At 57.5% G+C, this 57,157-nt stretch carries 57 protein-coding genes (2 of these 57 running past the window's edge); 20 read left to right on the top strand and 37 right to left on the bottom strand.

Annotated features, from left to right (window positions below):
* On the top strand, positions 1 to 2,095 hold the 3' portion of the coding sequence (locus ABIE60_RS10995) for a TonB-dependent receptor domain-containing protein (RefSeq protein WP_354469452.1). The gene continues 185 nt to the left of window position 1, outside the view; the window shows 2,095 of its 2,280 coding nt (coding positions 186-2,280); the start codon falls outside the window, past its left edge; the stop codon is at positions 2,093 to 2,095.
* Between the two features lie 62 nt (positions 2,096 to 2,157).
* On the opposite strand, the gene ABIE60_RS10990 is transcribed toward ABIE60_RS10995, so the two are convergent.
* The 22 genes from ABIE60_RS10990 to ABIE60_RS10885 form a co-directional block, all read right to left on the bottom strand.
* Positions 2,158 to 3,537, bottom strand: a complete 1,380-nt coding sequence (locus tag ABIE60_RS10990; protein WP_354469451.1) for a sodium-dependent transporter — start codon at positions 3,535 to 3,537, stop codon at positions 2,158 to 2,160.
* Between the two features lie 61 nt (positions 3,538 to 3,598).
* A complete protein-coding gene (locus tag ABIE60_RS10985) occupies positions 3,599 to 4,816 on the bottom strand; it encodes a tetratricopeptide repeat protein (RefSeq protein ID WP_354469450.1) in 1,218 nt (405 codons plus the stop codon).
* 4 nt (positions 4,817 to 4,820) lie between these two features.
* Positions 4,821 to 5,477, bottom strand: a complete 657-nt coding sequence (locus ABIE60_RS10980; protein ID WP_354469449.1) for an energy transducer TonB — start codon at positions 5,475 to 5,477, stop codon at positions 4,821 to 4,823.
* On the bottom strand, positions 5,477 to 5,890 hold the full coding sequence (locus ABIE60_RS10975) for an ExbD/TolR family protein (protein ID WP_354469448.1): 414 nt from the start codon (positions 5,888 to 5,890) through the stop codon (positions 5,477 to 5,479). The genes ABIE60_RS10980 and ABIE60_RS10975 overlap by 1 nt, the downstream gene beginning before the upstream one ends.
* Positions 5,887 to 6,384: a MotA/TolQ/ExbB proton channel family protein gene (locus tag ABIE60_RS10970; RefSeq protein WP_354469447.1), complete on the bottom strand. Its 498-nt coding sequence runs from the start codon at positions 6,382 to 6,384 to the stop codon at positions 5,887 to 5,889. Before ABIE60_RS10970 ends, ABIE60_RS10975 begins: the two co-directional genes overlap by 4 nt.
* Positions 6,374 to 7,723 carry a MotA/TolQ/ExbB proton channel family protein gene (locus tag ABIE60_RS10965; protein WP_354469446.1) on the bottom strand — a complete coding sequence of 450 codons (1,350 nt, stop codon included), beginning with the start codon at positions 7,721 to 7,723 and terminating at the stop codon, positions 6,374 to 6,376. Before ABIE60_RS10965 ends, ABIE60_RS10970 begins: the two co-directional genes overlap by 11 nt.
* Entirely contained in the window at positions 7,720 to 8,487 is a 768-nt protein-coding gene (locus ABIE60_RS10960) for a DUF3450 domain-containing protein (protein ID WP_354469445.1), read from the bottom strand. Before ABIE60_RS10960 ends, ABIE60_RS10965 begins: the two co-directional genes overlap by 4 nt.
* A 158-nt stretch (positions 8,488 to 8,645) precedes the next feature.
* Entirely contained in the window at positions 8,646 to 10,748 is a 2,103-nt protein-coding gene (locus ABIE60_RS10955; protein WP_354469444.1) for a TonB-dependent siderophore receptor, read from the bottom strand.
* A 120-nt stretch (positions 10,749 to 10,868) separates the two neighbouring features.
* A complete protein-coding gene (locus ABIE60_RS10950; RefSeq protein WP_354469443.1) occupies positions 10,869 to 12,695 on the bottom strand; it encodes an ABC transporter ATP-binding protein in 1,827 nt (608 codons plus the stop codon).
* A gap of 18 nt (positions 12,696 to 12,713) precedes the next feature.
* Positions 12,714 to 14,672: a Fe(3+)-hydroxamate ABC transporter permease FhuB gene (gene fhuB, locus ABIE60_RS10945; protein WP_354469442.1), complete on the bottom strand. Its 1,959-nt coding sequence runs from the start codon at positions 14,670 to 14,672 to the stop codon at positions 12,714 to 12,716.
* Positions 14,669 to 15,559, bottom strand: a complete 891-nt coding sequence (locus tag ABIE60_RS10940; protein ID WP_354469441.1) for an ABC transporter substrate-binding protein — start codon at positions 15,557 to 15,559, stop codon at positions 14,669 to 14,671. Before ABIE60_RS10940 ends, fhuB begins: the two co-directional genes overlap by 4 nt.
* Before the next feature lie 38 nt (positions 15,560 to 15,597).
* Complete coding sequence (locus tag ABIE60_RS10935) at positions 15,598 to 16,365, bottom strand: ABC transporter ATP-binding protein (protein ID WP_354469440.1); 768 nt, start codon at positions 16,363 to 16,365, stop codon at positions 15,598 to 15,600.
* Complete coding sequence (locus ABIE60_RS10930) at positions 16,349 to 17,131, bottom strand: siderophore ferric iron reductase (protein ID WP_354469439.1); 783 nt, start codon at positions 17,129 to 17,131, stop codon at positions 16,349 to 16,351. The genes ABIE60_RS10935 and ABIE60_RS10930 overlap by 17 nt, the downstream gene beginning before the upstream one ends.
* A gap of 161 nt (positions 17,132 to 17,292) precedes the next feature.
* Entirely contained in the window at positions 17,293 to 18,801 is a 1,509-nt protein-coding gene (locus ABIE60_RS10925; RefSeq protein ID WP_354469438.1) for a fumarate hydratase, read from the bottom strand.
* Between the two features lie 118 nt (positions 18,802 to 18,919).
* Positions 18,920 to 19,792, bottom strand: a complete 873-nt coding sequence (locus ABIE60_RS10920) for a prenyltransferase (RefSeq protein WP_354469437.1) — start codon at positions 19,790 to 19,792, stop codon at positions 18,920 to 18,922.
* Between the two features lie 82 nt (positions 19,793 to 19,874).
* Complete coding sequence (gene trhP, locus ABIE60_RS10915) at positions 19,875 to 21,236, bottom strand: prephenate-dependent tRNA uridine(34) hydroxylase TrhP (RefSeq protein ID WP_354469436.1); 1,362 nt, start codon at positions 21,234 to 21,236, stop codon at positions 19,875 to 19,877.
* 22 nt (positions 21,237 to 21,258) lie between these two features.
* Positions 21,259 to 21,828 (bottom strand): RNA 2',3'-cyclic phosphodiesterase, encoded by a 570-nt coding sequence (gene thpR / locus ABIE60_RS10910; RefSeq protein WP_354469435.1) that lies wholly within the window; start codon positions 21,826 to 21,828, stop codon positions 21,259 to 21,261.
* Between the two features lie 52 nt (positions 21,829 to 21,880).
* Positions 21,881 to 22,495 carry a glutathione S-transferase family protein gene (locus ABIE60_RS10905; RefSeq protein ID WP_354469434.1) on the bottom strand — a complete coding sequence of 205 codons (615 nt, stop codon included), beginning with the start codon at positions 22,493 to 22,495 and terminating at the stop codon, positions 21,881 to 21,883.
* Position 22,496: 1 nt separating this feature from the next.
* Positions 22,497 to 23,372, bottom strand: coding sequence for a hypothetical protein (locus ABIE60_RS10900; RefSeq protein ID WP_354469433.1), 876 nt, complete (start codon positions 23,370 to 23,372; stop codon positions 22,497 to 22,499).
* A gap of 116 nt (positions 23,373 to 23,488) precedes the next feature.
* Positions 23,489 to 25,135 carry a chaperonin GroEL gene (gene groL / locus ABIE60_RS10895; RefSeq protein WP_354469432.1) on the bottom strand — a complete coding sequence of 549 codons (1,647 nt, stop codon included), beginning with the start codon at positions 25,133 to 25,135 and terminating at the stop codon, positions 23,489 to 23,491.
* Between the two features lie 68 nt (positions 25,136 to 25,203).
* Complete coding sequence (locus ABIE60_RS10890) at positions 25,204 to 25,497, bottom strand: co-chaperone GroES (protein ID WP_091821661.1); 294 nt, start codon at positions 25,495 to 25,497, stop codon at positions 25,204 to 25,206.
* Between the two features lie 213 nt (positions 25,498 to 25,710).
* Complete coding sequence (locus ABIE60_RS10885) at positions 25,711 to 26,184, bottom strand: FxsA family protein (RefSeq protein WP_354469431.1); 474 nt, start codon at positions 26,182 to 26,184, stop codon at positions 25,711 to 25,713.
* Between the two features lie 297 nt (positions 26,185 to 26,481).
* Between ABIE60_RS10885 and ABIE60_RS10880 the strand changes: the two genes are divergently transcribed.
* Positions 26,482 to 27,243: an SDR family oxidoreductase gene (locus ABIE60_RS10880; protein WP_354469430.1), complete on the top strand. Its 762-nt coding sequence runs from the start codon at positions 26,482 to 26,484 to the stop codon at positions 27,241 to 27,243.
* 115 nt (positions 27,244 to 27,358) lie between these two features.
* Positions 27,359 to 28,699: an AmpG family muropeptide MFS transporter gene (locus ABIE60_RS10875; RefSeq protein WP_354469429.1), complete on the top strand. Its 1,341-nt coding sequence runs from the start codon at positions 27,359 to 27,361 to the stop codon at positions 28,697 to 28,699.
* A gap of 44 nt (positions 28,700 to 28,743) precedes the next feature.
* Here ABIE60_RS10875 and ABIE60_RS10870 read toward each other — a convergent pair whose 3' ends face one another.
* A complete protein-coding gene (locus ABIE60_RS10870) occupies positions 28,744 to 29,226 on the bottom strand; it encodes a YajQ family cyclic di-GMP-binding protein (RefSeq protein WP_091821678.1) in 483 nt (160 codons plus the stop codon).
* Positions 29,227 to 29,307: 81 nt separating this feature from the next.
* Between ABIE60_RS10870 and ABIE60_RS10865 the strand changes: the two genes are divergently transcribed.
* Genes ABIE60_RS10865 through ABIE60_RS10855 form a run of 3 tightly spaced genes read left to right on the top strand, consistent with a single transcriptional unit; the run spans position 29,308 to position 31,598 of the window.
* Entirely contained in the window at positions 29,308 to 30,222 is a 915-nt protein-coding gene (locus ABIE60_RS10865) for a ketopantoate reductase family protein (RefSeq protein ID WP_354469428.1), read from the top strand.
* Positions 30,219 to 31,028 carry a polyphosphate kinase 2 gene (gene ppk2 / locus ABIE60_RS10860; RefSeq protein ID WP_354469427.1) on the top strand — a complete coding sequence of 270 codons (810 nt, stop codon included), beginning with the start codon at positions 30,219 to 30,221 and terminating at the stop codon, positions 31,026 to 31,028. The genes ABIE60_RS10865 and ppk2 overlap by 4 nt, the downstream gene beginning before the upstream one ends.
* Positions 31,029 to 31,037: 9 nt before the next feature.
* Entirely contained in the window at positions 31,038 to 31,598 is a 561-nt protein-coding gene (locus ABIE60_RS10855; RefSeq protein WP_354469426.1) for a cob(I)yrinic acid a,c-diamide adenosyltransferase, read from the top strand.
* Between the two features lie 9 nt (positions 31,599 to 31,607).
* On the opposite strand, the gene ABIE60_RS10850 is transcribed toward ABIE60_RS10855, so the two are convergent.
* Positions 31,608 to 33,152, bottom strand: coding sequence for an HDOD domain-containing protein (locus ABIE60_RS10850; RefSeq protein ID WP_354469425.1), 1,545 nt, complete (start codon positions 33,150 to 33,152; stop codon positions 31,608 to 31,610).
* Positions 33,153 to 33,453: 301 nt separating this feature from the next.
* Here ABIE60_RS10850 and ABIE60_RS10845 point away from each other — a divergent pair, with 301 nt between their 5' ends.
* Complete coding sequence (locus tag ABIE60_RS10845; protein ID WP_354469424.1) at positions 33,454 to 34,029, top strand: Z-ring associated ZapG family protein; 576 nt, start codon at positions 33,454 to 33,456, stop codon at positions 34,027 to 34,029.
* 35 nt (positions 34,030 to 34,064) lie between these two features.
* Here ABIE60_RS10845 and ABIE60_RS10840 read toward each other — a convergent pair whose 3' ends face one another.
* Positions 34,065 to 34,826 carry a Nif3-like dinuclear metal center hexameric protein gene (locus ABIE60_RS10840; RefSeq protein ID WP_354469422.1) on the bottom strand — a complete coding sequence of 254 codons (762 nt, stop codon included), beginning with the start codon at positions 34,824 to 34,826 and terminating at the stop codon, positions 34,065 to 34,067.
* Between the two features lie 85 nt (positions 34,827 to 34,911).
* On the opposite strand from ABIE60_RS10840, the gene ABIE60_RS10835 reads away from it, so the two are divergent.
* Positions 34,912 to 36,060 (top strand): Do family serine endopeptidase, encoded by a 1,149-nt coding sequence (locus ABIE60_RS10835; protein ID WP_354469421.1) that lies wholly within the window; start codon positions 34,912 to 34,914, stop codon positions 36,058 to 36,060.
* A gap of 73 nt (positions 36,061 to 36,133) precedes the next feature.
* Here the strand turns inward: ABIE60_RS10835 and hisD are convergent, their stop codons facing one another.
* The 9 genes from hisD to ABIE60_RS10790 all read right to left on the bottom strand — a co-directional run bounded on the left by hisD (position 36,134) and on the right by ABIE60_RS10790 (position 42,714).
* Positions 36,134 to 37,438, bottom strand: coding sequence for a histidinol dehydrogenase (gene hisD, locus ABIE60_RS10830; protein WP_354469420.1), 1,305 nt, complete (start codon positions 37,436 to 37,438; stop codon positions 36,134 to 36,136).
* A complete protein-coding gene (gene hisG, locus ABIE60_RS10825) occupies positions 37,435 to 38,085 on the bottom strand; it encodes an ATP phosphoribosyltransferase (RefSeq protein ID WP_354469419.1) in 651 nt (216 codons plus the stop codon). The genes hisD and hisG overlap by 4 nt, the downstream gene beginning before the upstream one ends.
* Positions 38,086 to 38,101: 16 nt before the next feature.
* A complete protein-coding gene (gene murA, locus ABIE60_RS10820; protein WP_354469418.1) occupies positions 38,102 to 39,364 on the bottom strand; it encodes a UDP-N-acetylglucosamine 1-carboxyvinyltransferase in 1,263 nt (420 codons plus the stop codon).
* Between the two features lie 19 nt (positions 39,365 to 39,383).
* Positions 39,384 to 39,623, bottom strand: coding sequence for a BolA family protein (locus tag ABIE60_RS10815; RefSeq protein ID WP_354469417.1), 240 nt, complete (start codon positions 39,621 to 39,623; stop codon positions 39,384 to 39,386).
* A gap of 85 nt (positions 39,624 to 39,708) precedes the next feature.
* The gene (locus tag ABIE60_RS10810) at positions 39,709 to 40,011 is read right to left on the bottom strand and encodes an STAS domain-containing protein (RefSeq protein ID WP_354469416.1); all 303 of its coding nucleotides are present in this window, start codon (positions 40,009 to 40,011) and stop codon (positions 39,709 to 39,711) included.
* Positions 39,986 to 40,660, bottom strand: coding sequence for an MlaC/ttg2D family ABC transporter substrate-binding protein (locus tag ABIE60_RS10805; RefSeq protein ID WP_354469415.1), 675 nt, complete (start codon positions 40,658 to 40,660; stop codon positions 39,986 to 39,988). Before ABIE60_RS10805 ends, ABIE60_RS10810 begins: the two co-directional genes overlap by 26 nt.
* On the bottom strand, positions 40,657 to 41,115 hold the full coding sequence (gene mlaD / locus ABIE60_RS10800) for an outer membrane lipid asymmetry maintenance protein MlaD (RefSeq protein WP_354469414.1): 459 nt from the start codon (positions 41,113 to 41,115) through the stop codon (positions 40,657 to 40,659). Before mlaD ends, ABIE60_RS10805 begins: the two co-directional genes overlap by 4 nt.
* A gap of 1 nt (position 41,116) precedes the next feature.
* Positions 41,117 to 41,899, bottom strand: coding sequence for a lipid asymmetry maintenance ABC transporter permease subunit MlaE (mlaE, locus tag ABIE60_RS10795; protein ID WP_354469476.1), 783 nt, complete (start codon positions 41,897 to 41,899; stop codon positions 41,117 to 41,119).
* Positions 41,899 to 42,714, bottom strand: coding sequence for an ATP-binding cassette domain-containing protein (locus tag ABIE60_RS10790; RefSeq protein ID WP_354469413.1), 816 nt, complete (start codon positions 42,712 to 42,714; stop codon positions 41,899 to 41,901). Before ABIE60_RS10790 ends, mlaE begins: the two co-directional genes overlap by 1 nt.
* A 203-nt stretch (positions 42,715 to 42,917) precedes the next feature.
* On the opposite strand from ABIE60_RS10790, the gene ABIE60_RS10785 reads away from it, so the two are divergent.
* From ABIE60_RS10785 to yjgA, 12 genes are read left to right on the top strand one after another with little or no spacing between them, the layout of a single operon-like run.
* Positions 42,918 to 43,889, top strand: coding sequence for a KpsF/GutQ family sugar-phosphate isomerase (locus ABIE60_RS10785; RefSeq protein ID WP_354469412.1), 972 nt, complete (start codon positions 42,918 to 42,920; stop codon positions 43,887 to 43,889).
* Positions 43,889 to 44,428, top strand: coding sequence for a KdsC family phosphatase (locus tag ABIE60_RS10780; protein ID WP_354469411.1), 540 nt, complete (start codon positions 43,889 to 43,891; stop codon positions 44,426 to 44,428). The genes ABIE60_RS10785 and ABIE60_RS10780 overlap by 1 nt, the downstream gene beginning before the upstream one ends.
* Complete coding sequence (gene lptC, locus ABIE60_RS10775) at positions 44,429 to 44,992, top strand: LPS export ABC transporter periplasmic protein LptC (RefSeq protein WP_354469410.1); 564 nt, start codon at positions 44,429 to 44,431, stop codon at positions 44,990 to 44,992.
* On the top strand, positions 44,982 to 45,494 hold the full coding sequence (gene lptA / locus ABIE60_RS10770) for a lipopolysaccharide transport periplasmic protein LptA (protein ID WP_354469409.1): 513 nt from the start codon (positions 44,982 to 44,984) through the stop codon (positions 45,492 to 45,494). The genes lptC and lptA overlap by 11 nt, the downstream gene beginning before the upstream one ends.
* Positions 45,494 to 46,219, top strand: a complete 726-nt coding sequence (gene lptB / locus ABIE60_RS10765) for an LPS export ABC transporter ATP-binding protein (RefSeq protein WP_354469408.1) — start codon at positions 45,494 to 45,496, stop codon at positions 46,217 to 46,219. The genes lptA and lptB overlap by 1 nt, the downstream gene beginning before the upstream one ends.
* Before the next feature lie 51 nt (positions 46,220 to 46,270).
* Positions 46,271 to 47,776 (top strand): RNA polymerase factor sigma-54, encoded by a 1,506-nt coding sequence (locus ABIE60_RS10760; RefSeq protein ID WP_354469407.1) that lies wholly within the window; start codon positions 46,271 to 46,273, stop codon positions 47,774 to 47,776.
* Between the two features lie 51 nt (positions 47,777 to 47,827).
* Entirely contained in the window at positions 47,828 to 48,118 is a 291-nt protein-coding gene (gene hpf / locus ABIE60_RS10755; RefSeq protein WP_354469406.1) for a ribosome hibernation promoting factor, read from the top strand.
* Between the two features lie 21 nt (positions 48,119 to 48,139).
* On the top strand, positions 48,140 to 48,601 hold the full coding sequence (locus ABIE60_RS10750; RefSeq protein ID WP_354469405.1) for a PTS sugar transporter subunit IIA: 462 nt from the start codon (positions 48,140 to 48,142) through the stop codon (positions 48,599 to 48,601).
* A gap of 1 nt (position 48,602) precedes the next feature.
* A complete protein-coding gene (gene rapZ / locus ABIE60_RS10745) occupies positions 48,603 to 49,487 on the top strand; it encodes an RNase adapter RapZ (protein ID WP_354469404.1) in 885 nt (294 codons plus the stop codon).
* Positions 49,480 to 49,749 carry an HPr family phosphocarrier protein gene (locus tag ABIE60_RS10740; protein ID WP_354469403.1) on the top strand — a complete coding sequence of 90 codons (270 nt, stop codon included), beginning with the start codon at positions 49,480 to 49,482 and terminating at the stop codon, positions 49,747 to 49,749. The genes rapZ and ABIE60_RS10740 overlap by 8 nt, the downstream gene beginning before the upstream one ends.
* A gap of 53 nt (positions 49,750 to 49,802) precedes the next feature.
* Entirely contained in the window at positions 49,803 to 51,152 is a 1,350-nt protein-coding gene (gene mgtE / locus ABIE60_RS10735; RefSeq protein WP_354469402.1) for a magnesium transporter, read from the top strand.
* 11 nt (positions 51,153 to 51,163) lie between these two features.
* The gene (gene yjgA, locus ABIE60_RS10730; protein WP_354469401.1) at positions 51,164 to 51,682 is read left to right on the top strand and encodes a ribosome biogenesis factor YjgA; all 519 of its coding nucleotides are present in this window, start codon (positions 51,164 to 51,166) and stop codon (positions 51,680 to 51,682) included.
* Between the two features lie 6 nt (positions 51,683 to 51,688).
* On the opposite strand, the gene ABIE60_RS10725 is transcribed toward yjgA, so the two are convergent.
* The 3 genes in view from ABIE60_RS10725 to ABIE60_RS10715 are tightly spaced (at most 34 nt apart) and all read right to left on the bottom strand, a layout consistent with a single transcriptional unit that may run on beyond the window.
* Positions 51,689 to 55,264 carry a YhdP family phospholipid transporter gene (locus ABIE60_RS10725; RefSeq protein WP_354469400.1) on the bottom strand — a complete coding sequence of 1,192 codons (3,576 nt, stop codon included), beginning with the start codon at positions 55,262 to 55,264 and terminating at the stop codon, positions 51,689 to 51,691.
* Positions 55,265 to 55,276: 12 nt separating this feature from the next.
* Positions 55,277 to 56,749 carry a ribonuclease G gene (gene rng, locus ABIE60_RS10720; protein ID WP_354469399.1) on the bottom strand — a complete coding sequence of 491 codons (1,473 nt, stop codon included), beginning with the start codon at positions 56,747 to 56,749 and terminating at the stop codon, positions 55,277 to 55,279.
* 34 nt (positions 56,750 to 56,783) lie between these two features.
* Positions 56,784 to 57,157 carry the 3' portion of a Maf family protein gene (locus tag ABIE60_RS10715; RefSeq protein WP_354469398.1) on the bottom strand. It continues 208 nt past the right edge of the window, so only the last 374 of its 582 coding nucleotides appear in the window; the start codon falls outside the window, past its right edge; it ends in the stop codon at positions 56,784 to 56,786.

Here is a 57,157-nt window from a genome sequence, read left to right as displayed (position 1 = left end):
CTACATCACTCTGCTGGATGCAGTACGTGAAGTAGAGGGTGTGGATGTAGGTGAAACCACGGACAAAACAGGCCAGGGCGGCATCAGTATTCGTGGCATGGGCGCCGACTATACCCTGATCCTGATCGACGGTAAGCGTCAGAACAACGTGGGCGACATCTATCCGAACAACTTTGGCGGCAACCAGTTCAACCATATCCCGCCCAAGGAGATGATCGAGCGCATCGAAATCATCCGCGGCCCGGCCTCAACGCTGTATGGCGCCGATGCATTGGGTGGTGTCATCAACATCATTACCAAGCGCAACAGTACCGAGTGGCACGGGTCGGTTTCACACAGCCGTACTCACCAGAGCAATGATGATTTCGGCGATGACACCACAACCGACTTCGCCGTCAGTGGTCCGTTGGTCAAGGATAAGCTCAACATCGGCATTCGTGGCAGCCTGTATCAGCGTGATGCCTCAGAACCTCAATACACTGATGAAGCTGATCCCAATGGAAACCCGGTACCACGTGAGCTGGGCTATGGTGCTGGCGGTAAAACCACCGAGAACGAAAACCATAACCTGGGCATTCGACTGGACTTCAAGCCGGCTGATAATCAGAACCTGAGCTTTGATTACGAGATTTCCGAGCAAACCTACGACAACAAACCAACCGATGGCGCCAATCCTCTGGGCACCACTGACAGCGTTAACCGTCTGCCGCGTGCCGGCTATGCACTGGAGCAGCAGTTCAGCCGTGACCAGTTTTCCGTGCGTCATGAAGGCGACTGGGCCTTTGGCCACTCGGATATCACCCTGCATCACGTTGCCACCAGTAATGATGGCCGCACTCTGCCACTGACCGCAACTGAGCGACTCCAGTATGAGCAGATGGACAACAATGGAGCGACGGATGCCGAGATTGAAGCAGCCTTCCTACCCCGCCCCAAGCGTACATTGGAAACCCGCCAAACCACTCTGGATGTAAAACTGGACTCACAAATCGGTGATCATTGGCTGGTATATGGCGGTCAGTATATTGATGCCGAAATGGAAGACGGCACCTTCGGCATGAATGGCAGTGGCTTTTCCGACGGCAGCGTTCAGGAACACAAACAGTGGTCGCTTTTTGCTGAAGACAACTGGGGCTTGACCGATGCCTTCACACTGACCGGCGGCGCCCGTTATGACCATCACAATATTTTTGGCGGTCACATCAGCCCCCGCGTCTATGCCAACTGGAACTTGACCCCTGAGTGGACACTAAAAGGGGGCATCAGTACCGGTTACAAGGCACCAAAAGCCAGCGACCTGTATGATGGCATCACCGGCTTTGGTGGCCAGGGCACACGTCCTTTCCATGGCACCCCTGATCTTCAGCCTGAAACCAGCGTAAACAGCGAACTGGCGATCTACTACTCGCACCCGGATGGCCACAACTTCAACGCAACCGTGTTCTCCAACAAATTCAAGGACAAGATTGAACGTGGCGATGGTATTTATCACTGTGATGACCCGGCCGCTGACAGCAACAACTGCGCCGACCTGGCATCGGAGTGGAATCAGGTACTGGGTGATGACTACACCTTCAGTCAGCTGGTAAACATCGATAGCGCCAAAATAGATGGAATCGAGCTGGCCGGTAAATATCAGTTCACCCCCAAACTGTATCTGCGTGCCAACTACACCTATACCGATGCTCGCATCACCAGCGGTGCCAACGAAGGCCAGCCTCTGAGTGGAACCGCCAAGCACATGGCAAACGCAACGCTGAACTGGCAGGCAACGCCTCAATTCAGCACCTATCTGACAGCCGAGATGCGTTCGGAACGCTTCACTAGCACACCACGTGGCTGGCCGTCTGATGTGGATTATCCCGAGTTCTACAAGGACTACACCATCTTCCATCTGGGTGCGAGCTATAACGTGACCAAGAACTTCACCGTTAATGCCCGTATCAACAACCTGCTGGATGAAGACTTCACCACCTATCAGACCATCTTTACCACTGAAGATGGCGGTACAACCTGGGATCCGAACTACATCGACGACTACAACGTGAAAGCCAAATCACGCAACTTCTGGCTCTCCGCCAACTATCGCTTCTGATCGGAAGCGGTACACCCCTCATTCATTAGGCGCCCTTATGGGCGCCATTTTTGTTTACCGGGCTACAACGCAATCACCCCCACCGCCTGCAGAAAGATCACCACGATCACCACCGGGACCAGGTAACGCATCAACGGCAGCCAAAGTTGCCACAGCCCCCGGCGTCCCCCCAACTCTTCAGCGGTATGCTCCGGCTTCATCACCCAGGCCGTAAACAGTGCCATGCACAGGGCACCCAATGGCAGCATCCAGCCGGAGGTCAGATAATCAAGCGTCGCGAAAAAGGTCTTGCCCGCCAGGGTCCATTCGGCACCGATATTGAAGGAAAAGACCGTCCCAAGACTCAGCAGCCAGATACCTCCGCCGCCCAGCAGGCAGGCTTTGAGCCGCGACATTCCACGCTTCTCCGTCAGCCATGCGATGGCCGGTTCAATCAGCGAGAATGCCGAGGTCAGTGCCGCCACCGACAGCATAATGAAGAACAGCGTGCCGAACAGGGTACCAAAGGGCATCTGACCGAAAGCGATCGGCAGCGTGACAAAGATCAACCCCGGTCCACCCGCAGGCTCAAGCCCGTGTGCGAATACGATCGGAAAAATCGCCATGCCCGCCAGCAGCGCGGCCGCTGTATCCAGTATGGCGATAAGGATCGAGGTACGCACGATGGAGACCGATTTGGGCAGATAGGAGCCATATACCATCATGGCACCGCCGCCTATGCTCAGGGTAAAAAAGGCATGGCCCAGCGCCAGCAGAATGCCGGAAGCGGTCAGTTTGCTGAAATCAGGGTTGAACATGAACGCGGCCGCCTTCGCAAAATGACCACTGCTGGCCGCATAACCCACCAGAATCAACAGAAACAGGAACAGCAGCGGCATCAACAGATTGGCGGCCTTTTCCAGACCGCTGCGCACGCCGCGTCCGACGATGCCCAGCGTCAGTACCAATACCAGTGTACCCCAGCCGATCAATACCCACGGGTTGTGCAGATGAGCATCAAACCGCTGCCCGATCTCAGCTGGCTGCAACTGGGTAAAGACGCCACTGGCGGTCAACGGGATATACGCCAGTGCCCAGCCGGCTACCACCACATAGAAGCTGAGCAGCAGAAAACCGGTCAGCACGCCGAGGCGGCCAACGTTTTTCCACAGCGGACTGGCACCCGCCTCCTGTGCCAGAACCGCCATGGAGTTGACCGGGTTTTGCTGACCACGCCGACCGATCAGTACTTCGGCCATCAGCAGCGGCAGGCCCAACAGGGCAATACAGGCCAGATAAACCAGCACAAAGGCACCGCCGCCATTTTCACCGGCGATGTAGGGAAACTTCCAGATATTGCCCAGCCCGACCGCTGCACCAGCGGCTGCCAGTATAAACGCGAACCGGGTGGACCATTGCTGTGCGGGCATGCGCCCGGTAGAAGGTTTAGAAGTGTTGTTCATGACAGGATTCCGCTTGGATCAGCGAGATATCCTGCCACAAATGCGGCGCATTTTCTGCCGCTTAACTGCGGCCCTGCACCTGCTCCAGGTAGTTCAGCCAGCTTTTGGCCTGATCACGGGTACCGCTGTGAGCACTGGCACGCTCAAAGCTGGAGCGCGCCTGCTCATATTCGGCGCGGTTGATATCGGCGATACCTCGCAGCAGCAACAGATCAGCGGCATCCGGCTTGAGCGCAACCGCCTGATCAATGCTGCGTTTCATATCACTCCAGCGCTTGAGTTGCAGCTCCAGATAGGCTAACTGACGCCAAGTGTCATAATCCGGCTTGCGCTGAGCGATGCGCTGCAGAGTGTTGCGCCCCTGCTCATAGAGTTTCGCGTCCAGCTGTGCCTGTGCCAGTAGGCGCTGATGCTTGAGCGTATCGCGCACCTGGCCCGCCTGCAGGGACTGCTGCAGCACTTCGGCGGCACGCTGCGGTACGCCCTGCTGCATCATCAGCTGTACCAGCCAGATGTACTGCCGCTCTTTCTGCAGATGTCCGCCGATCCAGGCAGCACGGAGCGTAGCCAGAGCATCCGCATGACGTTCACGGATCTGATACACACTGGCCAGCTGCTCCCAGTACTGCGACTTCTGTGGATAACGTTCAATCAACAGCTCCAGTACAACTGTCGCACCCTGCCACTGTTTAAGCTGGAAGTGTGCCGCCAGCTGCAGGCGATACCAGTCTTCCGGCGCACGACCTTTTATTCTGATTGCTGTTTTGATGGGATCAATGACTTTTCGCCATTGTTCCTGCTGCGAATAGCCCTGTGCCAGTAACAGATGGTCATCGGCGCGAATCTCCTTGTCTGCCATCCCGGCCGTATTCACCAACTGCATCCAGTGCTCCAGAGACGCGGTACCCTTCTTCCATTGGTCCAGTGTTAACTGCAGTTGAGCCACCGTGTGCAGCAGCCGGCGCTGGTCCTGCTCGGTCAGTGCGCTCAGCTCCCAGGCTGCCTGAAACTGCTTCAGCGCCTCAGCCTCACGTTTCTGCTGCAGTGCCAGATTGCCGCGAAACTGGTGCATATAGGCTTTGCCGGGCGGGCTCAGATCCTGCTGCGCCAGTTTGTCCAGCACCTCGGCTGCCTTGGAGTACTGCTCTTGTGCCATTGCCTGTTGCGCTGCATTCAGCTGCTGCAGCACAAAAGGAGATATGTTCACCGTTTCGGCCCGGACAGTACCGGTCAAACTCAGTAATAACAGTAACGGCAACAGAATGATCGTGCGCTTCATGCGATTACTCCAACTTGAATTCCAGACGCTGACGGGTTCTGAACGGCACGGCATGCCCCCCTTCGGTCAGCGGGTTGAAGCGCCAGCGCAACAGGGCGCGCTCAACGGCACTGTCAAACATGCCCGGTGGTGAAGACTCGACAATTTCAAACGAATCAGCCACCACATGCCCTGACCGATCAACGGTAAACTCGGCAACCACGAACCCTTCTATCCGGCGCGTCAGTGCGCGGCGAGGATACTGCGGATTCATCCGCGTAACGGGTGTGGCATTGAGGTTCATGCTGATACCCGGCGAAGGCGCCGGGGCCGCAACTGCCTGGGCGGCCGACAGATTTGCAGCGGCATTGATGCGGATGTTCATATCCAGATTGGGCGTTGGCATATCCAGCGCAAGCGTTGGCATATCAACCGCCGCCGTCTGCTGCATGGCGGGTGGCTGTGGCGTATCCGGCTGTTGTATCACCGGCTCTGGCGGCGGTAGCGACTCGCGCTGACGCAGTTGTATCTCAGAATCCAGCTTCAGCCGATGCAAATTGATGCTGGCATGATCGGTTACCATTGGCGGCTCTGATCGTCCGATACCGGCCAAATGCGCCATCAACACAAACAGCAACAGGCTGACCAGCGCAGCCGCCGGCACAAACAGCAGCGCTCGCATCAGCCCTTGCCCTCGCGGGTAGCGACTGCGACCTGCTCAACGCCAGACAGTTTTACCTGGTCCATCACCTGTACCAGTAGCCCGGTTTTGGCGTCCTTGTCCGCCTGAATCATCACGCCCAGGTCGGGCTGCTCCACCTTGAGCCGCTCCAGGGTGGGACGAATCATGCGGATATCCACCAGTTGGCGATCCAGCCAAACCTCATCCTGCGCCGTAATGGCCAGCATCACGCCCTGGCTCTCCTGCACTTCCGAGGTATCTGACACCGGGCGTTCAATCTCAACCCCGGCCTCGCGCACAAAGCTGGTCGATACAATAAAGAAAATCAGCATGATGAAAACAATGTCCAGCATCGGCGTCATGTCGATTTCGGCATCGTTTTCCATCATATCCAGATTGAGTCGTTGCCTCATCCTCTGGCTCCTGTGATATCAAGACGGGTACGTTGCAGCTGGCTCCAGCGAGCCAGACGGTTCCACAGCAGCAAACCGCTTACAGCCATCACCATCCCCGCCAGAGTTGGCAGTGTGGCGCGGGCCACCCCGGCAGCCATGAGGCGCGGGTTGCCGGTACCGTTCAGTGCCAGCGTGTCGAACAGGTGAATCATGCCGGTCACGGTTCCCAACAGACCGATTAACGGACAAAGGGCTATCAGAGTGCGGATCAGCGGCAACGCTCCCTGCAGGTCCAGCAGCAGATCCGCTCGCTGCAGACGGCGCTGCGCACCGGCTTTTTGTTGACGATAGACTCGAATGCGGCGCGGGAAGTCTATCCAGCGAAACCAGAGCCGCTCCAGCAGCAGTGTCCAAAGCAGCAGGCTGACCAGCAACAGCGACCAGAGCACTGGACCACCGGCCTTGAAAAAGCCCTCCAGTGCGGCCTGATACTGGGACAGATCAGGCAGCATGGCGCGACTCTTCCGCATCACTCTGTCGTTCACGCTGGGCCGCCAACAACGCGAGTCCTTTCTGTTGCAGCAGTTGCAGCAGGCGACGGCTACGTGCAGCCAGCAGGCTGTGACAGAACAGCAGCGGAATCGCCACACACAGCCCCAGCACCGTAGTCATCAAGGCCTGGGAAATGCCGCCCGCCATCAGTTTGGGGTCGCCGGTTCCAAACAGCGTGATGCTCTGGAAGGTACCGATCATGCCGGTCACGGTACCCAGCAGCCCCAGCAGCGGGGCCACGGCCGCAACCAGCTTGAGAAGTGTCAGCCCCCGTTCGAGAAGAGGGGCTTCCTTCAGCAGGGCTTCGTCTACCCGCAGCTCGGTTTCATCGGTCGTACGGCCCGCTTCACCTGCGCGCATTACACGACCCAGCGGGTTATTACTCTGCGCCTGCTGCGGCTGACGCAACTGGTTACGCACACTCAGTTCAATCGCGACGGTTGTAATCAGTTTCCAGAGCGCAACCAGCAGGCCTATGCCACCAAGAGACAGAATGATGTAGCCCACCAGTCCACCCTGTGCAATCCGCTCTGTGAGATTGGGGGTTTGGGCCAGCAAAGCCAGCAGATTGCCCCGACTCGGGTCCACCACTACCGCATTGCCATCGCCCCGGACAAAGCCCCGGGCCTGAGAGGTGACACTTCCGGCAGGCTGAACAGGCAACTGCTGCAGTACAGTGCCGGTGTAGTTTAGATACTGGCCGTCGGCATCAATTGCGGTAAAGGGACCAATCCGCAGTATGTCTGCATCCAGCCGCTTGCCATCCGGGGTTATCACCGGTGCATTAAAGCGTGCCACTTCGCCGGTAGCCGTCATCTCCTGCTGCAGCAGGAACCATAACCCTTCCAGTTCAGCCAGGGTCGGAATGCGCTTGCGCTCAGCAAATGCCAGCAATTCGGATCGCTGCGGGTACTGGGCCGTAATCATGGAATCAGTCACAAGACCTCGCAGCTCCTGTGCCTGTTGCTTGACCACACCGAACACTTCACCCAACTGACCACTGCGGGCGCGCAGCGCTTCGCCCTGTTCAGTCAACGCATCCTCGTTGGCTTGAAACGAGGCTTTCAGGGTTTCCTGTTCATTCTCGGCAGCGGCCAGGCGAGCTTTTGCCTGTTGCAGCAGCATCTGTTGGCGCGCATGATCTCCTCGAAACTCATCCAGTCGCTCCGCATCACGGACACGGTCTTCGTTTACGTCCGTGCGTATCTGCTGCAGCAGTTGTTGCAACTCATTGGCATGAACCGGGACCGTCAGCGTGCAGGACAGGGCAACCAGTATCGATTTCAACAGATTTCTCACAGTGCCTCTCCTGTCAGCTCAAGCGGCAACTCCAGCAGCTCGGGCACCGACTGCTGCCGCGCCACACTGATTCCCTTTCGGATCGACCAGTTAAACTGATCATCCAGTGTTTCCCAACCGCCCTGCTCACGACTCCAGCGACCGCTTTCTTCACCGTCCAGCGTTTGATAATACAAACCGACCCGACCCAGTCTTAAGAAGGTCACTTCACGATCGGATTCCTGCTGTTCCAGCGTGCCACTCCAGGCCTCAAGGGTGCGACCATACTCGGCCTCGATCTGGTAGGCTTCCAGAATCTGACGGTATTTTTCTGCAAGACTCACATCGGCCCGATCAAGCAAACGCGCCAGACGCTCGACCCGCTGCTCTCGCTCTTGTGGCAGAAACGGCATATCAGATGCTACAAACTGCTCCAGCATCGCCTGCATCCGAACCAGTAACGGCAGTGTCGCCTGCTCAGTTTCGGCCAGGGACGCAAGCTGAGTCTCAATATCGGCCAGCTCGCGAGCCTGGTCTTCAATCATGCGTGACAGCTGACGATTATAGGCTTCCACCAGATCAGCCTGACGCAGTACCGCACTGTACTCTTCGTAGTTTTCCCGAGTCTGGCTATCCAGCTGGTTGATACTGCGTTGTACTTCAGCCCCTTCGCGATGGCTCTGTTGCAGCGTCTTCTGTGTCTGGTCAAGCGGCCCGGCCTGGACCAGCAGCGACACCGAACAGCCAAGAGCAAACAGAGCAGCCTTACTGTATATGGTCTGCATGACTAACCCAATATGTAATTTTAATGAAAACGATTCGCATTATTTAGTCTGTTGTCATGAAATGCAACCCTGAATTGGTATCAGGGATGATGTCACTTCGACCAAAACGGAAAGTATTACGACCGGAGGCCCCGTCAAGGGCGGGGCCATTGGAAATATCAGTATTTCCAGCCAAGCGTCAGCATGGCGTTGCGTGGGGCACCATAATAGGCTTGAGCCCAGCGGACGCTGTTGATGTACTTCTCGTCTGTCACATTGTTGATATTCAACGTAGCGGTCAGGTTCTTGTCGATACGGTAGCTGGCCATCAGATCAACCAGGGTATAGGCATCCTGAGTCGCTACCGCACTGGACACCTCGTCCTGCCAGCGCACACTGCCGCCCACCTTCAGCTGAGGCATTGAGGGGATGCGATAGGTGGTTGCCAGCTTGAGCATGTGGCGAGGGGTTTCTGTTTTGGTGCGGTTGCCATCGGCGTCTTCGATGTCGACATACGCATAGCCGGCGTTTGCCTGCCAGCCGGGCATCAGCTCACCGGAAAGGTCAGCCTCGAATCCTTTGCTGCTAACGCCATCGACACCACGGTAATAGCTTTGCCCATCGCCAAAGGTTCCTGCCAGTTCGGGCACATTTTCCTGCTCGGAGCGGAAAATTGACACCGAGCCGTAGGCACGCCCTCCAAACAGATCCGCTTTGATGCCGGTTTCGTAGGTCGTGCCAGTAAGGGGATCAAGCAGACTGCGGTTTTCGTCCTGCTCTTCCTGCGCTTCAAAAATTTCGGTATAGCTGGCATACCAGGTATAAGTGTCATTCAGTGCATAGGTCAGACCCGCATACGGCACCAGCTCCAGGTCATATTCCGTATCGCGGCTGCTGCCATAACTGGAGCCTTCGCTTTCAAGGGTCACGGCTTTCAGGCCGGCCAGCAGGTGCAGATTGTCAGTCAGGCTGAAGCGCCCCGTGGTATAGGCACTGCTTTGTTTGTGTACCCACTCACTGCCATCGACAGCGGCATCGAACGCGGGTTCAGGATAGCTGCCATCAAACGCACCCGTTGCACTCAAATCAGTACCAATACCCTGGCCATAGTTGGACTCATCCCATATCTCTGATTTAAACCACTGGGCCCCCACAATCAGCTCATGCTCACGTCCGCCCAGCTCGAAAGGGCCGGAAGCGTGGAGATCGGCAACCCACTGCTCGGTTTCCATATCATATCGGCTCGGATAGGCCTTGAGACCAAGGCCCGTATCAGGATCGGGCGTACCATAAACATAAAACAGCTTACTGTCCGATTCTGTTTCGGTGTGGGTCAGTCGTGCTGTTGCGGTCCATCCATTGGCCAGCGTTTCACGCAACTCGGCAAAGGTGTTGAGCGTCTGGTTATTCCAGTAGGACCAATCAGCGGAGGTGCTGGTGGATACGTCATAGTCGGTCGGCGTGCCGTCGGTGAACTGCATCGGCAGGGCACCCCACAGCGGACTGTCCGAATCATCCTGCTGCCGGCTGTGCCCCAGGGTCAGCAGGGTGGTCTCACTCAGATCGGCTTCCAGCACGCCATAGAACAGGTCACGCTGTTTCTCATAGCGATCCAGATAGGATTTTCCATCCTCAAGGGCAATGACTCCTCGCCCCCGTACTGTGCCGGCATCATTGATCGCACCTGACAGGTCACCCTGCATGCGATAACGTTCCCATGAACCAGCGCTGATATTGCCGGATGCCTGCGTTTCTCGCGTCGGACGCTTGCGCACCAGGTTGACCGTTGCAGAAGGATTGCCACTGCCGGACATAAGACCATTGGCACCACGCAAGACCTCTACCCGGTCATACAGGGCCGTATCCAGATCACCCATCTGGTTGCCGTATACCGCAGGTACGCCCAACCCATCGAGCTGAAAGTTGGTGATATCAAAACCGCGTGCCGTGTAGTAGGTGCGATCGGTTTCCACGCGCTCCACATTCACGCCCGGCGTAATGGCCAGTACATCGTTGAGATTATCGAGACCGAAGTCATCCATCTGCTGACGATTGACACTGGTCAGCGCCTGGGGCGTTTCAAGTGGTGTCAGAGCCAGCCCCGTCGCGCTGCGCGTGGCCGGTGCCTGATAGGTTTCACTGTTTTCAGTGGAGGCGCTGCCTCTGATTTCGACCACTTCCTGATCAATAGCAGCCTCGGCTGCAGTGGCGGGTTGAGTCATGGTGTAGGTGGACAGGGCCATCACCACGGCGAGGTGAAGCGGGCTGGGTTTTAGCTGCATGTTACATTGCTCTCTGAAAGTAAGATGATGATTTTCAGCATCCGTGCCTGTAACGTGCGATTAATCTAAACGATAATGCTTTTTATTTAAATAAGCATTTGTAACTATTTGGCTATATTTTTATTCCCCGAGGAAACCGCCACTCTGCCGCCGCCACAACCAGGCATAGCGGCCCCCAAGGGCCAGCAATTCATGATGGCTGCCCTGCTCGACCACCCGCCCGGCCTCAAGCACAATAAGGCGATCCATGGCGGCGATGGTGGATAATCGGTGCGCAATAGCGATTACCGTCTTACCCGCCATCAGTTGCGCCAGATTCTCCTGAATGGCCGCTTCCACCTCGGAGTCAAGTGCCGAGGTCGCTTCATCCAGCACCAGAACCGGCGCATTCTTCAGCAACACACGGGCAATGGCGATGCGCTGTCGCTGCCCACCCGAAAGCTTGACGCCTCGCTCACCCACATGGGCATCGTAGCCGTGTCGCCCGTTGGCATCCTGCAATTGCGGGATGAACTGATCCGCATGCGCCATTCGCACCGCCGCCTGCATCTCGGCTTCGGTTGCATCCGGTCGGCCATAGAGGAGGTTTTCGCGAATCGACCGGTGCAAAAGAGACGTATCCTGACTGACCACCCCAATGGCGGCTCTGAGACTGTCCTGGGTCACCTCGCGAATGGGCTGGTCATCAATCCGAATCTCGCCCTGATCGGTGTCATACAGCCGCAGCAGCAAACTGACCAGAGTGGATTTGCCCGCTCCCGAACTGCCGACAACACCGACCTTTTCACCCGCCTTTATGCTCAATGACAGGTCCTTGATCACAGGCCGGCCCGGCTCATAGCCAAACCGGATCGCGTCGAAATCGATATTGCCATTGACGATGCGCAACGGCTTTGCATCCGGTTTGTCTACCAACGCATGCGGCTGAGCAAGTGTGCCCTGACCATCCTGTACCGTGCCGATATTACGAAACAGGGCCGCAATCTCCCACATGATGAACTGGGACAGACTTTTCAGGCGCAGCGTCAGCGAGACCGCGATAGTGATTGCTCCCGCCGTGACACTGCCATCCTGCCAGAGCAGGATAGACAGGGCGGCCGTGGAAAAGATCAGCAATGCGTTCAGCATCCAGAGGGCAATATTGAGCCCGGTAATCCTGCGCATCAGCGGATACACCGTATCCAGAAAACCCTGCATGCTGCGGCGCGCATACTCATGTTCGCGCTCGGAATGGGCAAACAGTTTCAGCGTATGAAAATTGGTATAGCTGTCGACGATTCGCCCGGTCATTTCAGACTGTGCATCTGCCTGCAGGCTCGCATGCCGCTTCAGCCTCGGCACCTGCACAAAAAGCAGAAACAGATAACACGCCACCCACGCCAGAAGCGGCATCGACAGGCGCCAGTCGGCGGATATGATCAATGCGGTCATGCCGGACAGGTAGACCAATACATAAAGCAACACATCCAAAAGCTTCATGACGGTTTCCCGCAGCGACTCGGATGTTTGCATTACCTTGGTCGCCAGTCGGCCGGCGAACTCGTTCTGATAGAAGCGATGACTCTGACCCAGCAGGTATCGATGGGCATTCCAGCGAATCGCGGCACTCATGTTGATAAACAGCGACTGGTGAAACAGCATGGAGTGAGCGACCACCGCCAATGGCATAACCACCAGGACCAGCAGTGTCATGCCCCAGAGCCTTACACCTTCCTGCGCAAACAGCTCGCTTGGTTCACGACTGCCCAGCCAGTCCACCAGATTGCCCAGAAAGCCAAACATCGCGACCTCGATGCTGGCAACCACCAGCGTCATGACACCCAGCAGCAGCAGCGCCTTTTCATAGCCACGGCAATAGAAGCGAAAGAAGGCCCACAACCCCTGAGGTGGTTGCTCTATAGGGCGCTCGGGGAAGGCCTGCGTCAGACGCTCAAAAAACGTAAACATGGGAAATCTCCAGAGTAATCAGCGCAGACGGCGGCGTGCCAGCAGCCAGACGAAGTAACTGCCGCCCACCACCGAGGCGAGCAGTCCGGCAGGAATCTGTTGTGGCCAGATCAGAATGCGTCCAAACCAGTCTGCCAACAGCATCAACACCAGCCCCAGAGCAGCGGCGACCAGCAATTGGGGAACCGCACGCCGCGCGCCCAGCATACTGGCCATATGAGGTGCCAACAGTCCGACAAAGGCGATCGGACCCAGCATTGAGGTAATCAACGCCGTCATCAGGGCAACCAACAACAGCAATAAAATACGTGCACGTGACCGGTCCAGGCCGCGCCCGGCGGCAAAGTCATCACCAATGGCGATCAATGTCAGGGCGCGTCGAGCCAGCACCGCGAGCAGAATACCCAGCAAGGCTCCTGCCGCAAGTAATACGGATTGAGATGAAGAAATACGGTAGGTCGAACCGGCCAGCCAGCCCAGAATCGCCGTGGTATCTTCCGTACCACGCGCCAGCGAGAACTGCACCACTGCATCCAACAGCGCCGCCAGCGAAATGCCGGTCAGGGCCATCATGCCGGGCGCGTAGTCATGGCGCCGCCCGAGCAACAGCAACAGGGCCAGTACCGCGAGACTGCCGCCAAAGGCCACCAGCGGCCCCGCCTCGCGGATCGAGCCACCAAACAGTACGACACTCATAACCAGGGCCAGTGTTGCCCCGGCGGAAAGTCCCAGAATATCCGGACTGGCCAGCGGATTCCGAATCAGGCGCTGCAGCACGACACCCGCCACAGCCAGACCGGCGCCGGCACTGGCAGCCGCCAGCACCCGAGGCCAGCGCAGTGAAAGCACCAGCTCGTCAGGCCAGCTCCATTGCCAACCCTCGGCAGTTGGCGCCAGCGTCAACGACAGACACGCCAGCATCACTGCCGTCAGCATCAGCAGCCCGGCTGTCAGCGGATGCAATTGCTGCCGCCCTTCGGGTAACTGACGCCCGGCATCACCACCGCCAAGGCGGTTACGCGCCAGCCAGATCAAGGCAGGTGCACCAATCAGAGCTGCGGCAGCGCCGCTGGGCACCAGATTCGACGACCATTGACTGAACAGCAACGCCAGTGCATCCGTGGCAAGCAACAGCAGTGCTCCCAGCAGCAGGCTGAATGCCATTTCGTCTCGTGCACTTCGACTGCCCAGCATGCGTGCCAGATTAGGCGTCAACAGGCCAATGAATCCGATCAGCCCAACCGCTGTGATACTGACCGACGTTAACCAGAGCGAGACCAGGATCAGCACCAGCATCACCGGCAGCAGATTCATGCCTCGCCCCTGAGCAGCCGTATCCCCAAGACGCAGCAGTGTCAGCGGCCTGGCGGCAAGCAACAACAGCACAGGGATGGGCCAAAGCCTTGGCAGCAGCCATTCCACCCAGCCCCAATCCGTTTGGGCCAGATCCCCCGCCCCCCAGATGAACAGATTGCGCGCATACTGATCGTTCAGCAGCACCAGTCCCGATGCGATGGCACCCAACAGCAGATTGACCGCCATGCCGGCCAGCACCACCGGCAAGCCACGCAGGCCGGTACGTCCTGCTATCAGCACAACCAGCACCACCGCCAGCATGGCACCGGCGATGGCGGCCCAGCTGCCCCACAAAGCCGCCAAAGTGGGTGATATCAGCGTAATAACGACCAGTCCCAACCATGCCCCAGACGCCGCGCCCAGCGTCATGGGAGATACCAGCGGGTTTTGCAGGAGCTGTTGCAGCACGCTGCCGGTCAACCCCATGACAGCACCGACCAGCAGCGCCATTACCACACGCGGCAGCGACGAAAACCAGTACTGATAGCCGGCAAAATCGGTCGGGGTATCACCCAGCAACAGCCGCCATTGCGCTGCAGCCGTCAGAGGCGTTTCGATTTGCAGGTGCAGTCCAGCGATGATCAGCAGCAACATGCCGCACAAGGTGTAGCGTTGTATCAAGGCTGGATCTCCAGCAGGGCATCGGTAATGGCCTCAGCCAAATGCTGGATTGACAGCGCACCACCATAGGTCCAGACCGGCTTGACCGGGGCCAGACGCTTGTTCTGTACAAAGGGCATGAACTGCCAGAGCGGCATATTGAACAGCTGATCACGTTTGGGGAAAGGCTCGATATAGAGCAGAATCCCATCACCCACGGCCGCCAGATCCGTCACCTGTTTTTGCACCTGCCCCCAAGTGGTCACCGGCTGAGGCAATGCATTTTCAAGGCCAAGGGCATCCAGCGCAGCTTCAACCATTGAATTGGCGCCATATACGCGGGCATGCGTCGCATCACCCAGTCGCACCACGGCCACCTTCGGCATGATGCCGCCAAAGTGATCCTGTACCTGTGCCGCCAGCTCGCTCAGGCGGCGATCACGCTGTTTTAACCGGTTATGCGCCAGCGGCTCGCGCTCCAACACCTTTGCCAGCGTCAGGAAAGATTCTTCTACCGCTGCCACATTATTATGGTCGGCTCGGTAGTTATCGAAATAAAGCACCGGTGCGATGGACTCCAGCTTCTCCAGCAATCCGCGCTGTTGAGAACCGATAATGATCAGATCGGGCTTGAGCGATACCAGCAACTCCAGGCTCGGCTCATCACGACGCCCTACATCCACAATACCTTCAGGCAAGGCCGGCCGGGCGACCCAGTCTCGGTAGCCACGAATATCGGCCACGCCTACGGGGGTTACACCCAGCTCAATCAGCTCCTCCGTTGCCCCCCAGTTCAGTGCCACTACACGTTGGGGTGATTGGTCAAACGGCTGCACACCTCGGCTGTCATGCACTTCTATTGCGAGAGCGGTTTTAATGCTCAGCAGAACCAACAGCAGTCCGGTCATGAGCGTCTTACATCGACGTAAAAAAATAGACATTGTTTTCAAGCAACCACGGCCACAGGCAGATCCCGTTCGGGATGCACACACAGGCGAATATTGATGTTATAAAGGCTGGATAGAGTTTGTTCACAGAGCATCTGTGTCGGCTCACCGTCAAAGGCGGGCACTCCCTCTTTGAGGGCAAGAATACGGTCGGCGTAGCGCATGGCCAGGTTGATGTCGTGCAGGATCACCACAACCCCGCGACCTGTTTCCCGGTTGAGCCGATAGAGCATCGACATGAGTTCGTATTGATGCGACAGATCCAGTGCCGATGTCGGCTCGTCCAGCAGCAGAAGCGGAGACTGCTGTGCCAGCAGCATCGCCACCCAGGCGCGCTGACGCTCACCACCTGACAAGAGGTCGGTCATCTGATCAGCGTACTGAAGCACATCCGTCTGTCGCATAGCCACTTCTGCGCAGCGATGATCCTCATGGCTCCAGCGGGCCAACAGCCCTCGCCAGGGATAACGCCCTTGCAGCACCAGCTCACGCACGCTCATGCCCGCTACAGCCGGCAGCTGCTGGGGCAGAAAGGCGACTTCACGCGCCAGCTCTCGCTGAGAATAGGCCGACAAGGCGCGGGCATTCAGCTCCACGCGCCCTTCATCCGGCGTCAGCTGCCGTGCCAGCAGCTTCATCAGCGTGGACTTGCCGGAACCGTTATGGCCCAGAATCACGGTTATCTGATCAGTGGCAAGGCGCAACTGATCAAGAGAAAGGATGGTTCGCCCTCCTCGATGGATACGAATATTATTCAGCTCCAGCATCCGGACTCCACTCCTCCTGCAAACGTTTGATGCGCAGCGCCATCGGCTGACGCGGACAGGTTTTGCACAACTCACCATCCTGCCGGCGGTAATGCTGGCAACAGGCCTTGCGATCAAGCGCCAGCTCTCGGCCACCGTGCGGCAAGCTGAACATCATCAGCGTACTGGCCCCCTGCAAGCCAGTACCCTCCAGCCAGTGCTCTGCAAGCAGACGTATGTCGGTGTGATTGCACTGCATCAGTGAAGAACGCATGCGCAACAGGGTTGCCAGGATACGATCGGCCAGCAGGCGCCTGAGCAAAGCGGGGTTAACCCTGATCTGCTGCCCTAGCTCAGCAAGCAGGGATTCACACGCCTCTCGCAGATGGGCCATCGCCTGACGACGACATGCAACCCGCCCATCGATCGCCCCATTCCCAAGCGTCATGCCCACGACAAGCGTACCGCTGCGATGTTGCCCAACCTGTGCCAGATTCAGCGTCTGTTGCAGTAACTCGGTCGCCAGCAACGCCAGCAGTACCGGCTGCCAGATCATCAAGTTCCAGGCGCGTGCACTCCAGTAATGCCGTCCAGCGTCCGGATATTGCTGCTGCAGAGCCTCTATCAACCGGCCAATCTCATGACTGTTTCCCCTGTTGAACACCATCAGCTCAGGTCCCAGGCTTCCCTGCTCAACATTTAGGCCGGGCAGAATACGTCGACACAGCTGAATCAACTGCGCTTCTGAAGGCTCGGGTAATCTGCTGACAGCCTGTACCGGTACCACACCATCTCCTGAATCGGCTCATTAGGCCGGCCAGAATAATTGTATATGATATAAATAACAACGATTCGCATTATAAATTATGGTCAGGACTATATAGCCGATACAAAAAAACCCGCCGAAGCGGGTTTTTTGATTGGTGTGCTACTTAACGCGAGACAGGCTCACACCGCCTTGTGGGCGATGATGTCCTTCCACTTGGCCGGGCCGGTGGTGTGTACGGATTCGCCTGAAGTATCAACTGCTACGGTAACCGGCATATCCTTCACTTCGAACTCGTAGATCGCTTCCATACCCAGTTCCGGGAAGGCGATAACATCGGCATGAGTAATCGCCTTGGATACCAGATAGGCGGCGCCGCCCACGGCCATCAGGTACACGGCCTGGTTGTCCTTGATCGCGTCAATGGCGATCGGGCCGCGCTCGGACTTGCCGATCATACCCAGCAGTCCTGTGCTTTCCAGGATCTGGCGGGTGAACTTGTCCATGCGGGTAGAGGTAGTCGGGCCAGCCGGGCCCACCACTTCGTCACGGACCGGATCGACCGGGCCCACGTAGTAGATGAAGCGGCCTTTCAGATCCACCGGCAGCTCTTCGCCGTTGTTCAGCATTTCAACCATGCGCTTGTGCGCGGCGTCGCGACCGGTCAGCATCTTGCCGTTGAGCAGGATGGTCTCGCCGACTTTCCACTCTTTTACCGCTTCCGGGGTGATCTCGTCCAGGTTGACGCGGCGAGTGTTGGCACCGACCTCGAAGGTCACTTCCGGCCAGTCATCCAGGCTCGGCGGCGTCAGCACGGCCGGACCATTGCCGTTCAGGGTGAAGTGGGTGTGACGAGTAGCAGCACAGTTCGGGATCATGCACACCGGCAGTGAAGCGGCGTGAGTCGGGTAATCCTTGATTTTCACATCCAGAATGGTGGTCAGACCGCCCAAGCCCTGAGCGCCAATGCCCAAGGCGTTGACCGCGTCCATGATCTCCAGACGCAGTTCTTCAACTCGGTTCTGCGGGCCACGCTCGCGCAATTCATGAATGTCGATCGGATCCATCAGGGATTCTTTCGCCATCACGGCCGCTTTCTCGGCAGTACCGCCGATACCGATGCCCAGCATGCCCGGCGGGCACCAGCCGGCCCCCATGGTCGGTACGGTCTTGACGATCCAGTCAACGATGCTGTCGGACGGGTTGAGCATCGCCATCTTGGACTTGTTCTCGGAACCGCCACCCTTGGCCGCCACGTGAACTTCCACTTCGTCGCCTTCAACGATTTCGTAGTGAATCACCGCCGGGGTGTTGTCCTTGGTGTTCTGACGCTTGCCGGCTGGATCAGCCAGGATGGAGGCACGCAGTACGTTGTCCGGATTCATGTAGGCGCGACGAACACCTTCGTTGACCATGTCGGTCACGGACATTTTGGCGTCCCACTGTACGTTCATACCCACTTTCAGGAACACGGTCACGATGCCGGTATCCTGACACAGCGGACGGTGGCCTTCGGCACACATGCGGGAGTTGATCAGGATCTGCGCCATGGCGTCTTTTGCCGCCGGGTTTTCCTCTTTCAGATAGGCTTCGTGCACACCCTGCACGAAATCGATCGGGTGATAGTAGGAAATGAACTGCAGCGCATCGGCGATGCTGCTGATGAAATCATCCTGGCGAATAACGCTCATTGACGACTCTCCAATCTGGCTGGTTTGGGTTCACTGAGGTCGGGCCAGTCCAGGGACTGGCAGAATCTGGGGCAGCATTATACACCAATTTGGCCCCTTAACTTCTCGGGTATTGGTATTAGAACAGGGGCGGCAACGGGTCGATCAGCGCTACACAAAACAACAGGCCGAAGCCCAGCAACAGTCGTGCCGTGGCAGGTGTCAATGCTGAACGCTGCTGCGGCTGTGCATTGAGCAGGCCGACCGGCTTCAGCGTCAGGAGCAGACTCGGCAGCAGCCAGAAGGCACCGGGCAGCAGCCCCAGCGCCAGCAGCAATGCCAGCAGCAGATAGGCGAGCGCCAGCAGCACGCAGTAAAGCCGCACCGAGAAATGATACCCGGCTCTGACTGTCAACGTATTGTGACCGTCGCGCTGATCGGTTTCGTAATCTCTCAGCTCATTACTCAACAACAGCAGAGAGACCAGCAAACTCACCGGCAGCGATTGCAGCACCAGTTCAGCCGTCACTGATGCACCCAACGCAACGGCACTGCCGCTGATCATCAACACACCCATCAACCAGAACACCAGCACCACACCAAGCCCACGACTTTTGTAGTTGACCGGCTTGAGGGTATAGCCCAGCGCGCCCGCCAGTCCCAGCAAACAGAGCAACAGAAAGTTAACGCCTCTCAGGCTGACAAAATAGAGCGCTATAACACTGGCCAGCAGAAAACAGAGCATGCCCAGTCGAAAGTGACGCTGCACGGCACGTACCTTCCACTCGCTGTCGGGATAGCGACGCAGCAACGGCAGATCACTGTAGTCATTGATCAGGTTTACGCCAGCCTGCAGCAGCACGCCACTGACCAGTACCAGCACTGCCTGCAGCGAGTTGAATTGCCCCTGCTGCCAGGCCAGCAGCAGGCCGATCGAACAGGTGACAAGCGCGACCGGGAAGCTGAACGGGCGCACCGCACCGATGAAGGTATATTTGTCAGGAGTTTTCATTCAGGCCAGCTGCCCAACAAGGGTTATTCAAAAAAATGGGGAGCAAGGGCTCCCCACTGGATTGCGTGCGAGTCAGTGTGTATCAGCCACGCGCCGGCGCGTTGGGCAGATCACGCATCAACAGCGCGTAGGTCATGTCGGTATCGAAGTCGACCGGAATACGCATGCGATGCCCGGAGCCCGGGGCCACGTCAGCTGCCTGACCTTTCTTGTCCAGCATTTCCTGCAATACAAAACGCTTGTTGCCGGCGGGTGTCATCAACTCCAGGGTATCACCCTTCCTGAAGTGGTTTTTCACATCCACTTCGACGAAGCCGGTCTGCGCATCATGGCCGATGATCTCGCCCACAAACTGCTGATGCACGCCAACGGAGTTACCGGTTTCGTAGTTCTGATACTCATCGTGCACATGACGACGGTAGAAGCCTTCGGTGTAGCCACGGTTGGCCAGATTTTCCAGCGTATCCATCAGACTCATGTCGAACGGTTTGCCTGCCACCGCATCGTCGATCGCCTTGCGGTAGGCCTGAGCGGTGCGCGCTACATAGTAGTGCGACTTGGTGCGGCCTTCGATCTTGAGCGAGTCCACACCCATCTCGGCCAGCTTGTGCACATGCTGGATGGCACGCAGGTCCTTGGAGTTCATGATGTAGGTACCGTGCTCATCCTCGAACGCCGGCATGTACTCGCCGGGCCGGGTCTCTTCCTGCAGCAGGAAGATGCGATCGGTGGGCTTGCCCTCACCCAGCGCCGGTTGAGCTTCGTCGGCCTGCGCATTGGGATCGAAGGACTGTACCGGCACCACATCACCGGATTCGTCTTCCTTCGCTTCGTGTGCGTCGTACTTCCAGCGGCAGGTATTGGTGCAGGTACCCTGATTGGGGTCACGGTGGTTGATGTAGCCGGACAACAGGCAGCGACCGGAATAGGCGATGCAGAGCGAACCGTGCACGAACACTTCCAGCTCCATCTCAGGACACTGCTGACGGATCTCGGCGATCTCGTCCAGCGACAGCTCGCGGGACAGGATGATGCGCTCGATACCGGCCCGGTGCCAGAACTTCACCGACGCCCAGTTCATGGTGTTGGACTGTACCGACAGATGGATCGGCAGATCCGGGTACTTGTCCTTCACCATCATGATCAGACCGGGGTCGGACATGATCAAGGCATCCGGCCCCATCGCAATGACCGGATCCAGATCCTTCATGTAGGTTTTGAGCTTGGAGTTGTGCGGCATGATATTGCTGGCAACAAAGAATTTCTTGCCCATCTCATGCGCAATGCGAATCCCTTCGGCCAGGTTGTCGTGCGTAAAGTCATTATTACGCACCCGCAGGCTATAGCGGGGCTGACCCGCATAAACCGCATCGGCCCCGTAGGCAAATGCATACTTCATGTTTTTCAGTGTCCCGGCGGGGGACAGCAGTTCAGGTGTTCGCATAGAGTCTGTGTAATCTGAGTAGTTATAGGGCCTGGTTGCAGGCAGACAGGTGAACCTCAAACAGGGGTGTGTAAATGGAGCCACGCTCACCCGGGCGGCTCTGAAACAACACCACTGAATCCGCCGGTGTGGTCAGTCCCGGTTGCGGCCAGCAATCGGGCACCTCGAACCGGTTACTGGCCGGCAAACGGGCCAGCGTAATATGAGGTTTGAAATCGCGCTCATCATACCGAATTCCAGCTTCCTTGGCGATCTCGACCATCTGCCGGTGCAGCTCCATCAATGGCTCGCTTTCGCTCGTCAGCGCCGCCAGTACGGCCAGACGCGGATTGGCCTTATAATAGGCCAGCCGATCCAGCTGCACCATAAAGCTGCCCTGCCGCTTGAGCCGCTCACGGCACAACTGTTCCAGTTCGGTCACCTGATCCAGTGTCACCTCACCTGTAAAACAGAGCGTTAGATGATAGTTGGCCGAGTCAACCCAGTGGGCATCCAGACCGCGATCATAGGCACACAGCGTATCGGCGCAGTCGGACAGCGGCCGCGCAATCCGCTCAGGTACAGGCAGTGCAAAAAATGTTCTCAGATTCATGTCGTATGGCTGCTCAGTGCCAGCAACGGCACGAGCAGCCTTTACCTTCCTGTTATTTTGCGGCTTTTGCCATCAGTGTCTTCTGCGCCGGATGCGACAGTACAGACTTGATCCAGCGATGCACCTCGGGATAGGCGCTGTAGTCAAATCCACCCAGTTTGGGCCAGCTCAGCACCATGGCGCCATGAATGTCCGCAATGGTGAAATGATCGCCACTGACCCATTCACGTTCCTGCAACTGCTGCTCCAGCGTCGGCAGAAAACGGTTCAGCTCGCTACTCGCGCGCTCAATCACTGACTGATCAGGGTTGTCCTTGTTGAACTTGAACTGGATCAGCATATCCAGTGCCGGCACTTCCATCTGATTGCTGACAAAGAGTGACCAGCGCAGGATATCCGCTTCTTCTTCCGGAGTCGTGCCCCAAAGACGACCGTTGCCGTACTTGCGCGCCAGATAGAACAGAATCGCCTGCGTCTCGAACAGCACCAGATCACCATCCACCAACGTCGGAATTTTTCCGGTCGGGTTCAATGCACGGTATTCACTGGACTGGGTCTGTTCACTGCGCGGCAGCATATCCACCGCTTCATACTCCAGCCCCAGCTCTTCAAGCGCCAGCATCACCATGCCGGCACGGGAAAATACACTGCCATATACCTTGATCATGCTACTGCTGCTCCACTTTGAGTTGCAGATTGTTCAACTGCTGTCGAATACGCAACAGATCCTGATTGATCTGGCGTCGGGTACCATCAATTGCGCTGATCGCCTGTTCATTCTGGCGAATGCGTTGCGCCAACTCGGCGCTGCCGCCCTGCCCGTCCTGCAGGCCGGTCAATTGCTGAGTCAGCTCCTGCTGTACCTTGAGCCGACCTTCACTCTCCACTTTCAGGCCCTGTTCCAGCGTGCTCAGCTGCTGTTCCAGCCCCTTAAGTCGAGTGTCCAGCCGTTGCTGCGTGCTGCTGGCAGCAGCCTTTGCAGCGCTGGCCTCTTCAAGCGCCTTACCTGCCTGAGCCGCCTGCTGGCGGACCGATTTCAGACTGCTGCCCAACTCGGCCAGAGAGCCCTCAAGTGTTTTCAACTGTTCGGCATGCGCATCCAGCTGAGGCTTGTTACGCTGATAGGCAATGGTCCACAGCTTGGCAATTTCAGAGTCAACATGGGTCACCCGCTCATTCACACGCCCACTCAGGTCTTCCAGCCGCTGCTGCAGCGTCTGACCGGATTGAGCGGCGCTGTCAGACGTGACCTCCAGCATTTCCTCCAGCACCTCTACCCGCTGCTGTGCCTGAGTCAAATCCTGCTCCAGCTGCTGCAAACGCCCCTGGTGTTCCGTAAGCGTGAAACCCAGGTAACCCACCCCGGCTACCAACAGCAGCAGGATCAACGTTATCAGAAGGCTGCCGCCCCGCCCCGCTCCAGCAGGAGCGGGCGCAGCCGCCGCACGTTCAGGGGCGACACTGGAAGAAGAGCGGGACACCGGCTCGGCCGCTATCGATTCCAGCCCGGCCGTGTCCAGGCCTGGCTCCTTGCGTTCACTCATGATGTTTCGATTTCTCTGTCGGCGTTAAGCGCTCAACCCTAGCAGGTTTGCCGGGAACGAAAAAGCCCCGCGTATGCGGGGCTTTCAGGGCCATCAAAGGCGTGAGGGAGGCTGAATTACATCATGCCGCCCATGCCACCCATTCCGCCCATGCCGCCCATGTCAGGCATGCCACCGGCGTTCTCTTCCGGGTGGTCAGCAACCATGGCTTCGGTGGTGATCATCAGACCGGCGATGGAAGCAGCCGCCTGCAACGCAGAACGGGTTACCTTGGCCGGGTCGATGATGCCCATTTCCATCATGTCGCCGTACTCTTCGGTACCGGCGTTGAAGCCGAAGGCGCCTTCACCTGCACGTACCTTGTCAACGACTACAGAGCCTTCGCCACCGGCGTTGCCCACGATCTGACGCAGCGGCGCTTCCATGGCACGCAATGCCAGCTGGATGCCGATGGTCTGGTCATGGTTGTCGCCTTCCAGGCCTTCCACCTTGCTCAGGGCACGGATCAGGGCAACACCACCGCCCGGTACCACACCTTCTTCAACCGCAGCACGGGTCGCGTGCAAGGCATCGTCAACGCGGGCTTTCTTCTCTTTCATTTCCACTTCAGTGGCAGCACCCACCTTGATTACGGCCACACCGCCTGCCAGCTTGGCAACGCGTTCCTGCAGCTTTTCACGATCGTAGTCAGACGTAGTTTCTTCGATCTGGGTACGGATCTGCTGTACACGTGTCTCAATATCAGCTTTGGTACCGGAGCCATCGACAATCACCGTGTTTTCCTTGGTGATGTTGATGCGCTTGGCAGTACCCAACTGTTCCAGGGTCACGGTTTCCAGGCTCAGGCCGATCTCTTCAGAGATCACCTGACCACCGCTGATCACGGCGATATCCTGCAGCATCGCCTTGCGACGGTCGCCAAATCCAGGGGCCTTGACGGCACACACCTTGACGATACCGCGCATGGTGTTGACCACCAGCGTCGCCAGCGCTTCACCCTCAACATCTTCAGCTACGATCAGCAGCGGACGGGAAGACTTTGCAACCTGCTCCAGTGTTGGCAACAGTTCACGAATATTGGAGATTTTCTTGTCTACCAGCAGGATGAACGGGTCTTCCAGCTCAGCTGACATGTTCTCCTGGTTGTTGATGAAGTAGGGAGACAGGTAGCCACGATCGAACTGCATACCTTCAACCACATCCAGTTCGTTATCGAAGCCGGATCCTTCTTCAACAGTGATGACACCGTCCTTGCCAACACGCTCCATCGCTTCAGCGATGATGCGGCCGATTTCCGGATCAGAGTTTGCAGAGATGGTGCCCACCTGCGCGATCGCTTTGGAGTCTTCGCAAGGTACAGACATGGCTGCCAACTGCTCAACAACCGCCTTCGCAGCCTTGTCGATGCCGCGCTTGAGGTCCATCGGGTTCATGCCGGCGGCAACGGACTTCAGGCCTTCGTTCACGATCGCCTGAGCCAGAACGGTTGCAGTGGTGGTACCGTCACCGGCCACATCGTTGGCCTTGGAAGCGACTTCCTTGACCATCTGTGCACCCATGTTCTCGAACTTGTCTTTCAGTTCGATCTCTTTGGCGACGGATACGCCATCCTTGGTCACAGTCGGTGCACCGAAGGACTTGTCCAGTACCACGTTACGGCCTTTCGGGCCCAGAGTTGCCTTTACTGCATCAGCCAGGATGTTCACGCCCTTGAGCATGCGCTGACGGGCATCATCACCAAAACGTACGTCTTTAGCAGCCATTGTTCACTAGTCCTGTATTCAGTATCGAGTTAATAAGTTGACGATTTGAGCGACGCGAAGCTGAGCTTTCAGTCTTCCAGGACGCCGTAGATCTCACCTTCCTGCATGATCAGCAGTTCATCACCATCGACCTTGACGGTGTTGGAGCCGGCATACTGACCGAAGAGGATCTTGTCACCCACTTTTACGGAAGGCGCCTGAATCTCACCGTTGTTGAGAGTCCGGCCCGGACCTACTGCCACGACTTCGCCACGGTTGGGCTTCTCGGCTGCAGAGCCCGGCAGCACAATACCGCCAGCCGTAGTGGTCTCTTCTTCGCTGCGGCGAACTACAACACGGTCGTGAAGTGGACGAATTTTCATCTGGTTGTTCTCCTGGTATCTAGGATCCAATGCGATGTTGTTGTTAATGCGGACGCGATGCGCGACCCGAATTCAGGTTGCAACGTTAATGGGGGGAGCCTGCCGGCTTTTCAATGCCTGAGCTGCAACTTTTTTTGCAGCTGCAGAGCTCTCCATCCTGCAGCAGGAAATGGGGGGGACAGGGGGTGTTTTCAAGGGGCCGAACAGGATTTTTTATCGATCGCGATGCGTGATTTCACCCTCAATCGGATCACGCTCCTCAACTGTTCTGTAATCATCCGGGTCTGCTGTATACACATGCACATCATCGGTCTGATGCCGGTGGGTGGCCGCCACAACGGTGAAACGACTGATCAGGGGTTTGATCAAGGCGCGGCGTGCGGCCGGGATCAGGCAACTGAAGCCGATCACATCCGTCACAAAGCCCGGAGTCACCAGCAATGCGCCACCCACCGCAAGCAGGATCCCTTCGGCCATCTCCTGTCCCGGCACCTCACCCTGATCCATGCGCTGCTGGGCGCGCGCCAGCGTCGACAGCCCCTGGTGACGCAGCATGTTGACACCGATAAAGGCAGACAACAGCACCAGTCCAACGGTGTACCAGGCGCCTATTGCCTGCCCCACCTGAATCAGGACGGTGATTTCAATGATTGGAATGATGATGAACAACAGAAAGAGAAAGCGCATGTGACTCCTGCAACGCAAGCTGGGTATATCAATCGGACAGTCACATGATCGCTCAGTTCAGACCCAAAGTCATGCTGCCGCACCCACTCCGCCCATATAAGAGAAAACCCTTATTTTACAAAAAGTTAAGTCTTATACCGCAATCAGCGTGTAACACCTAAACCCTTCATTATTAATACATTTCATGACTTTATTGCGACACATATAGACTTTTTGGACGATGCAAACTAAATTGTTGCACTGCAATATGTTGCGGCGCACAATAAGAAAGTACCCATTTATGAAAGGGGATTCCTGATGGAACTCAAAGATAAAGTAATCGTTGTAACCGGCGGCGGTCGAGGCCTGGGCCGTGCCATGGCACTGGAACTCGCTGACAAGGGCGCCAAGCTGGCACTGGTGGATCTGAACCAGGACGACCTGGAACAGACTGCAGGCCTGTGCATGGAAAAGGGTGTCGAGGCGCGCACCTACACGGCCAACGTCGCTGAAGAGGCTGACGTCGAGAAACTGTTTACTGATATCGTCCGCGACTTCAGCGGCATCAACGGTCTGGTCAACAATGCCGGCATCACCCGTGACGGCCTGTTCATCAAGGCCAAGGATGGTCAGGTGGTCGGCAAAATGTCGATGGAACAGTGGAATCAGGTTATCGCCGTCAATCTGACCGGCACCTTCCTTTGTGCGCGTGAAGCCGCTGCCAAAATGATTGAGCTGGGCTGTGAAGGCTGCATCATCAACATCTCTTCCGTTTCACGCTCCGGCAACATGGGCCAGACCAACTACACGGCCACCAAGGCTGGTGTCGAGGCCATGGCGGTCACCTGGGCCAAGGAGCTGGCGCGCTACGGTATCCGTGCAGCCTCCATCGCACCGGGCTACATCGGCACCGAGATGGTGATGAGCATGAAGCCGGAAGCACTGGAAAAGATCGCGTCCGGTATCCCGGCCAAGCGTCTGGGCAAACCGGAAGAGATCGCCAAAACCGTCACCTTCATTCTCGAGAACGACTACGTCAATGGTCGCTGTCTCGAAATCGATGGCGCTCTGCGTATCTGATCGCCTTCAGGCAGTGCCGGTCATCGTACCGGCCTGCCACCCCCTCCCGTCACTGTCGCTTCAACCTCTTTCCTATATACTCGTGCCTTTCTGAATCAGCCGGACCTGCCCCCCTATGCCGCAATCCTGGAGAGACACCTTCGCACGCTACCGCGATATTCGCCTGCTGTGGATCTTTCTGATGGGATGCTCCAGCGGCTTTCCCTTTGTGCTGATCGGCAGCAGCCTCAGTGGCTGGCTGGCGGACGCCGGCACCAGCCGCGCTGATATTGGCCTGCTGGGCACAGTAGCCACCGTGTATGCGATCAATTTTCTTTGGGCACCACTGGTCGACCGTGTCAGGCTGCCGCTGGTTGGCCGCCTTGGGCAAAGGCGCAGCTGGATTTTCACCACCCAAATACTGATGTTGCTGTTCGTGTTGCTGATTGCCACTGTGGACCCGGCTTCCAACCTTATTCTGGCTGGCGCGTTGGCCTTGGGTATTGCCGCCAGCTCAGCCACGCAGGACGTGGCCATCGATGCTTTTCGAATTGATCAGTTTGCGCGTCATGAAAAGGAAAAGCTGCCCCCGGCTGCCGCCATGGCGATTATTGGCTGGTGGACCGGCTACTCCTGGCCAGGCTATCTGGCCTTTGTGCAGGCCGATCGCATTGGCTGGAACGGGGTTTACCTGCTGATGGCCGGCGTCATTCTTCTGCTGATGCTGTTTACCCTGATCGTACGAGAGCCGGTCACCTCACGTGACCTGTTGCAGGAGCAGGCCGATCGACGCTACCAGCAAGAGTTGCACAGCTCGAAAGTCGCTGCCTGGCTGATGGTAACCGTGGTGGAACCGTTCGCCGAGTTTTTCCGCAAGAACGGCATCAAGGTCGCATTGATGCTGATGCTGTTCATCTTCCTGTTCAAGGTAGGTGAGGCCTTTCTCGGCCGCATGTCGATTGTGTTCTACAAGGAGGTCGGCTTCAGTAACGAGCAGATCGGCGAATATACCAAGATGTTCGGCTGGTTTGTGACCGTCAGTTTTACCCTGCTCGGCAGTGCCTTTAACACCCGTTTTGGTGTTGTGCGTGGCCTGTTGCTCGGCGGTGTGGCGATGGCGTCAAGCAACCTGATGTTTGCGGTGATCGCTGCCGTCGGCCCGGTCGAGTGGCTGCTGGTCCTGACACTGATTGTGGATAACTTCACCACGGCATTTTCGACTGTGGCGTTTGTCTCTTTCCTGACCCTGCTGACCGGCCGCGCCTTCAGTGCTACCCAGTATGCACTGCTGGCCTCACTGGGCAATCTCAGCCGGACCACGCTGGCCGGTCTCAGTGGCTATAGCGTTGACTGGCTGGGCAGTTGGGAGCGGTTCTTTATCGTCACGGCACTGATGGTTCTGCCATCACTGCTGATGCTCTGGACCCTGCGGCATCGGTTTGATGCCATAGCCGTTGAGGCTGACAACAGACATTAGCGCCATGCGCCGAGGGGCCGGGCACGCAGCCCGGCCCCGCTCAATCAGTCGCGGAAGTTGTTGAACTGCAGCGGCAACTCAACATCGGACTCGCGCAGCAGCGCGATCGCTTCCTGCAGGTCATCACGTTTTTTGCCGGTCACGCGCACCTTGTCACCCTGAATCTGAGTCTGCACTTTCAGTTTGGCATCCTTGATCACCTTGCTGATCTTCTTGCACAGTGGCTGATCAAGCCCCTGGCGCAGAACCACTTCCTGCTTCGCTTTCACTCCGCCCAGATCCGGATCTTTTATTTCCATGCACTTGATATCGATCTTGCGTCCGGTCAGCTTGGCTTTCAGCATTTCCAGCATCTGCTGCAGCTGGAAATCCACCTCCGCCTCCAGTGTCACCACTTCACCACTGAGCTCATACGCCGCCTTGACACCCTTGAAGTCATATCGACTCTGCAGTTCACGGTTGGCCTGATCGACCGCGTTGGTGACTTCATGCATATCCAGTTCAGACACCACATCAAATGAAGGCATTACAACTCTCCTGTTAATATCGGTTTCATCCCCGCCTGAAACGGGGCTAAGATCATGTTTTTTTGGACCTGCGGAGTACCCATGCACTGGTACATTCTTGGCGCTGGCGCGATTGGGCGCCTCTGGGCCTGCCTGTTCGAGCACGGCTCGGTACCAACGACCCTTATGCTGCGTGACAAGGCTGCGCTGGCCCACTGGCTGCATGGCAACGGCATAGAGCTGCATGAGTCAGGCCAGATACAGCGTTGCTCACCCGAAGCGGAAACCATCAACAGCCCCGACCCGATCCGGCACCTGCTGGTCACAACCAAGGCCTATGATACCCTGACTGCGCTGCGCGCCATACAGCATCGACTGCAACCCGACTGTCAAATTGTGCTGTTGCAGAACGGTATGGGGCAGCAGCAGGCCGTGCTTGATCTGCTGCCCGACTGCCGCCTTTGGGCGGCCACCACCACCGCCGGCGCCTGGCGAGAGCCACCCAACAGGCTGCACTGTATCAGTCGCGGTGAAACCCTGATCGGCCCGCTGAGCCCGGCCACACCTGTCCTGCCCGATGACTGGGACCGGTTGCCGCTGACACTGAACGGCTGTGACGAAATTCTACCGGTACTCTGGCGCAAACTCGCCATCAACTGTGCCATCAATCCGCTGAGTGCTTTGGAAAACTGCCGTAACGGCGAACTGTTGCATGACCCGCGCCGCCTGCAACTGCTGCGACAGATTTGCACTGAAGTTGAGCAGGTTGCCACTGCCGTCGGTATCACACTGTTTACCGGCCCCCTGTACCGACAGGCTGAAGCGGTAGCGCACGCGACAGGCGACAACCTGTCCTCTATGCTGCAGGATATACGCCACAAACGACAGACGGAAATCGAACAGATCACCGGTTACCTCTGCCATCGAGCATCTGAACATGGCATCGCCACCCCACTGAACACGGCCCTGCTGCAACAGATCAGAACACTGACAATGGAAAGGGAACCCCCAGGATGACTGAACCGCACACACCGGAATACCCCTACGGCAAGAAGCTCAAGCGTGACATCTATGAGGCGGAGAAACGTGAGCTGCAAATTGAGCTGCTCAAGGTACAGCGCTGGGTACGCGAAACAGGCCAGAAGATTCTGATCATTTTCGAGGGGCGCGATGCTGCAGGCAAGGGCGGCACCATCAAGCGTTTCATGGAACACCTCAATCCGCGCGGCGCCCATGTCATCGCACTTGAAAAGCCAACCGAGCGAGAGAAGTCGGAGTGGTACTTCCAGCGTTACATAAAGCATCTTCCTGCCGCTGGCGAGATCATTCTGCTGGATCGGTCATGGTATAACCGCGCGGGGGTCGAGCGTGTAATGGATTTCTGTACCCCATCGGAGTACCTGGAGTTCATGCGCGAGGCCCCGGAACTGGAGCGCATGTTCGTGCGCAGTGGCATTCGACTGTTCAAGCTCTGGTTTGAAGTCAGCCGCGAGGAGCAGTTCAATCGCTTCCAGTCACGCCGTACCGACCCACTCAAGCACTGGAAACTGTCCCCGGTTGATCTGGCATCACTGGACAAGTGGGATGCCTATACCGAAGCCAAGGAGTCGATGTTCTTTCATACCGACACGGCAGACGCCCCCTGGACCATCATCCGCTCTGATGACAAGAAACGTGCGCGCCTTAACGCAATGCGCCATATTCTCAGCCATCTGCCCTACCCGGACCCGAATCCGGAGATTCAGCTTGAACCCGACCCCCTGATCGTACAACCGGCCCATATCAGCCTGCAGCAGCGAAATCCGTCCACGGAGCAACACTAAGGAGCCCACATGAGTAACCGTCTCACCCGAATCTATACGCGCAGCGGCGACAGCGGCACCACCGCTCTGGCCAATGGCCAGCGCATCCCCAAATATCACCCGCGCATCGAAGCCCTTGGTGATGTGGATGAGCTCAACAGCCTGCTGGGGCTGCTACTGGCCGAACTTGATACGACAGACAACCTGTCGCCACTAATGCAACGTATTCAAAATGATCTGTTTGATATCGGTGGCGAACTGGCCGTGGCTGACCCGAATTACAGCGTAATTACGCAGGACGTGGTGCTCTGGCTTGAACAGCAGCTGGACAGCCTCAATACCGAGCTGCCTCCACTGGAAGAGTTTATTCTGCCCGGCGGCAATCGTGCGGCCGCACAGGCCCACCTCTGCCGCTGTGTCTGCCGCCGCGCCGAGCGTCGAGTCGTTGAGCTGGCCGGAACCGACAGCATCAATCCACACAGTGCGGCCTATCTCAACCGGCTGTCAGACCTGCTGTTCGTGTGTGCCCGTACCCTGAGCCGCCTCAATGGTGGCAGTGAAGTACTGTGGCAGCCACGCCGACCGAGCTAGGCTCAGGCACTACCGCCGATGGCGCAGGACCTCCAGCCCAAGGCGGGCCTGCACCAGAAACTGGTTGAATACCCGAAATTCCTGATCCTCGACAATACTCCCCGGCGCAATTTTGTCGGCATAGATCAGGCCAATCACCCGGTCATTGACGGTCAGGGGTGCCATAATGAAGCCGCGCGGATCCACCTGCTGTATGAACTCGGCCGGCAGGCGATCACGCCAGCCCGGCTCATCGGTATCAGGAACCAGAAGGGTCATGCGTTTATCCATCAGACGAAAGAACAGCGTTGCCCACTCATCGTCACGCCTTAGCTGAAAAAATTGACGCAGCGGCCGCCCATCGGCGCCCGATACCAGCTTTGCCCTCAGCTCCTTGCCCTCGGCACCGAGCATACAGAACGTCGAACGTTCCAGGGCGCAGCTTTTTACGATCGCTTCGACAGCCACTTCCAGCAGGCTGGTGGCACCGGCCTGCTCACTGATCAGCTCGTTGAGGCGCTGCAGGTAGATCAGCTGCTGCTCCATCCAGTGGGCCTTTTCATCGATCTGAACCGACTCCTGTGGCGCTGACACAGTCTCCGGGTCGCGTCGGCGAGCCTCGCGGGAGTGAACATAGTAGGCCAGTTTGCGGGTCGCCTCATCCAACGTGGCATCTTCGGACGCCTCGACCCGAGGACTGATGGTACTGTGCCTGAGACCATACTCCTCGGCCAGATCACATACCTGACGAAATGCTTCGCTGACATGCTGATCCAGGCTGTCCACCGGCTGACGGGTGGCTGATGCCAGATCCAGCATCAGCTCGGTATAATCCAGGTCACCGGAGGTATCACGTCGATAGATCAACTCCAGCAGGTCATGACAGCCGGCGGCCAAACGGTGGTTAAGCTTGTCCTTGCCATGCAGCTGGTCCGCTGACAGCGGATCCATCGCCTGGACTACGGTCTTCGGAAAGCCCCAGCTCTGGGCAAGGTCCTGACCTATGTCACTGAAGTGTCCACCCAGCGTCTGCAGCTGGATACGTGGCCAACCCTCTCGCTTCAGGCCTCGCTGACGCAGCATTTCGCGGTAGGTATCCGGCAAGGTGAAGGCGACGATAATCTCCCCCAACCCGTAGAGAAGACCACAGATGTAGGTTTCCTCGATATCCACAGCTCCGGCAGCGGCTGCCATTTCCCGGGCGATGGAAGCATTGAGAAAAGCACTGATCAGCAACTGCTCAATGCCGGTATCCGGTTGCTCATCCCGGAAACTTTCGATCAGCTTGAGGGTCATGCAGAGATTGTGGATCCGCTCAAAACCGATCAGCACAACCGCTCTGGAAACGGCACTGATCTTGTCCTGACCACGGTTATAGGTGCGCGTATTGGCGATTTTCAACAGTTTGGCGGATAGATTGGCATCTTTCATCACCGCCATGGCCAGCGCCATGGCATCACTCTGCCGGGAGCTGCTGACCTGACGAATACGGTTAACCGTGGCACTGAATACCGGCAGGTCACCCAGACGATCCAGGCGAGCATAGATGGCGTTAAGAGTTTCCTGGTATTTCAATCTAACCTGTCCTCACTGCAAGACACTGTCGCAAGTGGACGGCATTGTATCAGAGTTACCCGATCACGCCTTGATCCAGCGGGTACAGATCGGCACCTTATTGACCCTGTACGGTCGAAGGTGCGCTGTAACTGACACCCGGCCACGACACGGCTGCTGGTACAGTATAGCCGAACAGCCACTCGACCAACCGCCTATGGACATGGCTCTTGCGGCAGTAATAATGGTTCATGCATGGGTTTCGGGATCGCTTTACTTTAATATGAACCCGTTAACAGATTTTGTGATTGAGGACTGAGGCGTGGAACAAAGCAACGTATGGATTATCACGCTGGTTGCCCTGGCGATCGGCGCCCTCATCGGTTATCTGCTGGGTCGGGCCGGAGGCTCCTCCAGCCGCGAGCAGGAGCTGGTGGATGAGCTGGACAGCGCCCGCAGCGAGCTTGAACAGTACAGAACAAAGGTCGGCCGTCATTTCGAGGAAACGGCCGAACTGGTTAACGGCCTGAGCGAACAGTACCGCAAGGTACACCAGCATCTCGCCAGCAGTGCCGAGTCGCTTTGCCCCGGGCTGCCGGCATCGATGGCACTGCAGCATGAGGCGCCGTCTAAACTGGGTCAGGACATTCCAACCGTGACAGATGCGCTTGATAACAGCGAACAGGAAGAGCTGCCGGAACCACCGCGTGACTACGCTCCGAAGAAGTCCGACGAAGCGGGCACCCTGTCTGAAAGTTATGGCTTGAGCCGCAAGGAGCAGGCAGAAGCAGACGAGCACACGAAAGCGCCTGCCGCCCATGACCCTACCGCCTACGGCGATGATGCACCGGAGGATGATTCCGACAAGCGCCCTTCAGAGCCCAAGCTGAAAAATTGAGCCCATGTGCTCTTGTGTTCAGGGCTTGGCAGGACTCACACCGGGTTGTCGATATCGACAAACCGGTGTTCCAGCCCAAACTGCACAGCCAGATGCTCTCCCAGGGCCTGCACACCATAACGTTCGGTCGCATGATGACCCGCGCCGATGTAGTGAATCCCCGCTTCGCGCGCAATATGTACCACGGGCTCTGAAATCTCGCCGCTGATGTAGGCATCCGCACCCTGTGCCAGCGCATGCTCAATCATCCGCTCGGCAGCCCCGGTACACCAGGCGACCGTTCGAATATCATGGCTCCCGCCACTTATAACCTGTGGACTGCGACCCAATACATGGCTGATGCGCTGCTCCAGTTCCTGCAGTGACAGACCTTGCTCAAGTCGTCCCACATTACCAATCGCCGGCACGGCCCCGGGCTCAAGTGGCCCCTCCACCTTGAATCCCAGCAGCTCAGCAAGCCTGGCATTGTTGCCCAGTGTCGGGTGCGCATCCAGCGGCAAATGATAGGCCATCAAATTGATATCATGCTGCAGCAGGGTTTTCAGACGCCGCTGCTTGATCCCCGTCACCACCTGTGGCTCGCCTTTCCAGAAGTAGCCATGGTGTACCAGCACCAGATCAGCCTGCCACTCAACGGCAACATCCAGCAGTGCCTGACTGGCTGTTACCCCCGTGAGAATACGGCCCACCCGGGAGCGCCCCTCTACCTGCAGACCGTTGGGACAATAATCGCGGAAACTGCCGACCTGAAGCAGCTGGTCACAATAATTAACCAGCTCGTTGATATTCATCGACATTGATTCCTCCATCAATTTTCAAAACAAGGCATACAACCGTATAATCAGCCCAGTCTGAAATGATTTACAGGTGCAATCAAGCAAGATGCGCAGAGTATCCTATCTCATCTGGCCAGTGGTAACCGGCATTCTTGCCGCCCTGCTGATACTGCAGTTTTATCCACAGCTGATCTCACCGCCTGTCACCACCGTCGAGATCCGCGAAGCGGCCTCATCCGAGCAGGCACTGCCTGTACGGGAAGGCGTGGTCTCCTATGCTGATGCGGTCGACAGGGCAGCTCCCGCGGTGGTCAATATCTATACTCGCACGGTAGTTCGCCAGCCGATCAACCCTCTGTTGAATGATCCTTTTTTCCGCAACTTTTTCAATGCCGACCAACTGCCACAACGCGAACGGATAGAGTCCAGCCTTGGTTCTGGCGTGATTCTGAATGAGCAGGGTTATGTGGTCACAAACAATCACGTCATCAGCGGAGCTGACAGTATCGTGGTGGCGCTGCGTGATGGCCGAGAGGCACAGGCCAGGATTGTCGGCCTTGATCCGGAAACGGATCTCGCCGTCCTCAAGATTGAGCTGACTGACCTGCCCAGCATCACACTGGCGGCCAATGATGAACTGCGCATCGGGGATGTAGCACTGGCGATAGGTAACCCCTTCGGAGTCGGCCAGACCGTTACCATGGGGATCATCAGTGCCACCGGACGCAACCGTCTGGGTCTGAGCACTTATGAAGACTTCATCCAGACCGATGCTGCCATCAACCCCGGTAACTCTGGCGGGGCGCTGGTCGATGCACACGGCAACCTGGTCGGCATCAATACCGCCATATTTTCCAAATCCGGCGGCTCGCAGGGAATCGGCTTTGCCATCCCATCGTCGCTGGCAAGACAGGTGATGCAGGACCTGATCAGCCATGGCCGTGTCGTCCGCGGCTGGCTGGGTGTGGAGATTCAGGAGCTGACGCCACGACTGGCCGAATCGTTCGGTGCCGGTGATCGACCCGGCCTGATCGTGGCCGGCATATTCCGTAACGGCCCAGCCCATCAGGCGGGGCTTCAGCCCGGCGACATTTTGCTGCAGGTTGAAGGCGAACCGGTCACCACCAGTCGCGCTACCATGAACCGGATTGCACGCTTCAAACCCGGACAGAAGATTGCACTGGGGGTCCTGCGGGACGGTCATGAGATGACCGTTACAGCCAGTATTGGTGAGCGCCCACCCAGCCGTAATTGACACACCTGCCACTGAAACAGATAAAGGCTCCCGTGGGAGCCTTTATCGTGTGTACGGCACCTGGCTATCGCTGTCAGTTCTTGATCCGATACTCGGCCGAGCGCGCATGGGCGGTGAGGCTTTCGCCACGCGCCAGCACCGACGCCACCTTACCCATCTCTGAGGCACCATCGGCGGAAAACATGATCAGCGATGAGCGTTTTTGGAAGTCATAAACCCCCAGAGGAGACGAGAACCGGGCCGTGCCGGAGGTCGGCAACACATGGTTGGGACCGGCACAGTAGTCACCCAGCGCTTCCGCTGTGTAGCGACCCATGAAGATGGCGCCGGCATGGCGAATCTGTGGCAGCAGTACGACCGGGTCTTCCACCGACAGCTCAAGGTGTTCCGGAGCGATACGATTGCTCAGCTCTGCCGCCTGATCCATATCGGCAACCTTGATCAGCGCAGCACGGTTCTGCAGCGAAATTTCAATGATTTCACGTCGCTCCATGGTTGGCAGCAACTTGTTGATACTGGCCTCGACCTGGTCCAGATAGTCGGCATCCGGGCAGATCAGAATCGACTGCGCATCCTCGTCATGCTCGGCCTGCGAAAACAGGTCCATTGCGACCCAGTCCGGGTCGGTCTTGCCGTCGCATACCACCAGGATTTCGGAGGGGCCGGCAATCATGTCGATACCAACAGCACCAAAAACGGCACGTTTGGCTGTCGCGACAAAAATGTTGCCCGGGCCCACGATTTTGTCTACCCGCGGCACCGTTTCAGTGCCATAAGCCAGTGCAGCCACCGCCTGTGCACCCCCAAGGGTAAACACACGATCAACACCCGCCAGCGCTGCCGCTGCCAGTACCAGCTCGTTAAGCACGCCTTCAGGGGTGGGTACAACCATAATGATTTCACGCACACCCGCCACATGGGCCGGCAGTGCATTCATCAATACCGAAGAGGGATAAGCCGCCTTGCCGCCGGGCACGTAGATACCGACACGGTCCATCGGCGTAATCTGCTGACCCAGCATGGTGCCATCGGCCTCCGTATACTGCCAGGATTCACCCTTCTGTCGCTCATGGTAGCCACGAACCCGTTCGGCCGCTTTTTCCAGAGCAGCGCGCTGATCAGCCGGCAGACCATCCAGTGCCTGCTGCAAACGCGCCTGCCCCAGTTCGAGATCCTGCATTGAGCTGGCACTGGTGCGGTCAAAGCGGTTGGTATACTCCACCAGTGCAGCATCACCATCGGTACGCACGCGGCCAATCACCTCATTGACGATCGCGTTGACCTTGTCGTCTGACACACTTTCCCACGCCAACAGCCGGCTTAACTGCTGATCGAAGTCGGACTGTGCCGCATCCAGACGTTGAATGGAGATACTCATGCTGCCCCCTCCCGACGTGCATCGATCGCCTGCTGCAACTGATCCAGAATCGGCTGGATCAGCGCGTGTTTCATTTTCATTGAAGGCTGGCCAACCACCAGGCGAGAGCTGATATCCGCAATGTGCTGCATGGGTTCAAGACCATTGGCGCGCAGGGTGTTGCCGGTATCAACGATATCCACGATCCTGTCGGCCAGCCCCATGATCGGCGCCAGCTCCATCGCACCGTACAGTTTGATGATATCAACCTGTTGCCCCTGACGGGCAAAGTATTCCCGGGTCAGGTTGACGAACTTGGTCGCCACTTTCATCCGACCTTCAACCGTTGCCGCATTCTTCATTCCGGCCACCATCAGCTGACACTTGGCGATTTCGAGATCCAGTGGTTCATACAGCCCTTCGCCGCCGTGCTCCATCAACACATCCTTGCCTGCCACACCCATATCGGCACCACCGTATTCAACATAGGTGGGTACATCGGTTGCCCGAATGACCACCAGCTTGATATGGGAGTGGTTGGTATCGAAAATCAGCTTACGGCTGCTGAATATGTCCTCAGCCGGTACGATATCGGCCGCTGCCAGTAACGGCAGGGTCTCTTTCAGGATGCGCCCCTTGGACAGGGCGATAGTCAGCTGTTGTTTCATTGGCCTCTTCGCTCACTCAGCCTGGTACGCGACGAATACGCGCGCCCAGCAGCTGCAGTTTTTCTTCGATACATTCATAACCGCGGTCGATGTGATAGATGCGGTCAATTTCGGTTTCGCCTTCCGCCACCAGGGCTGCAATCACCAGACTGGCCGATGCACGCAGATCGGTCGCCATTACAGGTGCACCTTGCAGCTTCTCAACCCCTTCAATAATGGCCGTATTGCCTTCTATAGAGATGTCAGCTCCCATGCGGATCATTTCCTGCATGTGCATGAAACGGTTTTCAAATACGGTCTCGCGGATCTTGCCTACACCGATCGCAACCGCATCCAGTGCCGCGAACTGTGCCTGCATATCGGTCGGGAATGCCGGATAGGGCGCGGTTGTGATGCTGACCGCTTTAGGGCGCTGACCGTGCATGTCCAGACTGATCCAGTCTTCACCGGTTTCAATCTCGGCACCGGCTTCTCTCAGTTTCTGCAACACGGCATCCAGTGTATCCGGTCGCGTGTTCTTGCACTTGACCTTGCCTCCGGTCGCCGCCGCAGCCACCAGGAAGGTGCCGGTTTCAATCCGATCCGGCAACACCGAATAACGACAGCCCTTGAGCGACTCCACACCATGCACAGTGATGGTGTCGGTACCTGCACCGCGCACATCCGCCCCCATCGCGTTGAGGCAGTTGGCAAGATCGACCACTTCCGGCTCGCGGGCGGCGTTCTCGATGATGGTTTCACCTTCTGCCAGCGTGGCCGCCATCAGAATATTCTCTGTCCCGGTCACGGTTACCACATCAAAGAACACGCGCGCGCCCTTGAGGCGACCGTTGCTGCTGGCCCGGATGTAACCGTTCTCGACGACAATGTCTGCCCCCATGGCCTCAAGGCCACGAATATGCAGATCAACCGGACGGCTGCCGATGGCACACCCCCCCGGCAGGGATACCTCAGCGCGGCCGAAGTGTGCCAGCAGTGGCCCCAGCACCAGAATGGAGGCGCGCATGGTCTTCACCAGCTCGTAGGGCGCACAGAGGTCGGTAATGGTGCTGGCGTTGAGTTCGACGCTCAGCTTTTCGTCCACGGTCAGATCCACTCCCATGCGGCGCAACAGTTCCAGCATGGTGGTAATGTCATGCAAATGGGGCAGATTGCAGATAGTGACCGGCTCATCCGCCAGCAGGGTCGCAGCCAGGATCGGCAGCGCCGAGTTTTTGGCGCCGGAGATCCGGACCTCGCCATTGAGGCAGGCACCGCCTTCGATAATCAGTTTGTCCATCGGGATTCCTGCTGGAAACTCAGTTCAGTGCGGCCCATTGTTCCGGGGTATAGGTCTTGATGGTCACGGCATGAATGGCACCGCTGGCGATCTGCTCGGTAAGACAGCCATACACCAGCTGCTGTTTCTTGACAGGCGTAAGACCGGCAAACACATCACCGACTACGGTGACCTGAAAATCACAGCCTTCACCTGTCGTGTGAGCGGTGCAACCTTCAAGCTGCTGTTCCAGAATCTGTTTTACTTCATCGGCCTGCATGTGCTACTCCCGTGCTGCAACGTGGTCTGTACTCTAAAATCTGGCGCTGATGATAACGAAAAGGGGGGCAAAAGGCGATTGACCCTCAGCGCTGCACACCTTCAAGACCGACCAGCTCGGCAATCGAACAGAGATCGCGTGGCGGACTTTCCAATATCAGATTGACACCTCTGCGCCCCGCCTCTCGCTGACATACCAGCCAGAGTGACAGCGCCGAGCTGTCGACCCTCCCCACGGCTTCCAGATTCAGCCGGCGCTCACCTTCGCCGGTAAAGAGTTCCTGCAACAGCTGCTCACGCAGCGCCGGAACGGTCTGAAACGTCAAATCACCGGAGATCCGGATAACGCCTTCGGTGCTGGTATCAAGCTTCGCTGCTGTCAGTTTCATCCTGCCCGCCCGGCTGTTCCTTCAGGTTGATATCCTGCATCTGGTCAGCCCAGGCCTTGATTGTGGCCGACATGGACCGGTTGCGTTCATACAGGTCAGCAAACTGGTTACGGAAGGTGATACGCAGATTAATACCATCGACCATCACATTGACCAAGGTCCAGCGACCCTGCTGACGCAGCATGTAGTAAACCAGCGTGTAGGTCTGACCATTTGCGGCTTTCATGTTGACGCTCACGACCTGCTTATCGGGCTCAGGGCTTTCCGAACCCGGCACCTGTATGTCGTAGTGGCGCAATTCAAAGCCGGAAATAGATTTGGCATAGGTACGCAGCAGGGTCGTCTTGAATACATCGGCAAAGCGATCACGCTCCTCATCAGAGGCACGACGGAAATACTTGCCCATGACCTGACGCGCGATATAGGGGAAATCAACCACCGGCGCAATGATGGTTTCGATCTCGTCCATCATTTTCTCGATGTTCTCTTCCCCGGTCAGGGCGTCATTGTCCATCAGCGCCAGCATGTCTCGGGTTGTACCATCGATTACCGCACTAGCCTCGTTCCAGCTGCCTTCTGCCACAGCCGGCTTGATCACCAGCACCAGCAGTGCGATCACCGCATTCCTGCAAAATTTAACCATCATCATTCACCTACCTTGTTGAACAGGAACTTGCCGATCAGCTCTTCAAGCACCAAAGCCGACTGGGTATCTTCAATGAAATCGCCGTCTCCCAGCACTTCCTCATCCGCACCCGGCACGACGCCGATGTACTGCTCGCCCAGCAGGCCTGCAGTAAGAATGCTGGCCGAGCTGTCAGTGGTGAGATAATCAACTTCGCTGAAAATTTCCATCTCGACTTCAGCCATCAGCATACGCGTATCAATACGGATCGCGGTCACCTTGCCGATCTGTACGCCGGACATCGACACCTTGGCTCTGGGTGTCAGACCACCTATGTTCTCAAAGCGGGCATATACCTTGTAGCCCTTACCCTGTTCAGACAGGTTCAGACCGCTGACGTTCAACGCCAGTACGATCAGAGCGGCGATGCCCGCCAGCATGAACGCTCCCACACCGATTTCTACGGTTCTCATGCGCATTTCAGAGTTCTCCAAACATCAAAGCTGTCAGTACAAAATCGAGCCCCAGCACCGCCAGCGACGAGTACACAACCGTACGGGTCGTTGCCTGACTGATTCCTTCCGAGGTAGGGATACAGTCGTACCCCTGAAACACCGCTATCCAGGTCACTACCAGACCAAAACAGACGGCCTTGATAATGCCGTTGACAACATCATCGTAAAAGCTGACCGACTGCTGCATGTTGGCCCAGAATGAACCTTCATAAATACCCAGCCAGTCCACTGCAACCAGCGAACCGCCCCAGATGCCGACGACGGCGAAAATCATCGCCAGCAGTGGCATGCAGATAAATCCGGCCCAGAGACGAGGCGCGATAATGCGGCGTAACGGATCAACTCCAATCATCTCAAGACTGGCGAGCTGCTCGGTTGCCTTCATCAAGCCGATTTCAGCCGTAAGCGCCGAACCGGCGCGGCCGGCAAACAGCAGCGCTGCCACCACCGGCGCCAGTTCACGCACCAGACTCAATGCGACCATCTGGCCAACCGCCTGCTCAGAGCCGTAATCGACCAGGATGGTGTAACCCTGCAGTCCCAGCACCATACCGATAAAACCGCCGGAGACGACGATAATCACCAGTGACAGCACACCCACGAACCAGATCTGCTTGAGTACCAGTGGCAACATCACCAACGGCTGGGGCCTGGCCACCAGCGACTGGAACAGAACCTGGCTTGCGCGCCCGAAAGCTGCAAGCCGCGACAGGGAGCGATGTCCCAGCCGCTGCAACATGTTCAGCATCATGATTGTGTTTCTCCCAACAGGTCCTGCATGTAATCCGGCGCCTTGTAATGGAACGGTACAGGACCATCCGGCAGCCCCTGCATGAACTGACGCACCTTGTCGGAATCCACATCTGCCAGCTCCTTCGGAGTGCCGCTGGCAATAACCTTGGCATCCGAAAGAATGTAGATATAGTCGGCGATCCCCAAGGTCTCCTTGATATCGTGCGAAACGATGATACTGGTGTGACCAAGCGCCTGATTAAGCCTGCGAATCAGGTTTACCAGCACCCCCATGGCAATCGGGTCCTGCCCGGTAAAAGGTTCGTCATACATCACGATATCCGGATCCAGCGAAATGGCGCGGGCCAAGGCAACACGCCGCGCCATGCCGCCTGACAGTTCACTCGGCATCAGAGCACGCGCTCCGCGCAGGCCTACCGCCTGCAGTTTCATCAACACGATATCGCGGATCATCTCCTCGGGCAGCGTGGTGTGAACCCGCAATGGAAATGCAACGTTCTCGAACACATCCATGTCAGTGAACAGGGCTCCGCTCTGGAACAGCATCCCCATGCGCTCACGCACCTCGAACAGTTCTCGCCGTCCAAGAGCCGGGATATTAAGATCATCCAGCAGAATATCGCCTCGATCCGGGCGCAACTGGCCACCGATCAATTTCAGCAACGTGGTCTTGCCGGTACCGGACGGCCCCATGATCGCCGTCACCTTCCCACGTGGTATTTTGATATCCACGCCATCAAAAATTGGGCGATCACCACGGGAAAAACTCAATCCGCGGATATCAATAATGGCATCGCTTTCAGGCTTCATAGCGTCAGCTTGGCTCCAGCTTCCGTTCAGATTCGGACCTCTATTACGGGCCCGCTATCCATACACAAAGGTGGGCAATATACCATTGCGGCGGTTAAACTTGAACGTCTTCCTCAGGCTTGGCAGACATGGGTTAGGCGCCCCGGCCACTCTGGGGTAGAATGCCGTTTTTGGCAGACACAACCGATCAGGTGATACCGACCATGACTCAGAGCGACTACCTCCGATCCGGCCAGCAGACCATCCGCCTGGAACTGGAGGCGGTTCAGGAGCTGCTGAACCACCTTGATGATTTCTTCAGTCAGGCCTGCGATCTGATGTTCAACTGCAAGGGCCGTGTCATCGTCACAGGTATGGGCAAATCGGGTCATATCGGCAACAAGATAGCCGCCACCCTCGCCAGCACCGGCACCCCGTCCTTTTTTGTTCACCCCGGCGAAGCCAGCCATGGCGATCTCGGCATGTTCACCGGCAGCGATGTGGTGTTGGCCCTGTCCAACTCGGGTGAAACCGCTGAGCTGATCACCATCCTGCCACTGATCAAACGCATGGGCGCCCCCATGATCAGCATTACGGCGAATGCCGACTCAACCCTTGCCCGCAGTGCGGATGTCAACCTGCATATTCCCGTCGATCGTGAAGCCTGCCCACTGGGGCTGGCCCCAACTTCCAGTACAACGGCACAGCTGGTACTGGGCGATGCACTGGCCATTGCTCTGCTCGAAGCCCGCGGCTTCAGCAGTGAGGACTTTGCCTTTTCGCACCCTGGCGGCAGCCTTGGTCGACGACTGCTGCTGAAAGTCGACGACATCATGCACACCGGAGAAGACATTCCTCAGGTCCAGGCCAACACCTCTGTCCGTGAAGCACTGCTTGAAGTCACACGCAAACGCCTGGGCATGACTGCCGTGACCGACCCACAGGGCAAACTGATGGGTGTCTTTACCGATGGTGACTTGCGCCGCACACTGGATCAGGAGATCAACCTCGCCAGCACACCCATTGCCGACGTGATGACAGCCGAATGTACCCGGGTGTCTCCCGGCATTCTGGCCGCCGAAGCCCTCAGCCTGATGCAGCAGCGCAAAATCAACGCACTGCTGGTGGTTGACGAGCACGACCGTCCGGTCGGCGCCCTCAACATGCATGACATGCTGAAAGCGGGGGTGATCTGATGCACCTGGACAACCTTCCCGTTTCACTGCGCGAGGCTCTGGGCAACATCCGTCTGGCCGTATTTGACGTCGACGGCATTCTGACGGACGGCCGCCTCAACTTTCTGGCCGATGGCCGTGAAGTCAAAAGCTTCCATACACTCGACGGCCTGGGGATCAAACTGCTGCACCGCTGCGGGATTGAAACGGCCATCATCACCGGACGCCGCTCACCCCAGGTGGAGCAGCGTGCCGAAGCTCTGGGCATCACCTATCTGCGCCAGGGGCGAGAAGACAAGCTGGTCGCACTGGATGAACTGTGGCAAGCCAGTCGACACAACGCCGCCAACACCGCCTACATCGGTGACGATCTGCCCGATCTGGCCGCCATTCGCGCCTGCGCTTTTGGAGCCTGTGTACCCAACGGCCACCCTCTGGTGCGCAAGGAAGCCGACTGGTGCAGCAGTGCTGCTGGAGGCAAGGGGGCCGCACGTGAGTTTTGCGAGCTGATTCTGGCCGCACAGGGCAAACTCAGCGCCATCTACGACGAGTACCGCTGAATGCTGCAAAGCCGACTGAGACTCGCCATCGCCCTGATCCTGCTGCTTGTGCCGTTGCTCTGGTGGGGATTTGCCTCCACCCGGCTGAGCGACGAGCCGATACTGGACAACAGTGCGGCTCGGATCGACTTTTTTGTCCGTGAAGCGCGGATTACGCGCTGGAATCCGAGTGGCGAAATGGCTCAGGAGCTGAACTCCCCCCTGATGCGCCACTATCCGGAACCGGCCGAGATGCTGTTCGATAAGCCGATCACCCTGATACCCCGCGAACAGGGCGGCGAGCTCCGCATTCTGGCACAGGAAGGCCGCATGCCTGACTCACAGGAGCGCATAGTACTTGCAGGGGATGTGCAGCTTCATGATAATCCGCCCTCAGGCAGTGCCAGCGAGATGCTGACCGAGCGACTGACACTCTACCCTCCACGCGACTATGCCCACACGGACCTGCCGGTCAGGGTGATACGCGGCCAGGACCATACGGAAGGCCGCGGAATGGAGGTCTTTTTTGACGAACAGCGGGTTGAGCTGCTGTCCGAAGTAAAAGGTACATACCATGCGAATTAACCGCCCCGTGCTGCTGACCGCCCTGCTGCTGACCCTTTCAACCAGCGTGCAGGCACTGCCCGAGGACCGCAATCAGCCGATTAACGTTTCGGCTGACCGCGCCAGCATGAACGAGCGTACCGGCATCACTGTTTACACTGGTGATGTAGAGATCATTCAAGGCAGTATGGAGATTCGGGGTGAACGCGTTGAACTGCACCGCGCGGCAGACGGCAGCATTGACCGTATCATCTCCACCGGCAAACCGGCCGAGTTTCAACAACAGCCGTCTGCCGAACAGCCCCTGACCAAGGCCTACGGCGACAAAATGGACTATCGCGTCAAGCAGCAGGAGATCACCATCACCGAAAATGCGCGCGTCGATCAGGCCAAGGACACCTTCACCGGTGAGCGGATCGTCTACAACATGGAGCGCGCACTGGTGAACGCCTTCGGCAGTGACCGCAAGGGCGGCGAGCGGGTCAAGATGGTGATTCAGCCCAAGCCTGCGGAGGCCAACTGATGGCCACACTGGAAGCCCTGCATCTTGCCAAAAGCTACAAGGGGCGTCAGGTGGTACAGGATGTATCCCTGCAGATGGAAACCGGTCAGATCGTCGGGCTGCTCGGACCCAACGGTGCCGGCAAGACCACCTGCTTTTACATGATTGTTGGACTTATCCACGCCGACAAGGGGCAGATCCGCCTGCATCAGGATGATGTTACCCGCCTGCCCATGCATGAGCGGGCACGCCGCGGCATAGGCTATCTGCCCCAGGAGGCCTCGGTATTTCGCAAACTGAGCGTGCACGACAACCTGATGGCCATTCTGGAAACCCGCAAGGAACTCGGCATCTCGGATCGCAAAACACTGCTGGAGCAGTTGTTGGAAGAGTTTCACATCACTCACCTGCGCGACAGTCTGGGCATGGCCCTGTCTGGCGGTGAACGCCGACGTGTCGAGATCGCACGCGCGCTGGCAACCGAGCCTGACTTTATTCTTCTGGACGAGCCCTTTGCCGGCGTCGACCCGATCTCGGTCAGTGACATCAAGCAGACCATTCGCCACCTGCAGTCTCGAGGCATCGGCATCCTGATCACGGATCACAACGTGCGCGAGACCCTCGACATCTGCGAGCGAGCGTATATCGTAAGTGAAGGAGGGATACTCGCACAGGGCACACCCGCCGAAATTCTGGCGAACGAACAGGTCCGCCGCGCCTACCTGGGCGAGCAGTTTTCCCTTTGATCCAGAACCGTCAACCATGCACATCCACTCCGTCCACCTGGCAGCTCTGATATGAAGCAATCGTTACAACTCAAGATCGGCCAGCATCTGACAATGACACCACAGCTGCAACAGGCAATACGCCTGCTGCAGCTGTCAACGCTGGACCTGCAGCAGGAGATCCAGGAAGCACTGGAGAACAATCCCCTGCTGGAAGTCGAGGATGAGCAGGACAACGTGGAGGAGGCACGGGCAGAAAGCCGCGATGACCGCCACGATGCCTCCGATGATAGCCGTTCGAGCGATACTGCCGACGACGATAACTGGGACGAAAGTGCACTGGAAGAACGCTGGAATGATGAAATTCCGAGTGAACTGGCCACCGACAGCAACTGGGATGATACCTTCCAGCACCAGAGCACGCCCGGCCCCGCCCGCGACGACGACTGGGAGCCCGGTGATAACGATTCGGCCGAGGACAGCCTGCAGGACCATCTGCTGTGGCAGCTCAACCTGACACCCATGAGTGACCCCGATCGCATGGTTGCCATGGCCCTGATCGATGCGGTCGATCCGGATGGCTACCTGCGCACTGACGTGAATGAAGTGCTGGAACACTTCCGTCAGAGCGAACCCCAACTGTTCGCCGATGCCGAGCCGGAAGAGATTGAAGCCGTATTGCACCGCGTGCAGCAGTTTGACCCGCCCGGTGTCTGCGCACGCGACTTGAGCGAATGCCTGCAGGTACAGCTGCGCCAGCTGCCTGAAAACACCCCTATGCTGAAAGAGGCCCTGCGCCTGGTGCGCGACCATCTGGGTCTGCTTGGCAGCCACGACTACCGCACACTGATGCGGCGCATGCGCCTGAAGGAAGAGGCCCTGCAGCAGATCATCAGCCTGATCCAGTCACTCAACCCCAAGCCGGGCACCAGTATCAGCAGCGAACAGTCGGAGTATGTGATTCCCGATGTTGTTGTGCGCAAGGTACAGGGGCAGTGGAGTGTCAGCCTGAATTCGGACGCCTCGCCCAGACTTCGCATCAATACCGACTATGCTGATCTTATCAGGCGAGCCGACAACAGTGCCGACAACACCTATCTGAAGAACCACCTGCAGGAAGCGCGCTGGTTCCTCAAGAGCCTGTTGAGTCGCAACGAAACCCTGCTCAAGGTCGCCACCGAGATCGTGGCCCGCCAGATCGACTTTTTCGAAGAGGGCGAAGAGGGCATGAAACCGATGGTGCTGCATGACATCGCTGAAGCCGTAGAGATGCATGAATCGACCATCTCAAGGGTTACCACCCAGAAATACATGCACACCCCCCGAGGCATCTTCGAGCTGAAGTATTTTTTCTCCAGCCACGTCAGTACTTCGGACGGAGGCGCCGCCTCCTCCACCGCCATTCGTGCCCTGATCAAGAAACTGATCAGCGCGGAAAGTACCGCCAAACCACTCAGCGACAACAAGATAGCCGACCTGCTGAAAGAGCAGGGATTCAACGTAGCCAGGCGCACAGTGGCAAAATATCGTGAAGCGATGAACATTCCGCCTTCTAATGAGCGCAAGCGTCTGGTTTAATGAGACTACAGGCACGCCGGAAGAACGTGCTTTATGACGAGGAGAAAACCTATGCAGATCAACATCACTGGTCATCACGTCGAACTGACTGACGCCCTGAACGAATATGTACGTACCAAGTTCGACCGACTGGAACGCCACTTCGATAACATCACCAATGCACAGGTCACACTCAGTGTTGAGAAGCTGCGCCAGAAAGCCGAAGCCGATATCCACCTGGCAGGCGGCGAAGTGTTTGCAGCCCATGAACATGAAGACATGTACGCTGCAATTGATGGCATGGTGGATAAGCTTGACCGCCAGATCATCAAGCACAAAGAAAAACTCAAATCCCATAAATAACCGGTAGCAGCACGTCACGACATGCAACTATCAGAACTGCTGACCTCATCCCGTACACTCTGCCACGTCGATGTGGTCAGCAAAAAGCGAGCCCTTGAGCTCGCCAGCCAGACTATCGCCGAGCAGCTGGACGGCCTGGCCGCTGAAGATATCTTCAGCGGCCTGATCAACCGTGAACGCCTTGGCAGCACCGGTATCGGTGAAGGCGTTGCCATTCCTCATTGCAGAATTTCAGGCGTTACAACGGCCATCGGACTGCTGATGACCCTGTCCAGCCCGATTGACTTCGATGCCATCGACAACCGTCCTGTCGATCTGATCTGTTTCCTGCTGGTACCCGAAGATGGCGCTGAAGAACACCTGCAGACACTGGCGGGGCTGGCGGAGCTGTTCAACGATTCAAACACCCGCGAGTCGCTGCGCAGCTGCGAAGATTCCTCAAGCCTGCTGGATCGCGTCCAGACTCTCTGCAAAGGCGTCTGATATGCGACTGGTCGTCATCAGCGGCCGTTCCGGCTCGGGCAAAAGCACCGCCTTGCAGGCACTTGAAGATGTCGGTTTCTACTGCATCGATAACCTGCCGGCTCTGCTGCTGCCCGAGCTGATCCGGCTGATGCTGGCTGAGGAAAACCCGAGCCGGCAAATTGCCGTCAGTATTGATGCCCGCAACCTGTTGAGTAATCTGAAGCAGTTCCCCAGCGTGATGCGCACTCTGCGCGAGCAGTCTGCACTGAGCACCGAAACACTGTTTCTGGATGCCGGTGAAGCCACCCTGTTGCGACGCTATAACGCAACACGACGGCGTCACCCGCTCACCGACCAGAATCAGAGCCTGCAGCAGGCGATCCGGACTGAACGCAACCTGCTCGAACCCATCGCCAACCTTGCCGATCTTCGCATCGACACCACGCGACTGTCGCTTTATGAACTGCGAGACGAGGTCAAGCTGCGTGTTGCCGGGCGCAGTGAACAGGTTCTGTCACTGCAGTTTGAATCCTTTGGCTTCAAGCACGGGGTTCCGCTCGATGCTGATTTCACCTTTGATGTACGGGCCCTGCCCAACCCCTACTGGGTACCTGAGTTGCGCCGACATACCGGCCTCGACAGCGAGGTGATCGAGTTTCTGCGTCAGTCACCCGAAGTCACCGAGATGGTCAACGACGTGCAGGCCTTCATCACCAAGTGGCTGCCCCAGTTTCAGGCCAACAATCGCAGCTACATCACGATCGGCATCGGCTGTACCGGCGGTCAACACCGCTCGGTCTATATCGCCGAGCAACTGGCTGGTTATTTCCGCAAGCATATGGATAATGTGCAGGTGCTACACCGGGAACTGAGTCAGCCTGCCGCAGGAACAAGCCATGATTGAAACGCGACTGACCATTATCAACAAGCTGGGCCTGCACGCCCGTGCAGCTGCCAAACTGGTCACACTGGCGAATCAGTTCAACGCCGACATCCGCATCAACAAGGATGGCCGTGAAGTGGATGGAAAGAGCATCATGTCCGTGATGATGCTGGCCGCCAGCAAGGGTACCGAAATCGCGCTTGCCGCTGAAGGGGATGATGCACCTCAGGCGCTTGATGCCATCACCACATTGATCAACAATCGCTTCGACGAGCCCGAGTAAGATCCCGAACACCCTGTCCCCGGACAAGCGCCCACCTCCGATCGAGATCCGCCATGAGTCAGCAGGAAACCAAATCCAACCTGGAAGCACTGAGCGCCGCGCTTGAGGTCGGCGAGCTGCAGCAACTGAGATTCATGCTCAACAAGGGCCTGAAACCGGTTGAAGTGGCACACCTGCTGGAAAAAACACCTCCACGCGAGCGCCAGATCCTGTGGAACCTGCTCAATCAGGAACTGGAAGGCGAGGTGTTGCAATATCTGGGGGACGATGCCCAGACCGAGATTCTGAGCCGCATGGAAGCGTCAGAAGTGCTCGCCATCACTGAGACGCTGGAAACGGACGACATGGCCGACATTCTGCAGCAGTTGCCCGAACGGGTAATGAAAGAGCTGCTGCAGATCATGGACCAGCAGAACCGCGCGCGGGTCGAGGAAGTACTGGCCTATCCGGAAGATACCGCCGGCGGCCTGATGAACACGGACACGGTCACCATCCGGCCTGACATCAATGTGGAGACGGTCCTGCGTTACCTGCGCCGCCACAAGGATATCCCTGAGATGACCGATATCCTGTTTGTTGTCAGCCGCAAGGACTCCTACATCGGCGTACTGCCACTGACACGCCTGCTCACGTCCGATCCCGGCGTGCTGGTGCGTGAGATCATGCAGACCGATGTGGAGCCGATTCCGGCCGACATGCCCGACGAGAGCGTTGCCCGCCTGTTCGAGCAGCTTGACCTGATCTCGGCCCCGGTGGTCAATGAAGAGGGGCGTTTGCTGGGGCGTATCACCATTGATGACGTGGTCGATGTCATACGTGAAGATGCTGATCATTCACTGATGAGCATGGCCGGTCTTGATGACGATGAGGACACCTTTGCGCCGATCATGAAGACCACCCGCCGGCGCGCGGTGTGGCTCGGTATCAACCTGATCACGGCCTTTGCGGCATCCGCGGTGATCGGCCTGTTTGAAGCCACCATCGACAAGGTGGTCGCACTGGCGGTGCTGATGCCGATAGTTGCTTCCATGGGGGGGATCGCGGGCAGCCAGACACTGACACTGGTGATTCGAGGGCAGGCTCTGGGACATATCGAGCGATCCAATATTGGCTGGCTGTTCAATCGGGAGCTGGTTGTCGGACTGCTGAACGGAATGCTGTGGGCACTGGTCGTTGCCGTAGTGGCTGTACTCTGGTTTCAGGATATGACGGTTGGTATCGTGATCGCCATGGCACTGGTGATTAACCTGATCGCCGGCGCCATGGCCGGCACCCTGCTGCCAACAATGCTGAAATCGATGGGCATTGATCCTGCACTGGCTGGCGGCGTCCTGCTGACAACCATCACTGATGTGGTGGGCTTCTTCGCCTTTCTGGGACTGGCGACCCTGTTTTTTGCCTGATGGAAACTGTTATGAGCGATTTTGACCACCTGCAGCACGATGACGAAGAACAGCTGCCGCCCAGCAAGTCCCAGCTCAAGCGTGATGCGGATGAACTGCAGAATCTGGGCCAGCGGATGACCGAATTGCGACCGGACCAGCGAGAGAAGCTGCCGATTGATGATCGCCTGCGCGCCGCACTGGATGAGTACAGCCGAATCAAGGCCAATGGTGCCAAACGACGTCACCTGCAGTTTATCGGTAAACTGATGCGCACCGCTGATGCGGACGCTATTCGCGAGGTTGTGGACCGCTTCGACTCGGCCACGGCGGCCCACAACCAGCTGTTTCACGAGCTGGAGCGCTGGCGTGAACGCTTGATCAGCGAGGACAACGAAACGCTGCAAAGCTTCATTGACGCTCACCCTGGTGCCGATATCCAGCATTTGCGTCAGCTGGTGCGCAACGCCAAGCGCGAACGCCAGCTGGAAAAGCCACCCGTGAATGCACGCAAACTGTTCAAGTACCTTCGTGAGCTGAACGAAGTCTGACAGGCCTCAGTCGCCGGAGCCGGTCAACAGATCGAGCTCCGGGTTTTCCCAGCTGCCGGTAAGTCGATAACGCAGCGTCGAGAAGCGCTCCAGCCGGTCGCCAATCAGCTTGTCGATCACGAATACAGCACCCGCCACCTGAGGTGCTCCGAGCAGCACTGCCGCCAGCGGCACATTACTGCTGATCGGCAAGGCCACCTCTACCTCCTTGTCCAGAGTCCCTGCAGCCAGATTCACCCGCCCCTGAACACTCATATTTGCAGACGGGCCCGCCATCACCAGCGGCTCAACGGTGGTGGCAATCCCCTGCTGCAGGCGGTAATGCCCATCCAGGCGGTCAAAACTGACCCCCTTCTTCAGCAGGTCACTGAAATCAAGCCGCAGCCGACGTGCCAGCGAGTTGAAGTTCAGAATCCCGAACACTCGCAGCAAATTGGTGCTTTCAGCTGTTTCTATCAGGCGTCCCTCTCGGGTCGAAAACTGCAGCTCACCATTCAGACGATCCAGACTCACATCCCAGGGGGCACCTTTCCAGTTCAGCTGAAGCAGTGATTCCACCCGGCTTGTTTCCAGTACACGGCCATAGTGCCAGCGCTCGAGCAATGCACCCAGATCATCTCCCACCAATCTGAGTGTCAGCTCAGTCTGCTGCTCTTTCTGCTGGTTCCAGTGTGCCTCACCCCGCAGAACCAGCTGGTCCAGATAGGCTTCCAATCCGGATATGCGGGTACCCCGCTCGTCCGGGCGCAGACTGAAGCGCCAGTCACCCAACGCCTTTTCACCCAACCAGAGTGAGTCAACCCTGATATCGGCAGCAGGCAACCGTATCCGTCCCAACAACTGCGGGTAAAAGCTGTCATGCTCCGTCACGGGTGACATTTCAGGCGCATCATCCTGCATCAGCGCATTCAGCTGCAGACGTTCAAGGTGGACTTTCAGCGGCTCGTCCGCCTGCGGCAGCAATACCTTCCCCTGCAGGTCGGCCCCACTGATATCAAGCGCAAGCCCGGTGGCATCCGTTGTGCCGCTGAGCTTAATGGTTTCTGCCGTTGTGCCGACACGCGCCAGTTCCAGCTCAACCTGCTGCACCTGAACCGGTGTATTCAAATCCAGCTTCAGAGTCAAAGGAGCCGCTACCTCCGCCGGTTTGAACAATACACCAGGCAACGGCAATTCCACTCCGATCAGATCACTGTACAGCTCCAGCATGGGACAGCTGGCATCTGCACAGAGCAGCAGCTCCCCCTGCCAGCGGGTCGTTCCCGTCACCATATCCAGCAGTGGCTGCTCCAGCCAGCGGTTCAGAATCGCCAGATCCGTTTGCCCCCGCAGACTGACTTTGACGCTGTCACGTTCGCTGGTGACACTGGCGCTGACCGGACCACCCCATGCCTTGGCTCTGATGTTGGTGGCACTGAAGCCCCGGGTGCTGGTATAGCTGAACTGTCCTTCGACATCTTCCAGTTCAAGCCCGAGCGACTGCGAGCCAAAACGCCCATCACTTAAATCCACGGCAACGCGTGCTTCAGGAGCCCGATCTTCAACAAGTGGAATGCTCAACCCCAGCCGGGTCAGGGCCTTACCTTCCAGCTGCCATTGCTGCAGCTCCTGACCTACCAGATCAGCCAGCGGCGTGGTTTTCAGAACCTGATCGATATCACTGGCAGGACCATCCAGCAGGGTTTCAATCTCCAGCTGCCGACTGCCCGGCGAGAGATAGGCCCAGCCTGAGGGAATATCGCTGTCAAGGAGTGTGGCGCGGTTGATATTGATTGCCAGCCCCTGCTCCTTAACCAGCACAAACAGATCACCTTGCTCAATGGCTGGCCAGCCCGGTTGATAATCCAGACGAGCATCCTTGATATCAAAAAACAGCTGTACCACCGGCGTCGAACTCTCACCCAGAGATCGAGTGCCGGTTCTCAGCAGCATGCCAGCCTGGCGCAAATGCCCCGCCTGAACCGCACTTTCCAGCCAGTTGTACAGGCCGCTGCCCACTTCTTTTTCAGGGGTATAAAGTGATGCCTGACTGCCGTCACTGTCAGTCATGCCGATCATCAGGATCAGATCGGCCTGACGCTCAGAATCAAAGGGAAGATCAATACTGAAACGACCCGCCGCATTGACCTGCCGGTTATGCAGCTGCAGTCGCTCACCGCTGACCCTGACGCCGGCTTCATCCAGCTGCCAGCGGATCTCACCACTGGCTTGCCGATAACGCCAGCCCTGTGGATAAAGCTCAGGAAAGTGCATATCAAAGGCATGACTGTCGAGCTGGATCAGACCGGCATATGGGGTGGCAAGCAGTTGCCCGCTGACGCCCTGCAATGCCGGAGCGCCGCGCCAGCCATCAACACCCACCGCATCCAGTTCGGCACTCAGAGTCAGCTCACTCCAGCGACCATCCAAGGGCTTTTCCAGCCGCAGCTGCCGTAACTGGCCACGGGGCTGCAACTGCTGCAGCAGCCTGACCAGCTCGGGAGCCACGCCCTCTGCAACACCAAGCCAGGCTGCGGTTGCTGCAAGGTCCAGTTCTGCCATGAAGGCACGCCTGAGATCAAGCTGCCGCTCCTGCCAGTCAAGGTCCACTACCACCAACGGCAGGGTCAATTCAGCCTGCTCATGCAGCAGTGTGATCGGCTGCAACTGCAGTTGATAACCCCGATCACTCTGCAGCAACGCCGCTGTAAAGCGCCCCGCCTGAGGTTGAGACAGATCAGGATCAGTTAACTGCAGCCGTTCGAAGCCGACTTCAGCCTGCAAACTTTGCAATTGCTGATTGCGAACATCGGCCCAAAGCTCCAGATCCAGATCCAGCGCCGCCAGCTCAGGCTCAAGCTCCAGCATTTGAAACAGTTCCGGTCCCAGGTCTTCGGCCTGCAGGTAAAAACGATAGCGGGCCTTGAGTGGATCAGACGTTGCCAGATCGGTTTCGATGGCAAAATGCACACCTGCATCGGCGCCCAACTCAGGCATGCGGAACAGGCCACTCAGACGATGCTCATGCGGTGCGTTCTCCAGCTCAAGGTCTGCCGGGGTGATGACAAGCGGCACACCCTGCTCCGGTATCAGCGTGATGTGCACATCCCGAATCACCGCATAGGGCTGGCGGATCAGCAAACCAACCAGCTGTTCCCAGGCTGATGGTGACAGCCCCTGATCCTGCTTGCCGGGCTCCGCGCCCGGGCGATGCAGCCAATGTCCACCGCGCTGGTGCCAGCGCAGATCCACGCCTTCGACCTCAAAACGCTGAAAGATCGGTACCCCCTCAAGCAGGGAAGCGAGCAGATCCAGCTCAAGTTCAAGCCTGTTGATTTTCAGGCTGCCTTCAGACCCTGGATCATCGGCAGGAGTCCTGGCCGAGACACCTTGCACCTGCAACACTGGATAGGCATAGCGCCAACTGCCCTGCATCCTGTCAAGCTGCACCGGAAGTTCCAGCACCTCACTGAGCCAGTGCTCCGCCTGTGGACGAAAACGATCTGCCGACTCCAGTACCAGCCGTGCGGCCGTCAGCAGCAGTGCCAGCAGCAACAGCAGCAGCAAAAAAATCCACCAGGCACGACTCAGATGGCGACGCATCGGCTTTCCGTATCAGCGCAGCACAACATCGAACTGTTCCGGGGTATACATCGGCTCAACCTGAAACCTCACCGTCTTGCCGATGAAAGCCTCCAGTTCTGCCACGTGATCAGACACTTCATCCAGCAGGTGATCGACCACTGACTGCGCTGCCAGCACCAGATAGGTTTCGGTATCATAGGCCCGGTGCTGACGCAGGATTTCACGGAAAATTTCGTAACACACCGTCTCCGGCGTTTTCAGTGAACCACGCCCCTGGCAGTGGCTGCAGGGCTCACACAGCACCTGCTCAAGGCTTTCACGGGTACGCTTGCGGGTCATTTCAACCAGACCCAGCTCCGATACGCCGGTCACCTTGCATTTGGCATGATCCTTTTCCAGAACCCGCTCGAGGGTGCGCAATACCTGACGCTGATGATCAGGGTCTTCCATATCGATAAAATCGATGATGATGATCCCGCCCAGATTGCGCAGGCGCAGCTGACGGCCAATGGCTGTGGCCGCTTCGAGATTGGTCTTGAAGATGGTTTCTTCAAGGTTGCGATGCCCCACAAAGGCACCCGTATTCACGTCCACTGTGGTCATCGCTTCGGTCTGATCAAAAATCAGGTAGCCGCCGGACTTGAGTTCGACCTTGCGCCCCAGCGCCTTCTGCATCTCTTCTTCAACATTGAACATGTCGAAAATGGGACGCTCGCCAGGATAATATTCCAGCTTTTCCTCGATTTCGGGTACAAGCGCCTGCACGAATTCCTGTGCGCGCTGAAAGGTTTCGCGTGAGTCGATTCTGATCCGCTCAACGCCAGCATGAGCCATGTCCCGCAAGGCTCGCATGTTCAGCGGCAGGTCTTCATACACGATCGCAGGCGGCTTGACCTGCTTGATCTTGTGCCGAATGGAGTCCCACAGGCGACGCAGAAACTGCAGGTCACTTTCCAGTTCAACTTCAGTCACCCCTTCCGCCACGGTGCGCAGGATCACGCCCCACTCCGGGGTATTGGTCGTTTCTGATTGCATCAACCCCTGCATCTGATTACGCAGACGTTCACGCTCCTGCGGATCTTCTATGCGCTGAGAGATGCCAATGTGGGTACTGCCCGGCATCAACACCAGGTAGCGTGACGGAATCGAGATATGCGTGGTCAGACGTGCGCCCTTGGTCCCGATCGGATCCTTGGTCACCTGCACCAGCAACCCCTGCCCTTCACGCAGCACCTGCGAGATGGAGGTCGAATTGCGTTGCTCAGCCGGCAGGCTCTGATCCACCACCTCATCCACATGGATAAACGCGGCACGCTCAAGACCGATATCGATAAACGCCGCCTGCATGCCGGGCAGCACGCGAGCAACCTTGCCCATATAGATATTGCCGACGATGCCGCGCCGCTTGGCACGCTCCACGTAGATCTCCTGGGGCATGCCGTTTTCGATCACTGCCACGCGCGTTTCCATTGGCGTGAAATTGATCAGGATCTCCTCACCCATCCTCTGTGTCCTCGATCAGCTGATTTTTTATAGTTCAGTTAGGCTGCCATAACGGAATATCGAACCTTTGCAGCATTGCAGCCGTTTCCATCAACGGCAAGCCCACAACGGCGGAGTAGCTGCCATTGATGTTTTTGACAAACACCGCTCCCAACCCTTGTATGCCATAGGCACCGGCCTTGTCGCAAGGCTCACCGGTGCGCCAGTACTGCCGGCAACGTGCCTCGTCCAGCTCAATGAACTCCACATCCGTTCCTACACAGCAGACCTCGACGCGTCCCTCTGCGGCCAGCGCGACGGCAGTCAACACCTGATGGCGCCTGGCCGACAACTGCATCAACATCGCGATAGCTTCATGCTCATCACCGGGTTTGGCCAGAATATGGTCATCAATGGCTACGGTAGTAT

This window comes from Marinobacterium sp. MBR-109, from assembly GCF_040547565.1.
GTDB lineage: Bacteria > Pseudomonadota > Gammaproteobacteria > Pseudomonadales > Balneatricaceae > Marinobacterium.
The sequence above is the reverse complement of the archived record's forward strand: the minus strand, read 5'-3'. Positions and strand labels throughout refer to the sequence as shown.

Coding starts and splice junctions, on each gene's coding strand:
- ABIE60_RS10870 (WP_091821678.1), bottom strand. CDS start 29,226: ATGCCTTCATTTGATGTGGTGTCTGAACTGGATATGCATGAAGTCACC.
- ABIE60_RS10990 (WP_354469451.1), bottom strand. CDS start 3,537: ATGAACAACACTTCTAAACCTTCTACCGGGCGCATGCCCGCACAGCAA.
- ABIE60_RS10810 (WP_354469416.1), bottom strand. CDS start 40,011: ATGAAACTGACAGCAGCGAAGCTTGATACCAGCACCGAAGGCGTTATC.
- ABIE60_RS10725 (WP_354469400.1), bottom strand. CDS start 55,264: ATGCGTCGCCATCTGAGTCGTGCCTGGTGGATTTTTTTGCTGCTGCTG.
- murA (WP_354469418.1), bottom strand. CDS start 39,364: ATGGACAAACTGATTATCGAAGGCGGTGCCTGCCTCAATGGCGAGGTC.
- hisD (WP_354469420.1), bottom strand. CDS start 37,438: ATGAGTATCTCCATTCAACGTCTGGATGCGGCACAGTCCGACTTCGAT.
- ABIE60_RS10760 (WP_354469407.1), top strand. CDS start 46,271: ATGAAGCAATCGTTACAACTCAAGATCGGCCAGCATCTGACAATGACA.
- lptB (WP_354469408.1), top strand. CDS start 45,494: ATGGCCACACTGGAAGCCCTGCATCTTGCCAAAAGCTACAAGGGGCGT.
- ABIE60_RS10890 (WP_091821661.1), bottom strand. CDS start 25,497: ATGAAAATTCGTCCACTTCACGACCGTGTTGTAGTTCGCCGCAGCGAA.
- lptA (WP_354469409.1), top strand. CDS start 44,982: ATGCGAATTAACCGCCCCGTGCTGCTGACCGCCCTGCTGCTGACCCTT.
- groL (WP_354469432.1), bottom strand. CDS start 25,135: ATGGCTGCTAAAGACGTACGTTTTGGTGATGATGCCCGTCAGCGCATG.
- ABIE60_RS10985 (WP_354469450.1), bottom strand. CDS start 4,816: ATGAAGCGCACGATCATTCTGTTGCCGTTACTGTTATTACTGAGTTTG.
- mgtE (WP_354469402.1), top strand. CDS start 49,803: ATGAGTCAGCAGGAAACCAAATCCAACCTGGAAGCACTGAGCGCCGCG.
- ABIE60_RS10935 (WP_354469440.1), bottom strand. CDS start 16,365: ATGCTGGAGCTGAATAATATTCGTATCCATCGAGGAGGGCGAACCATC.
- ABIE60_RS10940 (WP_354469441.1), bottom strand. CDS start 15,559: ATGACCGGACTGCTGTTGGTTCTGCTGAGCATTAAAACCGCTCTCGCA.
- ABIE60_RS10740 (WP_354469403.1), top strand. CDS start 49,480: ATGATTGAAACGCGACTGACCATTATCAACAAGCTGGGCCTGCACGCC.
- ABIE60_RS10920 (WP_354469437.1), bottom strand. CDS start 19,792: ATGAAAACTCCTGACAAATATACCTTCATCGGTGCGGTGCGCCCGTTC.
- ABIE60_RS10900 (WP_354469433.1), bottom strand. CDS start 23,372: ATGAGTGAACGCAAGGAGCCAGGCCTGGACACGGCCGGGCTGGAATCG.
- ABIE60_RS10925 (WP_354469438.1), bottom strand. CDS start 18,801: ATGAGCGTTATTCGCCAGGATGATTTCATCAGCAGCATCGCCGATGCG.
- ABIE60_RS10970 (WP_354469447.1), bottom strand. CDS start 6,384: ATGCTGCCTGATCTGTCCCAGTATCAGGCCGCACTGGAGGGCTTTTTC.
- mlaE (WP_354469476.1), bottom strand. CDS start 41,899: ATGCTGAACATGTTGCAGCGGCTGGGACATCGCTCCCTGTCGCGGCTT.
- ABIE60_RS10840 (WP_354469422.1), bottom strand. CDS start 34,826: ATGTCGATGAATATCAACGAGCTGGTTAATTATTGTGACCAGCTGCTT.
- hpf (WP_354469406.1), top strand. CDS start 47,828: ATGCAGATCAACATCACTGGTCATCACGTCGAACTGACTGACGCCCTG.
- ABIE60_RS10780 (WP_354469411.1), top strand. CDS start 43,889: ATGCACCTGGACAACCTTCCCGTTTCACTGCGCGAGGCTCTGGGCAAC.
- thpR (WP_354469435.1), bottom strand. CDS start 21,828: ATGAATCTGAGAACATTTTTTGCACTGCCTGTACCTGAGCGGATTGCG.
- ABIE60_RS10905 (WP_354469434.1), bottom strand. CDS start 22,495: ATGATCAAGGTATATGGCAGTGTATTTTCCCGTGCCGGCATGGTGATG.
- ABIE60_RS10790 (WP_354469413.1), bottom strand. CDS start 42,714: ATGAAGCCTGAAAGCGATGCCATTATTGATATCCGCGGATTGAGTTTT.
- rapZ (WP_354469404.1), top strand. CDS start 48,603: ATGCGACTGGTCGTCATCAGCGGCCGTTCCGGCTCGGGCAAAAGCACC.
- ABIE60_RS10960 (WP_354469445.1), bottom strand. CDS start 8,487: ATGCAGACCATATACAGTAAGGCTGCTCTGTTTGCTCTTGGCTGTTCG.
- ppk2 (WP_354469427.1), top strand. CDS start 30,219: ATGACTGAACCGCACACACCGGAATACCCCTACGGCAAGAAGCTCAAG.
- ABIE60_RS10955 (WP_354469444.1), bottom strand. CDS start 10,748: ATGCAGCTAAAACCCAGCCCGCTTCACCTCGCCGTGGTGATGGCCCTG.
- yjgA (WP_354469401.1), top strand. CDS start 51,164: ATGAGCGATTTTGACCACCTGCAGCACGATGACGAAGAACAGCTGCCG.
- ABIE60_RS10875 (WP_354469429.1), top strand. CDS start 27,359: ATGCCGCAATCCTGGAGAGACACCTTCGCACGCTACCGCGATATTCGC.
- rng (WP_354469399.1), bottom strand. CDS start 56,749: ATGGGTGAGGAGATCCTGATCAATTTCACGCCAATGGAAACGCGCGTG.
- ABIE60_RS10815 (WP_354469417.1), bottom strand. CDS start 39,623: ATGCAGGCCGATGAAGTAAAACAGATTCTGGAACAGCAGCTTGAAGGT.
- ABIE60_RS10885 (WP_354469431.1), bottom strand. CDS start 26,184: ATGCGCTTTCTCTTTCTGTTGTTCATCATCATTCCAATCATTGAAATC.
- ABIE60_RS10880 (WP_354469430.1), top strand. CDS start 26,482: ATGGAACTCAAAGATAAAGTAATCGTTGTAACCGGCGGCGGTCGAGGC.
- ABIE60_RS10975 (WP_354469448.1), bottom strand. CDS start 5,890: ATGAGGCAACGACTCAATCTGGATATGATGGAAAACGATGCCGAAATC.
- mlaD (WP_354469414.1), bottom strand. CDS start 41,115: ATGCGCATGAGAACCGTAGAAATCGGTGTGGGAGCGTTCATGCTGGCG.
- ABIE60_RS10865 (WP_354469428.1), top strand. CDS start 29,308: ATGCACTGGTACATTCTTGGCGCTGGCGCGATTGGGCGCCTCTGGGCC.
- ABIE60_RS10785 (WP_354469412.1), top strand. CDS start 42,918: ATGACTCAGAGCGACTACCTCCGATCCGGCCAGCAGACCATCCGCCTG.
- trhP (WP_354469436.1), bottom strand. CDS start 21,236: ATGCGAACACCTGAACTGCTGTCCCCCGCCGGGACACTGAAAAACATG.
- ABIE60_RS10805 (WP_354469415.1), bottom strand. CDS start 40,660: ATGATGATGGTTAAATTTTGCAGGAATGCGGTGATCGCACTGCTGGTG.
- ABIE60_RS10855 (WP_354469426.1), top strand. CDS start 31,038: ATGAGTAACCGTCTCACCCGAATCTATACGCGCAGCGGCGACAGCGGC.
- lptC (WP_354469410.1), top strand. CDS start 44,429: ATGCTGCAAAGCCGACTGAGACTCGCCATCGCCCTGATCCTGCTGCTT.
- ABIE60_RS10980 (WP_354469449.1), bottom strand. CDS start 5,477: ATGCGAGCGCTGCTGTTTGTGCCGGCGGCTGCGCTGGTCAGCCTGTTG.
- ABIE60_RS10750 (WP_354469405.1), top strand. CDS start 48,140: ATGCAACTATCAGAACTGCTGACCTCATCCCGTACACTCTGCCACGTC.
- ABIE60_RS10835 (WP_354469421.1), top strand. CDS start 34,912: ATGCGCAGAGTATCCTATCTCATCTGGCCAGTGGTAACCGGCATTCTT.
- ABIE60_RS10950 (WP_354469443.1), bottom strand. CDS start 12,695: ATGTTTACGTTTTTTGAGCGTCTGACGCAGGCCTTCCCCGAGCGCCCT.
- hisG (WP_354469419.1), bottom strand. CDS start 38,085: ATGAAACAACAGCTGACTATCGCCCTGTCCAAGGGGCGCATCCTGAAA.